At 52.5% G+C, this 54805-nt stretch carries 69 protein-coding genes (1 of these 69 cut by a window edge); 51 read left to right on the top strand and 18 right to left on the bottom strand.

What is annotated here, in order from left to right; genetic code table 11:
- On the top strand, positions 1-434 hold the 3' portion of the coding sequence (locus OEZ10_13400; GenBank protein ID MDH5633969.1) for an alpha/beta fold hydrolase. The gene continues 223 nt to the left of window position 1, outside the view; 434 of the gene's 657 nt are visible here — the last part of the coding sequence; the start codon falls outside the window, past its left edge; the stop codon is at positions 432-434.
- A gap of 157 nt (positions 435-591) precedes the next feature.
- Here the strand turns inward: OEZ10_13400 and nadA are convergent, their stop codons facing one another.
- The gene (gene nadA / locus OEZ10_13395; protein MDH5633968.1) at positions 592-1659 is read right to left on the bottom strand and encodes a quinolinate synthase NadA; all 1068 of its coding nucleotides are present in this window, start codon (positions 1657-1659) and stop codon (positions 592-594) included.
- 236 nt (positions 1660-1895) lie between these two features.
- Here nadA and OEZ10_13390 point away from each other — a divergent pair, with 236 nt between their 5' ends.
- Positions 1896-2306, top strand: coding sequence for a hypothetical protein (locus tag OEZ10_13390; GenBank protein ID MDH5633967.1), 411 nt, complete (start codon positions 1896-1898; stop codon positions 2304-2306).
- A gap of 120 nt (positions 2307-2426) precedes the next feature.
- Here OEZ10_13390 and OEZ10_13385 read toward each other — a convergent pair whose 3' ends face one another.
- Entirely contained in the window at positions 2427-4235 is a 1809-nt protein-coding gene (locus tag OEZ10_13385) for an ABC transporter ATP-binding protein/permease (GenBank protein MDH5633966.1), read from the bottom strand.
- A 263-nt stretch (positions 4236-4498) separates the two neighbouring features.
- Here OEZ10_13385 and OEZ10_13380 point away from each other — a divergent pair, with 263 nt between their 5' ends.
- Together OEZ10_13380 and msrA are read left to right on the top strand one after the other, a co-directional pair.
- Positions 4499-5284 carry a dienelactone hydrolase family protein gene (locus tag OEZ10_13380; protein ID MDH5633965.1) on the top strand — a complete coding sequence of 262 codons (786 nt, stop codon included), beginning with the start codon at positions 4499-4501 and terminating at the stop codon, positions 5282-5284.
- 40 nt (positions 5285-5324) lie between these two features.
- Entirely contained in the window at positions 5325-5963 is a 639-nt protein-coding gene (gene msrA / locus OEZ10_13375; GenBank protein ID MDH5633964.1) for a peptide-methionine (S)-S-oxide reductase MsrA, read from the top strand.
- A 9-nt stretch (positions 5964-5972) separates the two neighbouring features.
- Here msrA and OEZ10_13370 read toward each other — a convergent pair whose 3' ends face one another.
- Together OEZ10_13370 and OEZ10_13365 are read right to left on the bottom strand one after the other, a co-directional pair.
- A complete protein-coding gene (locus OEZ10_13370; GenBank protein MDH5633963.1) occupies positions 5973-7148 on the bottom strand; it encodes a hypothetical protein in 1176 nt (391 codons plus the stop codon).
- A 146-nt stretch (positions 7149-7294) separates the two neighbouring features.
- Positions 7295-7765, bottom strand: a complete 471-nt coding sequence (locus OEZ10_13365; protein ID MDH5633962.1) for a hypothetical protein — start codon at positions 7763-7765, stop codon at positions 7295-7297.
- A 168-nt stretch (positions 7766-7933) separates the two neighbouring features.
- On the opposite strand from OEZ10_13365, the gene tsaA reads away from it, so the two are divergent.
- Positions 7934-8677, top strand: coding sequence for a tRNA (N6-threonylcarbamoyladenosine(37)-N6)-methyltransferase TrmO (tsaA, locus tag OEZ10_13360; protein MDH5633961.1), 744 nt, complete (start codon positions 7934-7936; stop codon positions 8675-8677).
- A gap of 476 nt (positions 8678-9153) precedes the next feature.
- On the opposite strand, the gene OEZ10_13355 is transcribed toward tsaA, so the two are convergent.
- Complete coding sequence (locus OEZ10_13355; GenBank protein ID MDH5633960.1) at positions 9154-10113, bottom strand: PDC sensor domain-containing protein; 960 nt, start codon at positions 10111-10113, stop codon at positions 9154-9156.
- Positions 10114-10290: 177 nt separating this feature from the next.
- Here OEZ10_13355 and OEZ10_13350 point away from each other — a divergent pair, with 177 nt between their 5' ends.
- The gene (locus OEZ10_13350) at positions 10291-10500 is read left to right on the top strand and encodes a YheU family protein (protein MDH5633959.1); all 210 of its coding nucleotides are present in this window, start codon (positions 10291-10293) and stop codon (positions 10498-10500) included.
- Between the two features lie 265 nt (positions 10501-10765).
- Positions 10766-11218 (top strand): hypothetical protein, encoded by a 453-nt coding sequence (locus tag OEZ10_13345; protein MDH5633958.1) that lies wholly within the window; start codon positions 10766-10768, stop codon positions 11216-11218.
- Between the two features lie 78 nt (positions 11219-11296).
- Here OEZ10_13345 and rnd read toward each other — a convergent pair whose 3' ends face one another.
- Both rnd and OEZ10_13335 read right to left on the bottom strand, forming a co-directional pair.
- Entirely contained in the window at positions 11297-12478 is a 1182-nt protein-coding gene (gene rnd / locus OEZ10_13340) for a ribonuclease D (protein ID MDH5633957.1), read from the bottom strand.
- Positions 12478-12834, bottom strand: a complete 357-nt coding sequence (locus OEZ10_13335) for an SET domain-containing protein (GenBank protein ID MDH5633956.1) — start codon at positions 12832-12834, stop codon at positions 12478-12480. Before OEZ10_13335 ends, rnd begins: the two co-directional genes overlap by 1 nt.
- 126 nt (positions 12835-12960) lie before the next feature.
- On the opposite strand from OEZ10_13335, the gene OEZ10_13330 reads away from it, so the two are divergent.
- The 4 genes from OEZ10_13330 to OEZ10_13315 all read left to right on the top strand — a co-directional run bounded on the left by OEZ10_13330 (position 12961) and on the right by OEZ10_13315 (position 18008).
- Positions 12961-13491: a TIGR02281 family clan AA aspartic protease gene (locus OEZ10_13330; protein MDH5633955.1), complete on the top strand. Its 531-nt coding sequence runs from the start codon at positions 12961-12963 to the stop codon at positions 13489-13491.
- 164 nt (positions 13492-13655) lie between these two features.
- A complete protein-coding gene (locus OEZ10_13325; GenBank protein MDH5633954.1) occupies positions 13656-15899 on the top strand; it encodes a SulP family inorganic anion transporter in 2244 nt (747 codons plus the stop codon).
- Positions 15900-16055: 156 nt separating this feature from the next.
- Positions 16056-16814 carry a 1-acyl-sn-glycerol-3-phosphate acyltransferase gene (locus OEZ10_13320; GenBank protein MDH5633953.1) on the top strand — a complete coding sequence of 253 codons (759 nt, stop codon included), beginning with the start codon at positions 16056-16058 and terminating at the stop codon, positions 16812-16814.
- Between the two features lie 66 nt (positions 16815-16880).
- On the top strand, positions 16881-18008 hold the full coding sequence (locus tag OEZ10_13315) for a phosphatidylserine/phosphatidylglycerophosphate/cardiolipin synthase family protein (GenBank protein ID MDH5633952.1): 1128 nt from the start codon (positions 16881-16883) through the stop codon (positions 18006-18008).
- A 90-nt stretch (positions 18009-18098) separates the two neighbouring features.
- Here OEZ10_13315 and typA read toward each other — a convergent pair whose 3' ends face one another.
- Positions 18099-19922, bottom strand: coding sequence for a translational GTPase TypA (gene typA / locus OEZ10_13310; protein MDH5633951.1), 1824 nt, complete (start codon positions 19920-19922; stop codon positions 18099-18101).
- A 229-nt stretch (positions 19923-20151) separates the two neighbouring features.
- On the opposite strand from typA, the gene OEZ10_13305 reads away from it, so the two are divergent.
- The 5 genes from OEZ10_13305 to OEZ10_13285 all read left to right on the top strand — a co-directional run bounded on the left by OEZ10_13305 (position 20152) and on the right by OEZ10_13285 (position 23997).
- On the top strand, positions 20152-20346 hold the full coding sequence (locus OEZ10_13305) for a hypothetical protein (GenBank protein MDH5633950.1): 195 nt from the start codon (positions 20152-20154) through the stop codon (positions 20344-20346).
- Between the two features lie 209 nt (positions 20347-20555).
- Positions 20556-20909, top strand: a complete 354-nt coding sequence (locus OEZ10_13300) for a hypothetical protein (GenBank protein ID MDH5633949.1) — start codon at positions 20556-20558, stop codon at positions 20907-20909.
- 162 nt (positions 20910-21071) lie between these two features.
- Entirely contained in the window at positions 21072-21911 is an 840-nt protein-coding gene (locus OEZ10_13295) for a methyltransferase domain-containing protein (protein ID MDH5633948.1), read from the top strand.
- A gap of 310 nt (positions 21912-22221) precedes the next feature.
- Positions 22222-22899: a DUF4395 domain-containing protein gene (locus OEZ10_13290; protein MDH5633947.1), complete on the top strand. Its 678-nt coding sequence runs from the start codon at positions 22222-22224 to the stop codon at positions 22897-22899.
- Positions 22900-22944: 45 nt separating this feature from the next.
- Positions 22945-23997 (top strand): alpha/beta hydrolase, encoded by a 1053-nt coding sequence (locus tag OEZ10_13285; protein MDH5633946.1) that lies wholly within the window; start codon positions 22945-22947, stop codon positions 23995-23997.
- A 92-nt stretch (positions 23998-24089) separates the two neighbouring features.
- On the opposite strand, the gene OEZ10_13280 is transcribed toward OEZ10_13285, so the two are convergent.
- A complete protein-coding gene (locus OEZ10_13280) occupies positions 24090-24839 on the bottom strand; it encodes a class I SAM-dependent methyltransferase (protein MDH5633945.1) in 750 nt (249 codons plus the stop codon).
- Between the two features lie 197 nt (positions 24840-25036).
- Here OEZ10_13280 and OEZ10_13275 point away from each other — a divergent pair, with 197 nt between their 5' ends.
- From OEZ10_13275 to OEZ10_13230, 10 genes are all read left to right on the top strand, one after another.
- Positions 25037-25414, top strand: coding sequence for a DUF2007 domain-containing protein (locus OEZ10_13275; GenBank protein ID MDH5633944.1), 378 nt, complete (start codon positions 25037-25039; stop codon positions 25412-25414).
- Positions 25399-25605, top strand: coding sequence for a DUF2905 domain-containing protein (locus tag OEZ10_13270; GenBank protein ID MDH5633943.1), 207 nt, complete (start codon positions 25399-25401; stop codon positions 25603-25605). Before OEZ10_13275 ends, OEZ10_13270 begins: the two co-directional genes overlap by 16 nt.
- A 12-nt stretch (positions 25606-25617) precedes the next feature.
- Complete coding sequence (locus OEZ10_13265) at positions 25618-26031, top strand: gamma-glutamylcyclotransferase (GenBank protein MDH5633942.1); 414 nt, start codon at positions 25618-25620, stop codon at positions 26029-26031.
- Positions 26032-26069: 38 nt separating this feature from the next.
- Positions 26070-26537, top strand: a complete 468-nt coding sequence (locus tag OEZ10_13260) for a hypothetical protein (GenBank protein MDH5633941.1) — start codon at positions 26070-26072, stop codon at positions 26535-26537.
- A gap of 37 nt (positions 26538-26574) precedes the next feature.
- Complete coding sequence (locus OEZ10_13255) at positions 26575-27036, top strand: thioredoxin family protein (protein MDH5633940.1); 462 nt, start codon at positions 26575-26577, stop codon at positions 27034-27036.
- Between the two features lie 138 nt (positions 27037-27174).
- Entirely contained in the window at positions 27175-27606 is a 432-nt protein-coding gene (locus OEZ10_13250; GenBank protein ID MDH5633939.1) for a Spy/CpxP family protein refolding chaperone, read from the top strand.
- 86 nt (positions 27607-27692) lie between these two features.
- Positions 27693-28136 (top strand): hypothetical protein, encoded by a 444-nt coding sequence (locus tag OEZ10_13245; GenBank protein ID MDH5633938.1) that lies wholly within the window; start codon positions 27693-27695, stop codon positions 28134-28136.
- Positions 28133-28540: a hypothetical protein gene (locus OEZ10_13240; GenBank protein MDH5633937.1), complete on the top strand. Its 408-nt coding sequence runs from the start codon at positions 28133-28135 to the stop codon at positions 28538-28540. The genes OEZ10_13245 and OEZ10_13240 overlap by 4 nt, the downstream gene beginning before the upstream one ends.
- A 75-nt stretch (positions 28541-28615) precedes the next feature.
- Positions 28616-29287 carry a response regulator transcription factor gene (locus OEZ10_13235; protein ID MDH5633936.1) on the top strand — a complete coding sequence of 224 codons (672 nt, stop codon included), beginning with the start codon at positions 28616-28618 and terminating at the stop codon, positions 29285-29287.
- Entirely contained in the window at positions 29284-30627 is a 1344-nt protein-coding gene (locus OEZ10_13230) for a HAMP domain-containing histidine kinase (protein MDH5633935.1), read from the top strand. The genes OEZ10_13235 and OEZ10_13230 overlap by 4 nt, the downstream gene beginning before the upstream one ends.
- Positions 30628-30709: 82 nt before the next feature.
- Here OEZ10_13230 and OEZ10_13225 read toward each other — a convergent pair whose 3' ends face one another.
- The 5 genes from OEZ10_13225 to purT form a co-directional block, all read right to left on the bottom strand.
- Positions 30710-31057 (bottom strand): hypothetical protein, encoded by a 348-nt coding sequence (locus tag OEZ10_13225; GenBank protein ID MDH5633934.1) that lies wholly within the window; start codon positions 31055-31057, stop codon positions 30710-30712.
- 26 nt (positions 31058-31083) lie between these two features.
- Positions 31084-31218 carry a hypothetical protein gene (locus tag OEZ10_13220; GenBank protein ID MDH5633933.1) on the bottom strand — a complete coding sequence of 45 codons (135 nt, stop codon included), beginning with the start codon at positions 31216-31218 and terminating at the stop codon, positions 31084-31086.
- Positions 31219-31374: 156 nt separating this feature from the next.
- On the bottom strand, positions 31375-31725 hold the full coding sequence (locus OEZ10_13215; GenBank protein ID MDH5633932.1) for a PilZ domain-containing protein: 351 nt from the start codon (positions 31723-31725) through the stop codon (positions 31375-31377).
- Between the two features lie 303 nt (positions 31726-32028).
- Positions 32029-32439, bottom strand: coding sequence for a rhodanese-like domain-containing protein (locus tag OEZ10_13210; GenBank protein MDH5633931.1), 411 nt, complete (start codon positions 32437-32439; stop codon positions 32029-32031).
- Positions 32440-32474: 35 nt separating this feature from the next.
- Positions 32475-33695, bottom strand: a complete 1221-nt coding sequence (purT, locus tag OEZ10_13205) for a formate-dependent phosphoribosylglycinamide formyltransferase (GenBank protein ID MDH5633930.1) — start codon at positions 33693-33695, stop codon at positions 32475-32477.
- Between the two features lie 312 nt (positions 33696-34007).
- Here purT and OEZ10_13200 point away from each other — a divergent pair, with 312 nt between their 5' ends.
- From OEZ10_13200 to OEZ10_13190, 3 genes are all read left to right on the top strand, one after another.
- The gene (locus OEZ10_13200; protein ID MDH5633929.1) at positions 34008-35120 is read left to right on the top strand and encodes a GGDEF domain-containing protein; all 1113 of its coding nucleotides are present in this window, start codon (positions 34008-34010) and stop codon (positions 35118-35120) included.
- 36 nt (positions 35121-35156) lie between these two features.
- The gene (locus OEZ10_13195; protein MDH5633928.1) at positions 35157-35516 is read left to right on the top strand and encodes a hypothetical protein; all 360 of its coding nucleotides are present in this window, start codon (positions 35157-35159) and stop codon (positions 35514-35516) included.
- A 78-nt stretch (positions 35517-35594) separates the two neighbouring features.
- Positions 35595-35918, top strand: a complete 324-nt coding sequence (locus OEZ10_13190) for a PilZ domain-containing protein (GenBank protein MDH5633927.1) — start codon at positions 35595-35597, stop codon at positions 35916-35918.
- Positions 35919-35939: 21 nt separating this feature from the next.
- Here the strand turns inward: OEZ10_13190 and OEZ10_13185 are convergent, their stop codons facing one another.
- Positions 35940-36833, bottom strand: coding sequence for a hypothetical protein (locus tag OEZ10_13185; GenBank protein ID MDH5633926.1), 894 nt, complete (start codon positions 36831-36833; stop codon positions 35940-35942).
- A 162-nt stretch (positions 36834-36995) separates the two neighbouring features.
- Entirely contained in the window at positions 36996-37865 is an 870-nt protein-coding gene (locus tag OEZ10_13180; protein MDH5633925.1) for a LysR family transcriptional regulator, read from the bottom strand.
- A 97-nt stretch (positions 37866-37962) separates the two neighbouring features.
- Here OEZ10_13180 and OEZ10_13175 point away from each other — a divergent pair, with 97 nt between their 5' ends.
- From OEZ10_13175 to OEZ10_13165, 3 genes are read left to right on the top strand one after another with little or no spacing between them, the layout of a single operon-like run.
- A complete protein-coding gene (locus OEZ10_13175) occupies positions 37963-38445 on the top strand; it encodes a DUF4395 domain-containing protein (protein MDH5633924.1) in 483 nt (160 codons plus the stop codon).
- A gap of 60 nt (positions 38446-38505) precedes the next feature.
- Positions 38506-38871: a hypothetical protein gene (locus OEZ10_13170; protein MDH5633923.1), complete on the top strand. Its 366-nt coding sequence runs from the start codon at positions 38506-38508 to the stop codon at positions 38869-38871.
- A gap of 46 nt (positions 38872-38917) precedes the next feature.
- Positions 38918-39403 carry a YchJ family protein gene (locus OEZ10_13165; GenBank protein MDH5633922.1) on the top strand — a complete coding sequence of 162 codons (486 nt, stop codon included), beginning with the start codon at positions 38918-38920 and terminating at the stop codon, positions 39401-39403.
- 28 nt (positions 39404-39431) lie between these two features.
- On the opposite strand, the gene OEZ10_13160 is transcribed toward OEZ10_13165, so the two are convergent.
- Together OEZ10_13160 and OEZ10_13155 are read right to left on the bottom strand one after the other, a co-directional pair.
- Positions 39432-39644 (bottom strand): SlyX family protein, encoded by a 213-nt coding sequence (locus tag OEZ10_13160; GenBank protein ID MDH5633921.1) that lies wholly within the window; start codon positions 39642-39644, stop codon positions 39432-39434.
- Positions 39645-39650: 6 nt separating this feature from the next.
- A complete protein-coding gene (locus tag OEZ10_13155) occupies positions 39651-41552 on the bottom strand; it encodes an ATP-binding cassette domain-containing protein (protein ID MDH5633920.1) in 1902 nt (633 codons plus the stop codon).
- A gap of 337 nt (positions 41553-41889) precedes the next feature.
- On the opposite strand from OEZ10_13155, the gene OEZ10_13150 reads away from it, so the two are divergent.
- The 19 genes from OEZ10_13150 (at position 41890) to OEZ10_13060 (ending at position 54588) form a co-directional block, all read left to right on the top strand.
- Positions 41890-42279 (top strand): DUF6010 family protein, encoded by a 390-nt coding sequence (locus tag OEZ10_13150; GenBank protein ID MDH5633919.1) that lies wholly within the window; start codon positions 41890-41892, stop codon positions 42277-42279.
- 18 nt (positions 42280-42297) lie between these two features.
- Complete coding sequence (locus OEZ10_13145) at positions 42298-42789, top strand: AAA family ATPase (protein ID MDH5633918.1); 492 nt, start codon at positions 42298-42300, stop codon at positions 42787-42789.
- Between the two features lie 74 nt (positions 42790-42863).
- The gene (locus OEZ10_13140; GenBank protein MDH5633917.1) at positions 42864-43403 is read left to right on the top strand and encodes an MOSC domain-containing protein; all 540 of its coding nucleotides are present in this window, start codon (positions 42864-42866) and stop codon (positions 43401-43403) included.
- Between the two features lie 41 nt (positions 43404-43444).
- On the top strand, positions 43445-43894 hold the full coding sequence (locus OEZ10_13135) for an SRPBCC domain-containing protein (protein ID MDH5633916.1): 450 nt from the start codon (positions 43445-43447) through the stop codon (positions 43892-43894).
- Positions 43891-44709 (top strand): methyltransferase domain-containing protein, encoded by an 819-nt coding sequence (locus tag OEZ10_13130; GenBank protein MDH5633915.1) that lies wholly within the window; start codon positions 43891-43893, stop codon positions 44707-44709. The genes OEZ10_13135 and OEZ10_13130 overlap by 4 nt, the downstream gene beginning before the upstream one ends.
- 499 nt (positions 44710-45208) lie before the next feature.
- Positions 45209-45676, top strand: coding sequence for a DUF4410 domain-containing protein (locus tag OEZ10_13125; GenBank protein MDH5633914.1), 468 nt, complete (start codon positions 45209-45211; stop codon positions 45674-45676).
- Positions 45677-45844: 168 nt separating this feature from the next.
- Complete coding sequence (locus OEZ10_13120; GenBank protein MDH5633913.1) at positions 45845-46285, top strand: DedA family protein; 441 nt, start codon at positions 45845-45847, stop codon at positions 46283-46285.
- Between the two features lie 134 nt (positions 46286-46419).
- Positions 46420-47256 carry an arsenite methyltransferase gene (locus OEZ10_13115; protein MDH5633912.1) on the top strand — a complete coding sequence of 279 codons (837 nt, stop codon included), beginning with the start codon at positions 46420-46422 and terminating at the stop codon, positions 47254-47256.
- Between the two features lie 157 nt (positions 47257-47413).
- Positions 47414-48091, top strand: a complete 678-nt coding sequence (locus OEZ10_13110; GenBank protein MDH5633911.1) for an HAD family hydrolase — start codon at positions 47414-47416, stop codon at positions 48089-48091.
- A 331-nt stretch (positions 48092-48422) separates the two neighbouring features.
- On the top strand, positions 48423-48860 hold the full coding sequence (locus OEZ10_13105; protein MDH5633910.1) for a hypothetical protein: 438 nt from the start codon (positions 48423-48425) through the stop codon (positions 48858-48860).
- Between the two features lie 97 nt (positions 48861-48957).
- Positions 48958-49641, top strand: coding sequence for a hypothetical protein (locus OEZ10_13100; protein ID MDH5633909.1), 684 nt, complete (start codon positions 48958-48960; stop codon positions 49639-49641).
- A gap of 96 nt (positions 49642-49737) precedes the next feature.
- Positions 49738-50034, top strand: a complete 297-nt coding sequence (locus tag OEZ10_13095) for a DUF3658 domain-containing protein (protein MDH5633908.1) — start codon at positions 49738-49740, stop codon at positions 50032-50034.
- 590 nt (positions 50035-50624) lie between these two features.
- Positions 50625-50921, top strand: coding sequence for a DUF3658 domain-containing protein (locus OEZ10_13090; GenBank protein ID MDH5633907.1), 297 nt, complete (start codon positions 50625-50627; stop codon positions 50919-50921).
- A 127-nt stretch (positions 50922-51048) separates the two neighbouring features.
- The gene (locus tag OEZ10_13085) at positions 51049-51702 is read left to right on the top strand and encodes a hypothetical protein (protein MDH5633906.1); all 654 of its coding nucleotides are present in this window, start codon (positions 51049-51051) and stop codon (positions 51700-51702) included.
- Positions 51703-51788: 86 nt separating this feature from the next.
- A complete protein-coding gene (locus OEZ10_13080; protein MDH5633905.1) occupies positions 51789-52361 on the top strand; it encodes a hypothetical protein in 573 nt (190 codons plus the stop codon).
- 83 nt (positions 52362-52444) lie between these two features.
- The gene (locus OEZ10_13075; GenBank protein MDH5633904.1) at positions 52445-52891 is read left to right on the top strand and encodes a GNAT family N-acetyltransferase; all 447 of its coding nucleotides are present in this window, start codon (positions 52445-52447) and stop codon (positions 52889-52891) included.
- Positions 52892-53009: 118 nt separating this feature from the next.
- The gene (locus tag OEZ10_13070) at positions 53010-53747 is read left to right on the top strand and encodes a hypothetical protein (protein ID MDH5633903.1); all 738 of its coding nucleotides are present in this window, start codon (positions 53010-53012) and stop codon (positions 53745-53747) included.
- A gap of 78 nt (positions 53748-53825) precedes the next feature.
- A complete protein-coding gene (locus tag OEZ10_13065) occupies positions 53826-54173 on the top strand; it encodes a hypothetical protein (GenBank protein ID MDH5633902.1) in 348 nt (115 codons plus the stop codon).
- A gap of 76 nt (positions 54174-54249) precedes the next feature.
- Positions 54250-54588: a hypothetical protein gene (locus OEZ10_13060; GenBank protein MDH5633901.1), complete on the top strand. Its 339-nt coding sequence runs from the start codon at positions 54250-54252 to the stop codon at positions 54586-54588.
- Positions 54589-54805 lie beyond the last annotated feature (217 nt).

Raw genomic sequence — 54805 nt, 5'->3', positions numbered from 1 at the left:
ACGAAAACCGGTTCAACATTTCACTGTTAACCGATCGCCTGGTCCAGGTAACTGACTGGCTTAAGGACAAGGCCGCATACCGGTACAAGAAAATCGCTTACTTCGGCGCCAGCACCGGGGCTGCCGCTGCATTGAAAGCAGCAGCGCATCTTCCGGAAGATATCAACGCCGTAGTTTCCCGGGGTGGTCGCCCTGATCTTGTCAGTGCCGACGAGTTGGCGAGAGTGAAGGCGCCGACCTTGCTGGTTGTCGGCAGCAATGACGCGGCCGTGATCGAATTCAACAGGAATGCGTATTCGGCGCTGGAGTGTGACAAGAAAATCGAGATTGTCCCCGGCGCCACGCATTTGTTCGAGGAGCCAGGCACCCTGGAGAGGGTTTCCGAACTGGCCGCCAACTGGTGCGAACGTTACTTGTTTGATGAGCAGGCCTGACTGGAAGAACGAATAGCGCGAGCCTTGAGCTGGTACAGCGTATCGACAAGGAAGCGCGTTGCGCGAAAAGTCCGGGGCAGTTGCGCTGCCTATCACCGGTTTGTTGGTTCTGCTTGCGGCGGTGCAGGCCTGCGGGATCGGTGATCCGGGCCAGGCTTCAGGCGGTTTTCGCCAGCTTCGTCGTGCTCAGGCCTTTGCCAAAGTCGATCATGCGTTGCGTGGATTTGAGCGCATTCGTACGAATCGATTCATCCACGTGAATTTCATTTTTGCCGGTTTCCAGTGCCTCGATCAGGTTTTCGAGGCTGTTCATGGCCATCCACGGGCAGTGGGCGCAGGATTCGCAGGTGGCGCCATCGCCTCGTGTTGGTGCTTCAATCAGTTTCTTGTTCGGCGCAGCCTGCTGCATCTTGTAGAAAATGCCGTTGTCGGTAGCGACGATGCAAACCGGGTTGGGCAGATCGCGAGCTGCCTGGATAAGCTGCGACGTTGAGCCAACGACGTCGGCCAGGGCAACAACGCTTTCCGGTGATTCCGGGTGCACGAGCACGGCTGCGTCCGGGTACCGGTTTTTCAGTGTGCTGATGGCCTCAGCCTTGAAGGCCTCGTGGATGACGCAGCTGCCGTGCCACAGCAGCATATCAGCACCGGTGAGGTCGCGTATGTAGCTGCCCAGGTGCTGGTCAGGCGCCCAGAGAATCTTTTCGCCACGTGCATGCAAGTGCTCTACCAGGCTGACCGCAATACTGGATGTCACCACCCAGTCGGCCCGGGCTTTCACCTTGGCGCTGGTATTGGCGTAGACAACGACAGTGCGATCCGGGTGTTGATCACAAAAAGCAATGAATTCATCAGCCGGGCAACCCAGGTCCAGTGAGCATTCGGCGTCCAGGGTCGGCATGAGAACGCGCTTGTCGGGGCTGAGGATTTTAGCGGTTTCACCCATGAACCGGACACCGGCAACCACCAGTGTCGAATTGGTCTGTGTCTGCCCGAAGCGGGCCATATCCAGCGAATCGGAGACCAGGCCGCCGGTTTCCTCGGCCAACTCCTGCAGCAGGGCATCGGTGTAGTAGTGTGCGACCAGAACGGCATCCTGCTCCCGGAGCAGGTCTTTGGCCCGTTGCTTCAGGTTTCGCAGCGTCTCATCGCTGTAATGCGGGGGCGCCGGCAGCGCCGGGGCCTCAATTTTGCTGTTACCGTGTTTTGTGCTGATATATGTCATTTCTGCATCCGCCCTCGCCAGCAGACACAATGCTGTGAACCTGCGATTCTCGGCCAAACCGGGCATCGACCGCAATGCCTGATTTTCATATTTATACCGAAACTGTTGAAATTTTCCGCCCAAATTTGGCCAATACCCCCACAAACCGCGCCGAACCCTGCGTTAGACCTTCTTCAGGCCTCCCTGGGCCTGTGCTATTCTTGCCGACCTTGTTCAATGCGTGCCTGTTGTTTCCCATGCAAATCGCCAGTCTCAGCCCGGAAGAACGCCTGCAGCTCGGCCAGATCGTGCTGGATATGCTCGATTCCTGGGCCATTTCCCCGGCACAGCAAATAGTACTTCTGGATCTGCCACCAAAAACCAAGCCCAGGGCCATGAAGCAATACCACGACGCGACGCCGCTGCCGGAGTCTGATTCTACCAACGAGCGTATCGAACACCTGCTTGGTATCGCCGATGCACTGCGCACCAGCTACCCGCGCAACTCGCAAATGGCCGGCTTCTGGATCGGCCAGGTTCAGCCACGACTCGGTGGCCGTATACCACTGGAGATGATGTTGCAGGATGGTCTCGAAGGCATGATCGCGGTTCGCGCTCACGTGGACTGTGCGTGGGACTGGCACCGGGATCAGGAAGGCGCCGACTAAATTCCCGCAACTTTAGGTGGCTACAAGCTTCCCTCGTATTTCAGCCTGCCCGGGAATCTGAAAAGCCGGGCTGCATAAATATGATTTACCGGAAATCTCGCCGAGTCGAATCGTGCTTGCTTAGTGCTGGTTGCCGTATAACCGGCTGTACAGGTCACCCTGTTGTATCAATTGATCATGCGAACCTTCTTCGATGATGTGTCCATCCTCAAACACGTAGACGCGGTCTGCCTGCCTGACGGCGCTGAGTCGATGGGCAATGATGAATGTAGTGCGTTGTTGCAGGAACGTGGCAAGCGCCTTGTGTAACCGGGACTCTGTTTCCGTATCCAGTGCCGAGGTGGCCTCGTCAAGAATAATGACCTTGGGGTCCATCAGTATCATGCGTGCTATGGCCAGTCGTTGTGCCTGGCCACCGGACAGGCGAATGCCTTGCTGCCCGATAACGGTGTCCAGTCCTTCCGGCATGGCTTCAATGGTTTCTTTCAGCTGGGCAATATCCAGTGCCTGCCACAGGCGTTCGTCGGTTTCTTCCTTGCCGAGGCCAAGGTTCATGCGCACGCTGTCGTTGAACATGGCCGGTTTCTGCAGAACTACGGCGACATGGTCACGCACAACATCAAGGCCGATATCCGTTACCGGTACATCGTCGAAATACAGTTGCCCGGATCGTGCCGGGTACAACCCCAGCAGCACTTGCACCAGCGTGGACTTGCCACCACCGCTGGCACCGACCAGGGCAATCTTTTCGCCAGCCTTTACTTCCAGTGAAATGTCTTTCAGCACCGGTTCCTTGTCGCCGTAAGCAAAGCAGATATGTTCCAGTCGTACGCCTACCGTCGGTTTATCGGCGAAGGGGTTGGTCTTGTGCGAATACTGTGGCTCTTCCTGCAGTTGCAACAGCTTGTTGATGCGCCCCAGGGCCGCCTTGGCGCCAAACCAGGAGTATTGAATATGCAACACTTCCTGTACCGGGCCCATCATGAACCACAGGTAGCCGAACACTGCCATCATCTGGCCGATGGTTAAGTCGGAAAACACCACCATTAACATACTGATGGCGCGAAAACTGTCGAAGCCGACCAGGAATATGGCAAAGGAGTACCGGTTGGCTGCGTCGGAGCGCCAGGAGAATGATGCCGAATGCTTGCGTATGTTGCGCGCGTAGTCACCGACGCGGTTGAGATAGTGCTTTTCCCGGTTGGCGGCACGTATCTGCAGTATGGCGTCCAGGGTTTCCACCAGGGATTGCTGGAACAGTTCAAATGCACTGTTCTCACGCTTTTTGAGGGTTTTGACTTTCTTGCCCATTATCACGGTGAAATAAATCACTACCGGGTTCATCAGGATGATAAACAGCGCCAGTTGCCAGTGCATGTACAGCAGGATGGCGCTAACCCCTACCAGTGACAGTGCGCTGATAATCAGCTTGCTGATGGATGCACCGATAAATTCGTCCACGGTATTCAGATCGGTGACAAAGTAGGATGCAACGGTGCCGGAGCCCAGGGTTTCGTATTCCGACAAGGAAATGCGCTGCAAGCGTTGCAGCAGTGCCTTGCGTATGCGGTAGACCGTTTCCTTGGCGATCATGGTGAACTGCCGGGTTTGCCAGATGGCCAGCGCCAGTGCCGTCAGTCGCATTACCGTGGTCAGCAGCAGTATTGCGCATATATATAGTATGGGTCCGTGCCAGCTGTCCGGGCTAAGTGAATTCATGAAGGCGACAAGCGCGCCGGGCTTGTTGAGCAGGACTTCATCCACCAGCAGCGGCATTAGCAAGGGAACGGGAACCAGGGTAACTACCGCCAGCACGGCAATGAGGTTGGCGCCGATGAGCTTGGTGCGGTATTGCCGGGCAATGCCCAGCAGGTACGGCCAGCCGAAATCGGCCTGGTGTTCAGTGGTGGATTCCGATGGCGAAGGCATGGGTGACAGTAACTCCTCTGGTCGGCGCATCATAACATGGGCCCAAAAGCCGGGTAAGGCGCACCCGGTCAGGAGCAATGCGTAAATTATAGCCGAAGCTCGTGTGACCGAGGTTGGTGGATTGCCGGGCGGTAATGCCCTTTGTGCGCGTGCTGTATTCTGCCCTTGATTGTAATGTCCACGGGCGCGACACTAGCTGTCCGTTTGGTCCCGTGCAGTACAAACGACACACCCATAACAGGCAAACACGTGAGGACGGAGTGATGCGGATCTTATCTATATTATTGGCAGCAGTGCTGTGGTCGGGCCTGGCCCAGGCCAAGGTCGTCGGTGAAGAAGTGACCTACCAGGTGGATGGTCAATCGTACAAGGGCTACCTGGCTTATGATGACGCGGTCAAGGGCAAGCGTCCCGGCGTGTTGGTGGTGCACGAGTGGTGGGGCCATAACGACTACGCGCGCAAGCGTGCCGATATGCTGGCGGGTCTTGGGTACGCGGCCATGGCGCTGGACATGTACGGTGACGGCAAGCAGGCCGATCATCCCAAGCAGGCCGGGGAATTTTCCGGTGCCGTGAAAAAGAACATGCCGGCTGCCAAGGCGCGTTTCCTGGCTGCTTACACGCTGCTGGCCGACAAGGTTTACACGGATGGTGGCAAGATGGCCGCGATCGGCTATTGTTTCGGTGGCGGTATCGTCCTGGAGATGGCGCGCATGGGCGTGGACCTTGACGCCGTGGTCAGCTTCCATGGCAGCCTCGGTACGGCCAGCCCGGCGCAAAAGAACGCGATCAAGTCCCGTATCCTGGTGGCCAATGGCCAGGCTGACCCATTTGTGAAGCCTGAGCAGATCGAGGCATTCAAGGAAGAAATGAAAGCCGCCGGTGCTGACATGACATTCAAGCAGTATGAAGGAGCGGTACACGCGTTTACCAACCCGGGCGCCACCGAGCTTGGCAAGAAGTTCAATATACCGCTGGCTTACAATGAAACTGCAGACAAGGCATCCTGGGCGGAAATGAAATCATTCCTCAAGGCATCGCTTAAATAACACAAGCCCGGTCCAGGCGAAGACCCCGGAGACAATCCATATGGCTGTAAAACAAAGGAAAACCGATATGCCAGGAAAAGACGAGGTCCTGCCTGGTCGGGCACAGGCCATGCCGGTTCCGGAACAACACTATGTGAACGGTCATAACATGTTGCCACCGTATCCTGATGGCTACGAAACAGCCATGTTTGGCCTCGGTTGTTTCTGGGGCGCCGAGAGAAAATTCTGGCAGGCACAAGGCGTTTACGTGACAGCCGTGGGTTATGCCGCCGGTTATACGCCTAACCCGACTTACCAGGAAGTCTGTACCGGTTTCACCGGTCACAACGAAGTGGTGCGCGCGGTATTTGATCCGAACGTGATCAGCTACAGCCAGTTGCTGAAGCTGTTCTGGGAATCCCATAATCCCACCCAGGGCATGCGCCAGGGCAATGATGTCGGTACCCAGTATCGTTCGGGCATCTATTATTATTCAGGCAGTCAGCGACAACTGGCCGAGCAAACCCGGGATGCCTATCAGCAGGCGCTGCAGTCGTCAGCTATAGGCATTATTTCAACCGAGATACTGCCGGCTCCCGAATTTTATTTTGCCGAGGACTATCATCAGCAGTACCTGGCCAAGAATCCTGGCGGGTATTGCGGGCTGGGCGGGACCGGGGTGTTGCTGGATTGCGGCTGAGGTATTGGCCTAGCCCAGTGGCAGGAACGGGTAGTTGTCCAGCCGGTCTTCCAGCCAGCGTACCTTGTTGAGCATATCTTTCTTGTTTTCCTTGATGTGCTCCATAACTTTCCTGTTTTTCATTTTTCCCTTGTAGTCATCCACTGTACGACGAATGTCATCGCCGTTTCGGAACAGCCGGGCGCCGCTGGCATTCATCGGGTTCCATATGTGCAGGTCACGAACCAGGTATTCATATGGCTCCGGGTCATGGGTATAGAAGCGCAGCACAAGGTCCATCTTGCATGACTGCGTGCAGCCAATAAAAAGTTGCAGATCCCTGTGTTTGCCGGGCTCCAGTTTTTCCGAAAACGGGTAGGCGTATTCATGGTTGACCATTCCCGGTTCCAGTATCGGGCAATACTGTAATGTCAGCGGCTGTGATGCTGAACGCTCAAGGCTCTCTTCCACAAGGAAGCCGGTTTCTGAGAGATATAATGCACCCGCCGGCCCGAGGCTGCCGATAGTGTTTTCGCCATTGTGCATGATTCGACGCTTGTCCGAGCACAGCCAGCTCATATTCAGGTGATCAATGGGAATGACCGGCTTCACATCATCGTCATCGCGATAATGCCAACGACGATAAAAATGGGCCCGTTGTTCATCGACGTAATCCTTGTAGCTGCTGAACAGCAACTCTTCCGGGTACCCGTTTTCCGGTGTCATGTGGCTGTTACGTTCGTAAAACTCTGGCAGGGCTTGTTCCATTTCATCGCGTGCCGCCGCCATCAGCGTATCGCGCGCGGTTCGAAAATCTGAATCGTCCATATCGTCGATATTCAGGCGCATGGTCGTCTGGGTCTCGCCACTTTTCAGGCTGCCGTGAAAGCGCAGGGATTCATCGGGAAACAGCGCGGTAAGCACCGGTTGCAAGAGCACAAGCTGTGAATCCTGGGCGCTGCCCCAGCCATTGTTGGTGCTGCGAATAATGAGCGTATCCGAGTGAGCCGTGGCAGTCTGACCATCTATGCGGCGTTCCGCATCAACTGTAAACCAGAAGCCCAGGGACGGTGTCGGGTCAATCTCGATATGGTTGATCATGATGGCGAACTGCCAGAACAACGCGGTTTCACTACTCCTGTTGCTCAACTTGATGTCGATGCGTGGAAAGAAGGAATCCGAATTGATTCTGTCCAGTTCGATCACGAATGTTGCCCCTGAATAATAACTGCCCGGTGGGGCTGCATTATAGTCAGTTTTGCTATTGACATGAAAACATCACCGGCGGCGCCGTGATCGTCAATCCGCCAGCCAGGGGCAAGTCTGGCAGATTGGCCCGCGCAGGTTGTTGGTTATTTCGCCGTTATCTCAAGGTCGATACGATAACCGGCATGACAGGCAACGCAGTTTTGCAGCAGTTGCGCCAGCTGTTCCAGTGTCTGGCCCTTGTCGCCAAGCTGTTCGGCATCCAGTGCAAGCAGGTCAAATTTCTGGTGCGTATCAAAACCGAGCTTCTTGAATTCCATGGGCAACTTGGCGATCAGCGTGCCGGGCACCTGTTGCTGGGCGGCAGCGCCGACGGCCTTGGCCGCCGCGACAACCTGCTGGCTGTCACCCGTATTGAGGGCAGCAACAATCTGCTGTGTACTGACGAGAAAAGTGCGCATTTCAGCCAGCACCAGGTTTCTTTCCTCGTCATTGAGCAAAATGGCCGTGCGCCCGTCGGTGGACGGTGTTACCGCACCCTGGAACAGGAATTTGTAAGCCATAAGTGCGACGATAATCAGCAGCACAGGCGTGGCAATGCAGCACAGTTTCTTCACGGGAGCCCTCGGGTAATTGATAGTTGTAGAATGGCCTGTGACAAGCCGGGATTGGTCAAACATGTATATAGTATACTACATTAAAAATTTCAAGCCAGGCCAGGTTATCGGCATTTGCCAGGATGATAGTTTCGCATCAACCTGGATCGGTACAGGCAGGTGAGGCCTATGGAAAAATGTCAATTTGATGTAATCGGCGTGGTGCGCTCGCCGTTTTCGGAAAAGTTCGGGGTGCCGCGCCAACCGGGCCTGGTGCCAGCGGCGCGCTTCAGCATTGAATTCCGTTCCGACTATGATCGCCCGGAAGCTTTTCGTGGCCTGGACGAGTTCAGCCATGTATGGCTGGTATTTCTGTTTCACCAGGCATTAAGAGGGCAATGGAAACCCACCGTGCGCCCGCCGCGCCTGGGTGGCAACGAGCGAGTTGGTGTGTTTGCTTCGCGTTCACCGTTTCGACCCAATGCCATTGGCTTGTCGTCGGCAACACTGCTCGCTGTAGAGCAGCAGGCGGGGCGCACGGTTTTGCAGCTTGCCGGCCTGGACCTGGTTGACGGCACACCCGTGCTCGATATCAAGCCGTATATTGCCTACGCCGATTCACATCCGGGTGCACGTTCCGGATTTGCCGCTACTGTACCGGCATTGGTGCCAGTGCGTTGGCGGGAATCGGCCTTGTCAGATGCCCGCGTTGTCGAGCAACGCTTGCCGGGATTTGTAACGCTGGTTGAGCAGGTGCTGGCCCAGGACCCGCGGCCTGCATACATAGCCAACGATGCGGATCGTGACTACGGGACCATGCTTTATGATGTCAATGTCAGTTGGCGTGTTGTTGAATTCGGTTCTCGATTCACCGTCGAAGTTTTGTCGGTAAATCGCCAGCATTGGAACGACCAATCAATATTGAGAACATGAGCATTGATGTTTGACCGCTAACACACTGCAGGCTATAGATTGTTTACAGTTTGTAACAATTAAAACTGGATAAAAAAAATCGGGCCTGGGAGGGCCCGAGAGATATGGACAAAGGGAGGTTGGGAGGAAACCTTTTATCGGCGAGATTTCTCGGGATCTCGTCGATGAATCTTGTCTTTCGTTCGCGTCTATTGTGCCGTAGCCTTGGCTTTTTCCGGGCAATCCATTCCGGCATCTATTATCCCGGGTCCTGGGTTTCCGGCTACGATCGTCGTTACACCTCTTGCAATGATTATCGTCAGCTGCGCAGTCTGGCTTTAGTCGGGAGTGTCTTGCTCGCATCACGTTTCCCCGTTGCGCAATGTAACTATAGGCCAGCCAGGCGTTCAGGAAAACCCCGTTTTTGGGTATTTAACAATCGTTAACAGCGATCAAGATCGGCAAGCGGGAAAGGATGCAGGAGGTTGATATATCAGTTATTCGCTGCCGGGGGCCTGGCGCGCACCCGTCCAGAACGCAAGGTCCTTGTCGAGAAACTCGTCAACCGGCATGTAGTGAGAGCCGTCACAGGAGAACGTCAGACCCAGCATGCCATTCATGATGTTTATGGAGCTGGAGCGCAGGTAAATCGTGTCGTCAGCAAACCGAAGTTCGCGAAATCCTTCAAATACCTGTCGAATCTGTTCAGGCGTCACCCGTGCGTTGTCGGGATAGCTGTGCAAGGGATACGCCAGGCATAATTCCGGGTTAATTAACTCGTCAATTGTGTGTATGCGATAGCTGTACGGATCTTCGAGCATCCAGAATGAGCAGCGACCGCTGGAAAAGTGGATTTTTGCATGAAAAACGCCATGCTCCACCATCAGGCCATAGACGAGATCGAGCGCTTCATCAATGTGCTGGTCCATCAGGCTGTTGGTACGGGTTTGCAGGAACACGGTTCCGCGTACCGCCGGATCGCCACGGAATTGCTGCCATTGGCCGTCCATGGTTGTCAGCGTCGAATCCTTGATCAGGTCGTTGACCGCGAAATCGGCAGCAATGAAGCCGAGCAGCTCGTCATGCTTTCGTACTGCCTGCAGGGCGGTAATGCATTGTATGTGCGTGTACTCGCTCATATACACCGAGGAAATCATGATGCCCATAAAAGGCAGGTTGTTTTTCAGGTAAGGGCGTTCGGACAAATCACGTCCGCGCCAGCTGGGGTCGATTGCGTCTGCCTGTACCATCGATGACATCTCGATACCATCCACGTTCCAGGCATAAAGCAGGTGGCAATTGGGAATATTATGTATTGCGCTGGCCAGAACCTGATCAATGCTGTCTGCATTACCCCAGTTATCTGCACATTCCACGGACAACGCATTCAGTGGTGCCTTGACCTTTTCGGCCAATGCCTGTTTTTTTGCAAGAATGGTTTGCTGGATGGAAGCCATGATGCGTCTGCGGTGCCAAAAACGGCGCTATTATGCGTGACCAGGCGAGGCACGGCAATAACGGGAGCGACATTACGGGTATGCATGGGAATAACATCGGCCAATATCCGGGAAAATAATATAAGATATGACTATTTGCCGGACTTCAGGATATTCAAAAATTTGTAGGATTTGCTCGTGAAGATACCTCATGACGATCTAAACAAGGACACACTGCGGTCCTTGCTGGAGGAAATTGTTTCCCGGGACGGCACTGACTACGGTGTAACCGAGATGTCCCTGGAGCAGAAGCTAAACCGGGCGCTGAATCTGCTGGAATCCGGTGACGCCTATATAGATTTTGATCCCGAAACCGAAACCTGCGTTTTGATAGCCGCCAGAGCCTAATGAGAATGATTATCGCTGGAAAATAATCTTTATCATGCCAAAGGTAAAAAATATATAAAAATCGATTATTTGCTATTGCCTGTATTTCTAATTCGTACTATATATTGACCACGCGAATCCGGAAGGTGATCACCGACCGGCTGCAGTCAATCTGGTTGGACAGATTGACGCGACGAAAGGAGGGTTTGCCCGGAACACAAGGGCTGCCCCAAACATAAAGTGGCATTTGCTGCCACGACATGACCAATAAAGAGATGTACTGTCCATGAAAAAGCGTAAACCCAATCCCAATAGCCATCCACACATAGTCCGTATTGATCACAAGAGCACACACGGATATCAGGTGCGTGTACCATTGCGACCAAAGCCGATGTCCAAGTTTTTTGCCGATGGCAAGTTCGGCAGCAAGCCCAAGGCACTCAAGGAAGCCAAGACCTGGCGTGACTCCATGTTCAAGAAGCATGATCTGCCGTTGACAGCAACCCGTCGCATCCGTTACAGCAATTCCCGTAACAGTACCGGTGTACTCGGTGTTGGCATGCAGTGGGTCACCAAGGGCGGATACCAGTACAAGCATTACGTTGTGACCTGGTGCCCGGAGCCATACAAGCAGCGCAACAAGCTGTTCTCCGCACACAAGTACGGCGACAAGCAGGCGTTCGAAATGGCCGTGCAGTTCCGCAAGGAAAAGGAAACCGAGGTGCGCACCAAGGGGTGATTGTACCGCCGGCGCCAAATAGAAAAGAGCCGCTGGAATCAGCGGCTCTTTTTCGTTTCGCAGTCCGGATAGTTTGCTTTAGTGGTCAGCGGCGCGTGTGGTCAGTTTGCCGTTCTTGATGACCAGCGTCATACGGCCTTCCAGGTATTCCTGCAGCGCCGACCCAACCAGCCGGTTTCGCCAGCCCTTGAGCAGTTCAAGGCCGGTTTCACCACGTACCAGCAGTTCAAGTTCCTTGCGACTGGCCAGTGTTCCGGTAGCAATGTGTTCCGCGTCGGCACGTAGTCGAACTATGGCCATCAGCGCATCCATCAGCGCCTCCTGGTTGGCGTTTAGCGGACGCTTGCGTTCAAGAACAGGCCATTGGTCTCGCGGCAGGCTGCGCCCGCGATCAATCACTTCGAGAATCGTCGCCAGTTGTTTCTGGATGGATGAATGCTGAAGTTGCCGGAACCGTGAAAGGTCGGTTTTTTTGTCCGGCTGCAGGCGCGCCAGTTCAAGCAGGGCATCGTCGGCAAGTATGCGTTTGCGGGTGGTGTTCTTGTCCAGTGCCTCGGATTCACGCCAGCCGGCCAGCTCACAGGCAATGGCCAGGGATAATCCCTTGAGCTTGCCAATGCCCTTGACCTTGCGCCAGGCATCCCCGGCTTCAACAACATAGCGCGACGAGCTGGTGAGGTTCGCAAAATCATCGGTCAGCCAGTCGAGGCGCCCGAGTTCAGCAAGTTTTGACCGCATGATCGGGTACAGCCTGGCCAGGTAAATTACGTCGTCCGCGGCATAGCTGAGCTGTTTGCCGGCAAGTGGCCGCCTCAGCCAGTCAGTGCGCGAATGGGATTTGTCGAGCTCGACACCGAGCAGTTTGCTGACCAGCGCAGCGTAGCCAATGTTTTCGCCTGATCCCATCAGGGTCGCTGCAATCTGGGTGTCAAATACGGGCGAGGGTATTTCGCCCCAGTCGTTATGAAAGATTTCCAGGTCCTGTTCGCCGGCGTGAACCACCTTGGTAATGGACGGGTCAAGCAGAACGGGCTTGAGTGGTTCCAATGAATCAAAGGCCAGGGGATCGATGCAGGCCGTATAGTCCGGTGTCGCAAGCTGGATTAGCCCGAGTATCGGGCGATAGGTGCGCTCACGGAGAAATTCGGTATCCAGTGCGATGAACTCGCTGCCAGCCAGTTCCCGGCAGCAGGTTTCCAGTGCTGCCGGCGTGTCCACAAACTCAAAATTGCGGTTTTCGGGATGTGTTTTGTCGGTCACTAACGGTTCCAGTCATCTTCCACATATCCTTCATCATCAGGATCGTAGTCAATGGTGATTTCTTCATCCGGCTTGATGGCCCGCAGCGCGTACAATTCGAAACCGTCGAATTCGGCGTTGGGTTTCTTGTTATGATTCAGGTAGCGTAACCAGTTCTTGCCACAACGCCCGATAACCTCGTCGGTTTCGTCGTCAAACACCCACAGCACGTGTGAACCGTTTTTCCTCGCTACCGGGCCCTCGTAGGTACCGATATAGGTATCGCGCGGGATGCGAATGCGGGCAAACAGGCCTTTTCCGTGAATGGCGGAATCCTTTACATAAACCAGTTCTTTGGTCTCGTCTGCAGTTCTCAATCTTGGCTCCTTGTGACCAATATACCCGAAAAGCCGGGCAAAACCGGAGTGCAAGGGTAAACGCAATGATCGGCAATGTCGATACGCCGCTTTGTGACGCTGCCATATCCGTTATACTTATATATTATGAAAACAGAACCGCCCGATTCTTCCGACGACACTGCCCGTATTGGCCGATGGATGATTTACCTGGCATGGCTGGCCGTGTTGATGCTGGTCACCTGGCTATTCAGTGGTATCCACGACCGGCAATATCATCCGAATCGCAATTTGTCGGTTTCCGCTGATGCCGAAGTCGTGCTGAAACGAAATCGTTGGGGCCATTATATTGCCAGTGGCTACATCAATGATACGGCAGTTACCTTTATGCTGGATACCGGGGCCACGGATATTTCGGTGCCCGTATCGGTGGCTGATCGACTGGCGCTGGAACGGGGTGGTGAGCTTGTATACCAGACCGCCAATGGCCCGATCCGGGCCTGGTCAACCCGTTTGAGCCGGGTGGGTATTGGGCCCATCGAGCTTCGTGATCTTCGGGCCCATATCAATCCCAATACAGGGGGTGACGAAATTCTCCTGGGCATGGCTTTCCTGAAACATCTGGATATGACCCAGCGAGGAGATACGCTCAGCCTTCGGCTCGGCCGAAACCAGTGATGCCGTTATAATCATTCCCGGGCGCCCGGCCTGTTGGCTGCAAATCTTCCTGCTCTTTAGTATTACACCTATTTTGTGTACAGTTGCTGCGTTGACAATGATTGAGTACGACCGCAAGCCAGTCTGCCTGGTGCGCGGCATTTTTCCGGGAGTTCAGGTCAAGAGTGAAAATCCGTCGTTATTTTTCCCTTTTTAGTCAGTTTGTCCCCTTTTTAAGCTGGATTGGCGAGCTTCGCGACAAGGCCGTATTGCGTGCCGACATTATTGCCGGCATTACCGTGGCGCTGGTGCTGATTCCCCAGTCCATGGCCTATGCCCAGTTGGCCGGATTGCCGCCTTATTTTGGTTTGTACGCAGCATTTTTGCCGCCAATGATTGCTGCCATTTTCGGTTCATCCAGGCAATTGGCGACCGGCCCGGTGGCGGTGGTGTCATTGTTGTCTGCCGCTGCACTTGAGCCGTTGGCCACGGCCGGTTCAAGCGGTTTTGTTGCCTATGCCATTATGCTGGCGCTGCTGGTCGGCCTGTTCCAGCTGGCGCTGGGACTGTTGCGACTGGGCGTGCTGGTCAACTTCCTGTCGCACTCCGTGGTATTGGGATTCACCAATGCTGCGGCAATCATTATTGCCACCTCCCAGCTGGGCAAGATATTCGGTGTTACTGTTGAAAAAGCTCCGCATCACTACGAGACCGTATGGAACACCCTGGCGGCGGCCAGTGAAAACACGCATTGGCCGACACTGATTATGGCCGTGCTGGCTTTTGCAATGATTATCGGCCTCAGGCGGATTAATCCGCGCATTCCCGGCGTATTGCTGGCGGTGGCTGTAACCACGCTGCTGTCTTTCGCCATGAGCTTTGAAAAGGCGCGCGAGATCGAACTCAAACAACTGGATGACCGTTCTGTACGCCAGTTGATCACCGCTCACCTTGACCTGCAAAAGGAAATCGCCGGATTTGACGAGCGCATCAAGGCCGCAACCGCCAAGCACAAGGCGGCAGCTGAAAAGCATGGCGAGGCAAGTTTTACCGCGCTGTCCGCGGTACATGAGCTGAACAAGGAACGTCTGCGCCTGGAGCGTCGTCAGAAAGCAGCCAAGGACAGCCTGAACAAGATCAAGGCAGTGCGTTTGCAGCACGTGGAGGCTGCTGAAAACGTGGACATCAATGAAGATTCTGTCCGCTATTTTCCGGAAGGTGAGGCACCCAAAGGTCGCAAGGCCGACAAGCTTGTTTGGCGCATTACCCGGCTCAACAAGGATGGATCACTGGTAGCCCATGCCGGTGGCCAGGTGGTTGGCAGCATCCCCGAGGGTTTGCCGTCGTTCAAGCTGCCTGATTGGAACTGGGGTGCAGTATCACAAATATTTGTCTCGGCAATCGCCATTGCCTTGATTGGTTTTATGGAGGCAATATCCATAGCCAAGGCCATGGCCGCTCGCACACGTCAGCGTCTTGACGCGAACCAGGAGCTGGTCGGCCAGGGTATCGGCAATATTGTCGGCAGTTTCTTTCAGAGTTATGCGACCTCGGGTTCGTTCTCGCGTTCAGCGGTGAATATCGGTGCCGGCGCCAAAACCGGCCTGTCATCGGTAATAACCAGTCTGGTGGTGGTGATCACCCTGTTGTGGCTGACGCCGTTACTTTATCACTTGCCCCAGGCAACCCTGGCCGCGGTCATCATGATGGCGGTTATCGGCCTGGTGAATTTCAAGGCCATTCATCACACCTGGAAGGTCAAGCGCACGGATGGCGCCATATCCATGACCACCTTCGTGCTGACGTTGGCGTTTGCGCCGCATCTTGAGAATGCCATCGTAATCGGCCTGGTGCTGTCGCTGGGCCTGTTCCTGTACCAGACGATGAAACCGCGTGTTGTGACACTGTCGCGTCACCCGGATGGCTCGCTGCGTGATGCTGAATTGTTCAACCTGGATACCTGCAAGGAAATCCTGATGATCCGTTTTGACGGCTCATTGTATTTTGCCAATACCAGTTATTTTGAAGATATGGTACTGCATAAATCCGCAAACGCTCCGGAGCTCAAGTACGTCATTGTCGACGGCCAGGGCATTAACGAAATTGATGCAACCGGTGAGGAAATGCTGCGTGAGTTGGCCGAGCGCCTGGAAAAGGCCGGTGTGAAGATGATGTTCACCCAGTTCAAGAAGCAGGTTATGGACGTGTTGTGGCACAGTGGCTTCCTGGAGCGCATGGGTGAAAACCGTTTCTTCCGTCGCGCTGACAAGGCGCTCGATTTTGTCTGGAAGGAGCTGGGCGATGATCATGAGTTGCATTGCCCGCTCAATACCGTGTGCCTGCTGGATTCAGCCAAGGCCGGCGGCCAGCAGCGGGGCAGCAAGGGCTTCATGGGACTGTTCAAACCGCGCACGTCGCCTGCCCGCTGAACTAAAGGCACGGGATTATCGCTGTCCAGAACCCGCCCGTCATATAGCTGCCGAGGCGGGTTTTTCATGTAAACTTTTGTCAGTACAGCGTGTGTTATTTCGCTGCCATGCTTATTATTGGTGGTGTAACAAGTCTGCGGAAGGGATGGGCTGCTGATGGTTGGTGCGCTGGCAAGAATCGCCTGGCGATTTATCTGTATTCTTGAACTGGTTGTGTTCAACCAGTTGCTGTATTTGGCGACCTGGCTGCCAACGCCGCTGCTAAGGCGTTTTCAGCCTTTCTACTTTGTCGGCATGCGCCTGTGGTCAAAACTGTTTGTCAAAGCACTCGGTGTTGATCTTCGGCTACATGAAAAACATCACAAGCCGCTGCCAGAACATTATATTCTGATTGCCAATCATCCATCGGCATTTGAGGATGTCGGTATTCCGGCGCTATTCCCGGTATTGTCCCTGGCCAAGGCCGAGGTGCGGGACTGGTGGTTTGCCGGGCGTATTACCTGGGCCGGTGGCAACCTGTTCGTCAAGCGTGAAGACCGTGATTCACGTCATGATGCCTATCAGCAACTGATTGATACGGTCAACTCGGGCAAGAATATTGCTGTCTATCCCGAAGGTGGTTGCAAGGGTCGCCGCATTTTTGAAACATTTCGCTACGGTGCGTTTGATATTTCCCTGAAAACCGGTGTACCGATACTGCCGGTGTTTCTGCATTACGAGATGCAGGACCTGTTTGAGTGGCGGGCGCCGCAAACCCTGCCTTACAAGCTCTGGCAATTTCTCACCGCGCAGAATCCACGGGCCAACTACTATGTTTATGATGCCATCGATCCATCGCCATTTGGCGACAAGGTTGAATACATGGAGCATGTGCACAAACTTTACCTCCAATGGCAGGCGCGTTACCTGGATTAGTCTGCCCCGGTTCAATGCTGCTGCCGGTTCAGCCATATCGATTCGGTTCCGGGATGGTGTGTTGCAATGAAAAAAACCGGTCATGTTTATCCATTGCGTGACAAAAACCAGTTCAGGCTTTTGGTCGATGCTTCCGTTTTTTACCCTGCGATGCTGCACGCCATTGCCGGCGCGAAAAACCTGGTTCTCCTGGAAATGTACCTGTTTGAATCCGGTCGAAACGCGGAATCATTTATACAGGCACTGATCGATGCCCGTATCCGGGGTGCCCAGGTCAGGGTATTGCTGGATGATTTTGGCAGCCGCGAACTGAATGCCTGGGACCGCAGGCGACTTACGGAGAACGGTATCGAGCTGCAATTTTATAACCCGGTTCGCCTGGGCAGGTGGATGAAGAACCTGGCGCGTGACCACAGGAAGTTGTTGCTTGTCGATAACCGCATCGCCTTTGTCGGGGGCGCCGGCATTACCGACGAATTCCTGCCGGAGCAGGGTAGTGAGCATGCATGGCGGGAAACCATGGTGTCGGCCCATGGACCGGTGGTGGCTGACTGGTGCCACCTGTTTCACCAGTTGTGGCCAACCGAGGCATGCACGCAAGAATTGCCAGTGGCCGCCGGATCCATGCAGGGTCGGGTAACCAGTTCATTCGGGTTTTTTGCCAGCGATATTCGTCGTAGCGTGATTGGCCACATCAGGAGTGCCGAACAACGAGTATGGCTGTGTACCGCCTATTTTGTGCCGTCAAGAAAGCTGCGTCGTGCCTTGCGCCGCGCGGCTGATCGTGGCGTTGATGTCAGGTTGTTGTTACCCGGAGTGCGAACTGATCATCCAGGCGTGCGTCGCGCCGGCCAGCGTTATTACGGGCGATTGTTGCGCCATGGTGTACGCATTTTTGAGTACCAGCCACGGGTTCTGCATGCCAAGACCGTAGTATGCGACCAATGGGTGTCCATTGGTTCCAGTAACCTGGATCGTTGGAACATGCGCTGGAACCTTGAGGCCAATCAGAATATTGAGGATTCAGGCTTTGCGCGAGAGGCCGTTGCCATGATGGAAACGGATTTTTCCAACAGCGTGGAATGTACCTGGGAAAACTGGCTTGGCCGCCCGTGGCGAGACCGTTTGAGCATTTACCTGTGGAGTCGCATCGGCCTGTGGTTGACGTCGTGGGAGCGGCGCAACGGCAAGTAGCGGTGTCGGAAAACAGTGGCACCGGGCAAGCAGTTTTTGCCTGCCCGGTGAGCCGTTTGCCCGGAGTTTGAGTAGCAGTCGGCCGACCGGTCAGTCTGCCGAGCTTTCCCGGGATGCGCGTTTGCGCTCGTGTTCCTTGAGCAACTTTTTGCGCAGGCGTATATGACTGGGGGTGACTTCCACCAGTTCATCGTCGTCGATGAATTCCAACGCCTGTTCCAGCGACATGATGATTGGCGGAGTCAACAGAATGTTTTCGTCAGAGCCGGAGGCGCGTACGTTGGTTAATTGCTTGCCCTTGAGCGGGTTTACCACCAGGTCGTTGTCACGCGAGTGAATGCCGATAACCATGCCTTCGTATACTTCGGTGGACGGACCGATAAACAGGCGGCCACGTTCCTGCAGGTTGAACAGGGCATAACCCAGCGCCTTGCCGGCACCATTGGCGATCAAAACGCCGTTGTTGCGCTGGCCGTATTCACCTTTTTTCACCGGGCCGTAGTGATCAAACACGCTGTACAGCAAGCCGGTGCCCTGGGTGGCGGTCAGGAACTCCGTACGGAAACCGATAAGTCCGCGTGACGGCATCTTGTAGTCCAGGCGAACCCGTCCCTGGCCATCAGGCAGCATGTCTTTGAGTTCGCCACCGCGCAGGCCGAGTTTTTCCATGACCGTGCCCTGGTGCTCGGTTTCAACATCAACAGTCACCTGCTCGTAGGGTTCTTCGCGGCCGCTCTCGGTATTGCGGAAGATAACTTCCGGACGGGATACACCCAGTTCGAAACCTTCGCGGCGCATGTTTTCAATCAGGATAGAAAGGTGCAGCTCGCCGCGGCCGGAAACGCGGAACTTGTCCGGGTCATCTGTGTCCTTGACGCGCAAGGCGACGTTATGGATCAGTTCACGCTGCAACCGTTCACGAATCTGCCGACTGGTGACAAACTTGCCGTCCTGTCCCGCAAACGGAGAGTTATTGACCTGGAAGGTCATGCTGACCGTGGGTTCATCTACGGTGAGCGGCGGCAGTGCTTCCACCTTGGCGGGGTTGCACAAGGTGTCGGAAATATTCAGTGTTTCGATGCCGGTAAAGGCAATAATATCACCGGCTTCGGCTTCCGGAACTTCAACGCGTTCCAGCCCCATAAAGCCGAGAATCTGCAGCACCCGACCGTTGCGGGTTTTCCCGGAAATATCGATTAGTGTCACCGGTGAATTGGTTTTGAGTTTGCCGCGGGAAATGCGGCCGATACCAATAACACCCACGTAGCTGTTGTAGTCCAGCGAGCTGACCTGCATCTGGAACGGGCCGTCGGGATCGACATCCGGTACCGGTACATGTTTGACAATGGTTTCCAGCAGCGGCGTCATGTCGCCATCACGCACGGAATCATCCATTGAGGCAAAACCATTCAGGCCGGACGCATAGACTACCGGGAAGTCCAGTTGTTCATCGGTTGCACCCAGGCGATCAAACAAATCAAAGGTCTGGTCCAGCACCCAGTCCGGGCGCGCGCCAGGCCGATCAATTTTATTAATGACCACGATCGGGCGCAGACCGCGCGCCAGTGCTTTTTGCGTGACAAAGCGGGTTTGTGGCATTGGCCCTTCAACAGCGTCAACCAGCAGCAATACCGAGTCCACCATGGACAATACGCGCTCCACTTCACCGCCAAAATCCGCGTGTCCCGGTGTGTCGACGATATTGATACGCCAGTCGTTCCACTTGATTGCCGTGTTTTTGGACAGGATGGTAATACCGCGTTCACGCTCCAGGTCGTTGGAGTCCATTACCCGTTCCGGCGCCGCAGCGCGATCACCAAGAGTGCCGGATTGCTGTAATAACTGGTCCACCAGGGTGGTTTTGCCGTGGTCGACATGGGCGATGATGGCGATATTGCGTAACTTCTCAATCACAAGGGGTACCTTCGGACGGGGCCGGTCAGAAAAGAGGCCGGGATTGTATATGAAGCCGGCACCGGTTTCACCCGGAAAATGGAAAGATTTCAGTAGTTTGAGACAATTTTTGGCATCCGACCGCGCCCGAATCTGGTTCCCGGCCAGGGCCGTTAAAGTGTAAATAGTGTTTAGTAAATGTTATAAAAAGAGCCGGGAAGTAACCTTTAAGTAATCCGAGGGTCAGATAATGAAAATAACATCGGCAATAACAGTTTCGCGGGCATTGGGTTTAATTGCGCTGGTTATGGTTGGCCTGGTCATGGCCGATCCCGGCGCCGACTTGCGCGAAGCCGCGCTGGCGGGTGATGTGGCCAGGGTCAAGGAGCTGATCAAGCAGGGCGCGGATGTGAACGCGGCCAGCAGCAACGGTGAAACACTTTGATTGCCGCCGCCCGGATCGGGAGTATTGATGTCGTTGACCCGCTTGTTCAAGCGGGGGCGAAAGTAAATGCCCGGAACAAAATGGGGCAAACCGCCGTGATGTTTGCCGCGTTCAGGGCCGACCATTCCATGATACGCAGGCTGCACTACCACGGAGCTGATCTCCGCATGAAAGATCGCATGGACCGGACACCGTATTGATACGCCAAGATGTCAAAATGGAATAACGCTGATGCCGATGATTTGATACGAGAGCTGATCAGCGAGACGATCAATGCTGTTCCTGTTTACATTGATTCATATTCATTGCCCGAAGGCGATATTCGGAAGATCATTCTTGCTACCCTGAAAAAGACCGGCTGGACTATTGGCGAGGATCGCGGGGAGGTGATTTTCGCATCGCGCAGGGCAGACAACTGGCTTGGCAGGTCAGACTACAAGATACGTGTTGATTTAACCAGGAACGTGATTGTTTTGGGTTTCATCCGAGGTTATGGGGACACTTCACTGCGGCCGCTTGAGGCCATCAAGACTGACATAGCCGAAAGGATTTTTGATCGATAGCCGGATGTAAGGCAGGCCAGGCCGGGCAAAAAACTGAAGCATGCCGGGCAGCCCGGTAGCGTCGATCAGAACACCAGGCAGGGGCAGCCAAGATTTCCGATGGCGAACCGATTGATCTGGCTGCTACCGTGAACATGGATATATACGCACAAAGGAGAAGCTATGGACCTGAAACAGGGCAGTACCCACTTTGACGACTCATGGATCAGGCTGGATGAGATTGACGATGCGGATTTTTTTATACGATTCCTCGATGCAACACGCGCTGATTTTCTGAAATTTGCCCGTGCCAACCCGAAGGCAGCCTTTGCCAGCCTGGACCTGCAACCGGGTATGTCGATCCTGGATTGTGGCTGCGGCACCGGCGATGTTCTGTCGATCATTGCAGGTATGGTTGCACCGGGGAAGGCACTGGGTACCGATTTCAGTCAACGTATGATAGATGAAGCAACCGCCCGGGCGGCGTCTCTTGACCAGGATAACCTGGAATTTCAATGTATGGATGTGCAGTCGCTGGCGCTGGAAGACCAGAGTTTCGATCGGGTTGTCGCCACCCAGTTGTTGATCCATGTGCCCGACCCGCGCAAGGCATTACAGGAAATGTGCCGTGTATTAAAGCCGGGCGGAAAGATTGTTGTCCAGGATGTCGACTGGGAGTCTATGGTCATTGCCTGTGATAACCATGCTCTTGGTCGACGGTTCTCACAACTTTTCGCCGACGGTATTCGTAATGGCCGCGTAGTCAGGGAAACGCCGGGTTGGCTGAAAGCAGAGGGCATGGTTGATGTTCAGGTTAGCCCCATGCCCATGGTCAGCCTGGTAGATGATGACAACATGCGCGAATGGATGCTGTACCCGGCGCTATCGAGTTTTGTCAGCAAGGGCAGTTTTACCGAGGCAGAAGCCGCGGAGTTGCTGGCAGATCTTGACAGGAGAAGGGACGAGGGCAGGTCATTTTCGGTGTTTCCGTTTTACCCGGTAATGGCTACCCGTCCCGGGTAATGCATTCGTGAACCGATAGCCCCGTGGCGCCAAATGCATCCAGTACATGCTTTCTCCGGCGCTATTGGTCAGCGCGCTCGGCAACCAGGTGTCGGCCGATCGCAATGAAAGCCTGACACCGCAGGCGATACGGTGAAAACCGGTTATATTTATTGTTGAACGAAAACCCGTATAATCCACCGCAGCCGGAACTGCTGACAGAAGGTTCCTCGCGTTGCCGGGACGGCAGAATCAAGCATTATAATAATCAGTCAGGCGAGGGGCGCTTTTACAACGCGGCAGTCACATCGTCGCGAACAAGGAGAGCCCAATGAATAACAACACGGGTAATGGAATAAGCGGGTTTGGTGAACATGTTGAAGGATATGCCATCCCGGTATTGAACGAACGGGAAATCCGGGCAGCAGCCGGGATGTTGTTCCTGATGCTGTTTATCTCGGTAATGGTGGTGATCCTGAAGCAGGATTTCTTTCTGCTCAAGTACGCGGTATCAATCTTCCTGGTTGATATTGTCATTCGTGTGTTTATCAATCCCCGCTATGCGCCGTTCCTGGTAGTTGGTCGCTGGGTTGTGCGTAACCAGGTGCCGGAATACGTGGGTGCGCAACAGAAAAAGTTTGCCTGGATTATTGGTGTAGTGCTGGCCTCGGTATTTTTTGTGCACCTGATTCTGCTGAACGCGTACAGCCCGATTACCGGCATCGTATGTTTTGTGTGTCTTATTTTCCTGTTTTTCGAGGCGGCGTTTGGGATTTGCCTGGGCTGCAAAATGTACTCGATGGTATACAGGGAAAAGGCCCGGTACTGTCCTGGAGAGGTGTGCGTTGCCGGTGAACGGCATGACATACAGCGCATTACCGGGAGTCAGCTGGCAGTGGTTGCCGGTTTCATTGTGCTGATTATCCTGGCAGCGCCGATGCTGAAAGAGTATTACGGTCAAGCGCCTTACGATATTTTCGGGATTGATTCTTCCGGTACACATCGCTGAGGATCGGAACGAAAAGATTGTGTTAATGAATCCAGGGAAGCCGAGATGCTGAAAAAGATTTTGCTGGTGTTGTCCGGTGTAATAGCGGTACTGGTAATCGTTCTCGCCGTATTCCTGAGCGGCGGTCCGCAGTTGCCGGACGGGGCGGATGAGATTATTTCCAGGTCCATTGTAAAAGGTCCGCCTAACCTGGCAAAGGGCCGGTCCGGTTACGCACGAAATGGTGATATCACTATCTGGTATGAAACGGTGTTACCTGCAACGGCGCCGCAGGCTGATGTACTGCTGGTAATGGGTGCCGGCGTCAGCAGCATGTTCTGGCCCCTGGAGCTGATTGACACGCTGACGGCGCAGGGTTACCGGGTTATTCGTTATGATCATCGCGGCATTGGCCTGTCCGACTGGATGGAACAATGGCAGGCGGACGCGCCGTATTCTCTCGAAGACATGACGGGTGATGCATTGGCCGTGCTTGACGCGGCAGCTGCCCGGAAAGCTCATGTGATTGGCGTATCCATGGGCGGGATGATTGGTCAGCGCCTGGCAATCAGTCACCCGGACCGGGTCTTGTCGCTGGTATCCATGTCTACTTCCGCCCATATGTTTGATCCTGAGTTTGCTGATCAACAACAGCAAATCGCGCTCGAATCAGTTCGCCTGGTTCTCAAGTATGGCCTCACAGGCTCCGAGGCGGACATGATCAGGATGATGTCGGGGTTTATAGGCTTCATGATGCCGGAGGGCCTTGATAACGACGTGGTGCAATCCATTGCTGACCTGGTGCTGTACGAAATGCGTCATCGCAAAGGGTTCAATCCCGGGGTAATGCCGCAGCATTTTCGGGCGATGGAGGTGTCAGGCTCCCGCCTGGATGAGTTGGGCAGGATTCAGTGCCCGGTGCTGGTCGTTCACGGTACTGCTGATCCGTCCGTGACCATTGATCACGCGCGAAAATACGCTGCCCGGATCAATAGTGTGCAAACGCTGTGGCTTGACGGTGCTGGCCATATGATTCGGGATGAGCATATGCCGGCAATGATGGCGGCGATTTTTTCGCTTTTTCTGTCGGCATCCCCGGGACCGGGACAGGATCAGTAGCACCCCATGAGGAAAGCGCGATCAATCTCCGGTTGATCGCGCCTGATATGCGGCTTGTTGTGGGTCGCCAGTTGTCGCGTTGGCCGTAGTTGTTACGGTTTGCACGCCTGGTGAAATGCCACTGCTCCACCCATGACCGATCTGCCTACAACGTTGCTGTAGCCCAGCTCCTTGAGCATGGCCGATAACTCCTCGGTGGAATAAAACATGCGGATGGCATCAATAAAATACCGCTGGCATTTCACGGCCGCACTGCCGCTACGGAATGCCCAGGACAGAAGCGCCAGGCAGGCGCGCAGGTACAGGTAGTAGCCATGTTCGACAATCCTGTTTGATGGTCGCAGCATGTCGCAGTGATAAAAATGGCCGCCCGGCTTGAGCACGCGATTGATTTCCGAGAACACATCCATAATACGCAGGTGGCGTGACGCGTACTGCAGGGTGACAATATCAAAGTGATTATCCGGGAATGGCAGTTTGTGGACATCGCTGATCGTACTGTCAATTTCGAAGCCCAGCTTCCTGGCCCGCTCACGGCCGACCCGTTGCATATCCGCACTTCGGTCTATGGCGTGTACCCTGAGACTAGGCTCCTGTTTCAGCAGGTCGATACCAATGACATTGGTACCGGCACAAACATCGAGCACACGGGCCCCGGGGCGGGTCTTGACGGTTGAGAGGAATCGCTGTCGCCAGTTGTCCAGCATGCCCAGGCTGGCAAACCAGTTAATACGGTCATAGTAGCTGGCGACGTCGGCGAAAACATTGTTGATTTCATTGTTCCAGATGCTCTGGAACGCGTTATGTCGGGCATGTTCTTTTTCAGAATAGGTAAGTTCCATGGTTCACAGCTTTCATTATAGGTTTGGCGCACAAACTATCCTAATACCGAAGCCGGGCAAAAATGTTGACTGGAATCAAACCCTGAATTTTTCTCGGGATGGCGCCAGAATCAGTGCAGGGCGCCGGATTGCTTATGTCCGTCGCCATCTGGACTGTGATACTGTTACCGGGGCCTGGACGGGCCGGAGATTGTTTAATGCCGATAATCTATCGCTCTGGTGATATCGCTGAAGCACACATTATCCGGGGCATGCTTGAGGCCGGCGGCATAACCGCCTATGTAGGCGGACACTATCTTCAAGGCGGGGTGGGCGAAATCATGGCGACTGATTTTGCTTCGATTCACGTAGACAATGCCGATGTCGCGAAAGCGATCCGGCTGCTGGCGGAATACGATAAAAACCTGGTGACTGAGCCGGATCTCGCGACCGCCCCGGATGAAGACTCACAGCAGGACAGCGAATCCGGGGAAATGCTGGCCCAATCACCGATGCTGCCAATTGTATTCATGACGGTAATCGCAGCCATGGTGGTTTTTGTTCTCTATTACCTGGCGTCATGGCGCGCTGGCTGATCTTTACAGGAACCATCCTGATTGCTGTCGGCCTGGTGTTGCGATATGCGCCGTGGTTGCTTGACTGGTTTGGCCGGTTACCCGGTGATATACGTATTGATACGGAGAAAGCAAAAATCCGTTTCCCGATTGTATCCATGCTTGTTGTCAGCCTCGTTATCACTGTTCTCGCGAACCTTATGAAAAAATAGAGACATGGCCTTGTGAAAAATATTTTTGTTTACGGCTCGCTGATATTTGATGAAGTCTGGGCCGCGATCGCGTCCAGGCAATACAGGACGCAATATGCCACCCTGGAGGGCTATGCCCGTTACCGGGTAAAGGCAGAAACCTACCCGGGCTTGGTGCGGTCGCCATCCGGCAGGGTGCAGGGCCTGGTTCGAATGGGCGTCACTGTTGCCGACGTCCGCAAGCTGGACCAATTCGAGGGCGATGAATATCGCCGGCGCCCGATGTGGGTAACAACCGGGCACGGAACCCAAATCCGTGTCGAGACCTACGTAATCAGGTTGTCCGCCATGCACAGGTTGACCCGTAAACACTGGGACCCGGAGTGGTTCCGGGATAACGGGCTGGAGAACTTTCTTGCGAGGTATTCCGGCACGGTTCGGGTATGATGGGCGACGGGCAATAGGCGTCGTAACAGGAAAACATCATGCGTTATTTCAACGTTACCGGTATTCGTGGTTCGGCATATCCTGGTCGATTGGTTACAATCGCAATAGCATTGCTGTTCATGCTTGGCGGATTGCAGGCCTGTAACAAGCAGGAAAAACGCTCGTACCAGTTTTATGATTCTCACCCCTACAGTGATTTTATCAGGCAACTGGACGCTGCCGGCGTTCAGTATGGCAAAGTAGATAACTGGACCATCACCTATGCAGACGGGGAACATCAGCGCGTGATGCAGGTGGTTGACGAAATCATGGCCAGGTATTATTCAGATTGCGGGGGCAGTTTCCAGGAAGCGCGGCGTCAGCAGGCGCTCAAGTCCAGATTGCACAAGGGGCGTGTACCGTTCCGTAGCGTGCAGATGGATGACGGTGAAAAACTGTTGTGTGATCCGCGTTATACAGAAGAATTCAACAGCATCTATCGTTCCGTGCTTCGAAGTCACCGCTAGCGGTGTGAACCCGGTTTTCCGGGAAGCGAGATGAATCATGAAGAAATTTGTACTCGTAGCGTTGGCGGCTTCAGTGTTCCAGCTGGCGCAGGCCGGTGATATCGGTTACGACCACAAGGCCGATCCATTCCAGCAGCTCAATCTCGCCACCAGGCAGGCCCAGGATGAAAAGAAACTGGTGCTGGTGATTTCAGGGGGTGACTGGTGCAAATGGTGCCACATACTGAGCGACTACCTGAAAAAGGATGCGGCGTTAATGGCCCGGCTCAAGGAAGTGTTTGTTATCAGCAAAATCTATATTGGCCCGAAGAATCCCAACCAGCAGTTCTTTTCACAGTTGCCACAATTGCCGGGTGTTCCAGGATTCTGGGTGTTGTCCGCTACGGGGGAGGTGCTGGCTGCCAAGAATACCGGTGAACTGGAATCGGGTGACAGTTATAGCCGGAAACTGTTCCTGGAATTCATTGGCAAGTGGGAGAAACACCTGAATAGGGGTTAGGTCGGGTGGCGCGTCCTGTTGTTCATGCCGTCGTCCCGCCACTGAAACATTTTGTTACAAACCGTTACCTGCCTGAAAGGATCAGCAGGTCTGCTGCGGGCATTATCCTCGTACCAACCCAGTACAAGGAGATGTGACATGAAAGCAAAAACCATCCTGGCAGGTATCGTTGTCACGGCAGCCATGGCCACCAGTGTCATTGCGTACAGTCATTACAACATGACTCCCGAGGAACACGTGGCCCGGGTCGCCGAAAAGCTGGCTGACAAGCTGGAGCTGACACAAAGCCAGAAGTACTACCTCACCGTTGTTGAAACACAAATACTCGAGACACACCGCGAAAGTGGCCAAGCGGCTTCACACTCCGAGCTGGTCAACAGCCTGTTGAAGCAATCCGGTTTTGACCGTCAGCAGGGGCAGGAGCTGTTCGACCGGCACCTGCGAACCTTCCAGAGCCGGGGACCGGCCGTGATTAATGCATTCGCGGATTTTTATGATGCCCTGAGTCCGGAACAGCGCGACACGTTGAAATCCTGCGCCACTGACAAACACCATCATTTTCTGCACTAACAAGGCAGACTTCAGCCGTGACCCGGGCGTCTGGCCAGTGCCATCCAGGTGCCCGGGTAGCCGGGACAACCAGAAAAGGGGAAAGCATGATTACAGAAACTACTGTCCGACCGTGCCCGGCGATTCAGGGTGGCAGCGCGTTGTTCGTCGGTCTCAATGACTTGCTGGGACCGGGCGAGAAACAGAACCGGCTGTTGCTGGAACTGCGTGGCAGCAGCGCGGCATTCACTGTCGAGATGAATGAAACCTTCAGGCATTCACATGAACTGTTTATGCGCAAGCTGCAACAGAATGAGCCTGACAAGGAATCGCTGTCCAACCCGTTGCTGTACCCGTCATGCCTGTTGGCCGATTTTGTTCCGGAGCTTGTACAATTGTTTTTGGCGCTGTACTCCAGCCTGGATTCGGCACAACGACAGAGTCTTGGTCAATACCTGTCAGTGAACGGCGGAATTCACGCATTACTGGGCTGGGCACCAGCAAGTATTCTTGACAGTGACACCCGGGTACCGGGGAGGGTGTTAAGGTGACCGCGGGAAGATATTTTCTGGCAACAGTCGTGTCAGGTTTGTCCATGTGGGTAATTGCCGGTCTGTGGCATAACCTGATCATGCCTGGCCTGTATGCGGATCGGCATGCATCCCATGATGGAATCGGGTTGTTGCTTGTCGCCTACCTGGTGTTGTCCGGAATGATGGTATACCTGTATGGACAGTTATCATCTGTCGACGGTCTTGCCGGCGGGCTCTGGTTTGGTGCGCTGGTCGGAATCTTGTGGGTATTGCCGCACGGCCTGGCCATGGCCGGCGCGCATGGCGATTCCATTGCCTATGTTGTGCGCAATACAGCCTGGCATGTCGTCGAACAGGCGTTGGGTGGTGCAGTGATTGTGACTATAATAAGCCGGACAAGGAATGACCGTAAACATGGTTAGCGGGGATCAGCAGTTTGTCGGTCACGCGAACACAAATGGAAAATATTTGGTGACGAAGCCGGAAGATCAGGGTGTATGACCGAGATTCTGATTATCGATGACGATGAGCGCCTGGCGGAAGTGCTGGCCGAATATTTCCAGCGCTTCGATTTCCGGCTCAGCGGTGCCAATCGTCCCGGCAAGGGCCTGGAACTGGTATCAGCAAACCGGTATGACCTGGTAATACTTGATGTAATGCTTCCGGAAATGGATGGTTTTGATACCTGTCGTGAAATCCGTCGTCACAGCGACATACCTATTATCATGCTGACAGCACGGGGAGAGGTGGCAGATCGTATTGTCGGACTGGAACTGGGCGCTGATGACTACCTGCCCAAGCCTTTTGAGCCGCGTGAACTGGTCGCGAGAATCCAGACAATACTGAAACGGCGCAAGACGGGTCAGGAGCACAACCGGCTCAGCTTTGGCGTTCTCGTTGTTGATCGGGACAGGCGCGATGCTTTTGTCGATGATGCCGCATTGCAGTTGAGTTCAGCGGAATTCGGATTGCTGGAATTGCTTGCCTGTTCCGCAGGCAAGACATTCAGCCGCGACGAAATTCTCAATCGTCTGCGTGGTGTTGATACCGAGTTGTTCAGTCGTTCCGTGGATATCCTGGTAAGTCGACTTAGAAAGAAGATGCCGGACCCGTTGTTAATCAAAACAGTTCGTGGCAGCGGATACGTATTTACCGGACGCCCTCAATGAAGAAGTTTTGTAAGCATCTGCGCCGTTTCCGGCATACGCTCAGCGGTAAACTGATTTTCATGTTTGTTGTCGCGGCTGTGGTTTTTGTCTCGCTGGTTGGTGCAGGAGTCAGTTACGCGGTCCGCCAACATTTCCGTGACCAGGTGCAGCCCAACCTGGTGAAGTATCTCGACTATATTCACAGCGATATAGGCATGCCGGCGAATCGCGATCGTGCCACGAGGCTGGCCACCGACCTTGGACTGCATATCTATGTATCCGATTCGGTTGGACAATGGTCGTCCACAGGGCAACCATTTCCCGGTGGTGAGCTGCGTGATTTCCGGCCGGAATACAGTCATGTCAAGGATGGTGTTGAGTATGGCATGGTGGAAAATCACCACTTGACGGTATTCAGTATTCGATCCGGCGGAGCGGTGCAGTTGTTTTCGCTCGCCAATGTTTCCCATCCATTAGGTCCGCATGGCCTGTTGCCCACGGCCGCGCTGTTGCTTGTATTGCTGGCTTTGTACCTGTTGACGCGACACCTGATTGCGCCGGTTCAGAAAATTCGAAAGGGCCTTGAGTTTTTTGGTCGTGGCGACATGAATCACCGGATTCATGTGCATCGCACCGATGAGCTTGGCGACCTGGCTGACAGCTTTAACGCCATGGCCGACAAGGTACAGCTTATGCTGGAGTCAAAACGACAACTGTTGCTGGCAATCAGTCATGAGCTACGGTCACCCTTGACCCGGTCCCGGGTGTGCGCGGAGATGATTACAGATCCGGAGTTGAGCCGGAAGATTCAGCATGACCTGAATGAAATGAGCAAGCTTGTAGAGGAGTTGCTTGAAACAGAGCGCCTGAGCCAGAACCACAACGCGTTAAACATCGAGCACGTTTCCGTCAGGGGCCTGGTTTCGGCCTTTATTGAAACAGCCTATCCCGGTGGACAGGTATCCGTGACCATGCCCGAAGCGGATATCCATGTTGCGATTGATCCTGTCAGGATAAGGTTGTTGCTCAGTAATCTTGTCAGCAACGCCATTCGGTATACGCCGGAGTCGCAAACCCGTCCGGAATTAATCATCACGGGCAATGACAGGATGTTACGGTTCCGGGTAAAGGATCATGGTGAAGGCATTGCGCCCGAGCACATCCCCCGGCTTACAGAACCGTTTTACCGTGTTGATTCCGCGCGCCAACGTGAAACCGGCGGTTATGGCCTGGGCCTGTACCTGTGTCGCATGATTGCCGAGGCGCATGACGGTCGCCTTGAAATCCGGAGTGCCCGGGGAAGGGGTACGCAGGTAGACGTGTTGTTGCCATGGTCGGGCACGGACCCGCAACCGGACTGACGCCCGAATGTTTTGGAAGGCCCGTTACCTGGACGCAGTTTGTCAGCGCTTGCTGTGACAATCACCGGGTCACCGCTATCAGCTATAACTTCAACTCCACGCCGTCCGTGATGGCCTTGATAATTCGCTCCTTAGCCTGCCTGGCGACGCGCTGATTTTTCGCCTTGTCCCGCTTCATCAGAACGGGCGCGCGTACCGTGATAATGGTGATTTTTTCAGGATTCTTTCCCATGCCGTAGATTACGAGCCTGAACGGACGCAGGTTCGAAAGGTTCATACCCGTATTGAAGGCCTCGTGATAGAGCGCGAAGGAGCAGAAGTTGAGAGGCGTGACCTGTTCGAAGCCAACGGTATTCCTTTTCCCTCGTCGCCGAGCAGGTGCTTGTTGTTCTCCAGTCCCCCGGGGCAGGTTTTCTGCATCAGTAATCATGAGCTGGACGGCTTCCAGTCCAGATTTCAGGTTTTCCAGGACAGCAGTGAAATTACCGCTGGTTTCGTATTTTCACGACGACTGGCCGATGCTGTGTCGACGAACAGGCTGGGCCCGAGCAAGATACCGGAGAAAAGTTTGAAAATGTTACGGGTATTCATGCTGCACCTCCTGCAAGAGGAAGTAGTTGCATGGAAACATGTGACGCCGGTTCCTGGTTACAATGACAGGGCCGTGTTGAAGCGGTTTTCGGCAACCGTAAAGCAGAGCATGAATATGCTGACCATGCGTTGATGCAGGTCAGCGTTCCCAGAAAATCAGGCGACGTCTGTCAGGTCGTTGTAGTGATTGACTGAGTCAATATGTACGCCAACTTCATTGTCGCCGATATACGCCAGGCTTACCTGGAGGTCCAGTATGTCGCCATACTTCTTGTCCATGGAAGTGAGCACAAGGTTGGCTTTTTCACCTTTTTCCAGGTGTCGAGAAGTTGAGTCATCAATATTGAGCCGGGCTCCGTCCTGGCTAAGGTCGATCAAGGTGACGGGAAACGTGTCATTGGCAACAGTCATGCGACCCTTGCTGTGTACATTTTCCCGTGAATACAAACGGCGTTCGCCGCAATAGTTTTTTACAAGTCTTATGAGAGATTCGGATAATATTGCCATGACTGCCCCCGCTGAATATCAATTGATATCAACTGTATCATAATTTCGAGATGATACGGGATCGTAATGATAAAAAATTGTAAATGTGTTGTGAATAAATAGGTATTAATATCAATTAGTACGGTTTTCCATAACATGAAAAATAAATGCCATAAATAGATTTCATGGGGAAAAGGCGGAAGGGTATCCGGATCAGGCTGAGACGCTCCAGGCGACATTGTGCTGATACCAGGGGCGGTATCGTGTCCGGGAAGAGGGCAAGTATCGGGGGAGACCCCCCGATATGCTTTGACGACGGGCTCGTCAGTCGGCTTTTGAAACCGGGCGGCCTTCGCGAATCCAGTGACTGATTCCGTTTTTTACGTTGTAGATTTTTGTGTATCCGAGCTTTTCCGCCAGCATGCGTGCCAGCACATTGGTGCGGTTGCCGGTGCGGCAAATCAGGATAACCGGTTCATCCTTGCCGGCAGCGGCGGTGAAGCGGTTGAAAAAGTCCGGCTGCAATCGGCCGTTGCCATCTACAAATGTAATGCGCTGGCTGCCGGAAATTATGCCTGTTTGCCGCCATTCGTCCGGACGGCGAATATCAATAACAGGCGTACCTTGCTTGAGCAGCGTCGCCAGTTCGTCATTATCGAGATTGGTATAGGGGGGCTTGTCGCAACCGGTCAACAAGATGGCTGACAGGGCCAGCCAGGCCAGGGGTGATTTCATTAGTACAGCTCCAGGTTTACAAGGTGTGAATCGGATCAGGCTTTGACCGGGATTACCCGGGAAGCGGAAGATTTGGCGCGAACGCGGCAATCATCGACGTCGCCCCCATGGGCGAGTGCCACGCCCATGCGTCGCCTGGTGAAAGATTCGGGTTTGCCGAACAGGCGCAGGTCGGTGTTCTCCACCTGCATGGCCTCGTCGACATGACTGAAGGCAATGCCCTGGCTGTCCAGCTGCCCGTAGATGACCGCGCTGGCGCCGGCATTGCGCAGTTCGGTCGAAACCGGCAGACCAAGAATGGCGCGGGCATGCAATTCAAACTCGTTTTGCCACTGGCTGGTCATGGTGACCATGCCGGTATCGTGTGGCCGTGGGCTCACTTCGCTGAACCAGACGTCGTCACCCTTGATAAACAACTCAACGCCAAACAGGCCGCGACCACCGAGGTTGCCGGTCACGGCCCGGGCGATATCCCGAGACTTGTCCAGCGCTGCCTGGCTCATGGCTTGAGGCTGCCAGGATTCCACGTAGTCACCTTTTTCCTGGCGATGACCGATTGGCGCGCAGAAGCTGGTTTCGACGTCACCGGCAGTGTTACGTGCGCGAACGGTTAACAGCGTGATCTCGTAGTCAAAATCGATCATTTCTTCAACAATCACCCGGCCGCGATCAATGCGCCCGCCGGATTTGGCGTAATCCCATGCGACCTGTACATCGTCAGGACCATTTATGGTGGACTGCCCCTTGCCGGAGGAGGACATGACCGGTTTGACGATGCACGGGTAACCGATACCGCTGTCGATAGCCTGCTGCAGTTCATCCAGTGATTCGGCAAAGGCATAGCGTGACGTCGGCAGACCCAGTTCTTCGGCGGCGAGACGACGGATGCCTTCCCGGTTCATGGTGAGTTGGGTGGCGCGAGCAGTCGGAATGACTTCGGCCAGGCCGTCAGCCTCAATCCGTGCCAGTTCATCGGTGGCAATGGCCTCAATTTCCGGAACTATCAAATGGGGTTTTTCCTGCTCCACCAGATGGCGCAGAGCCTTTGGGTCGGCCATGTTGATGGCATGAAACCGGTGTGCCACCTGGTGCCCCGGGGCGTTGGCATACCGGTCTACGGCCACGACTTCGACGCCCAGCCGCTGCAGGGCGATGATGACCTCTTTGCCCAGTTCGCCGGCGCCGAGCAACATGACCCGGGTAGCGGATGTCGATAATGGGGTGCCGATTTGGCCAAATTTCTGGATCTCTGCCATGTGTGCCTCTTGTCCCGAATGCGATCTGGAAAGCACGCGAGTATATCGGGAACAACCGGCGAGTAAAATTCGGTTTTTTGCGCCCGGGCGGGCGGCGACCGGGCAGTGCCGGGCGAAAACGGCCCCGGGGGCCATGGGGTAATGCAGGCAGTGAGCCATTAGCCAGGAAGGTGAATGTGCCGCATTTGTATGTCGAATAGCGGTTATTATGCAGTCGCCTTCCGTCCCGTATTTTGTGAAAACAGGGTGTATGAGCTATCATCCGCGCCTGTTGGCACGACCGCTGTAATCGTGCGCCAAAAGGAAACAATAATGATAATCAGCGACAAGCAAGTAGAATTTGAGCGTATTCAGATTCTGTACAACAGCGCGCCTCGTGTCGTCGTCGGCATGGCCTTGTTGATCCTGTTCCTCGGATTCTTTCTGAAAGAACATATCCCCCTTTCCTATGTAGTGATATGGGTTTGCGCCTCCCTGGGCGCGCTGTTGCCGCGTATGGTAGTTGCCAAAAAGCTCAAGCGCGGCCTTCAGACCGGCAAGGTGACCCCGGACAATATCGGCATCTGGGAGCGGCGCTGGATTTATTCGGTTATACCGACCGTTGGCAGCGTCGTCGCTGCACTGTTCCTGCCGCTCGAAAATGAACATCTCCTGATTGTTGCATTGTTTCTTTGCATACTGGGCGCAGGCAACCTGGTCACGTCCAGTGTTTCGATGAAGTCGGTGGCTGTTACCGGCGGCATGATCATGATCCCGCTGGCCTCGCGCATGTTCATGATCGGCGAATCCTATTTCAACCTGCTGGGTTACATGTTCCTTGCATGTATCGTGGTATTTGGCAACTACGCGTTGTCACTTAATCGTACGCTTATCGAAAATATCCAGCTCAAGATTGAAAGCGACAATTTGTCATTGATTGACATGTTAACTGGCCTGCACAACCGTCGTGGTCTGTACATGTTTGTCGAAAAAATGTTGCCACATGCGATTCGTTACGAAGAGCCGTTTGGCGTCATTATTATCGATATCGATCACTTCAAGGCCTATAACGACACTCACGGCCATGCCCGTGGCGATGAAGCCCTGATCGGTGTGGCAGAATGTATTCGTAACGAAACACGGCACGGCGACATGGTCGTACGTTACGGTGGCGAGGAATTCCTGATAGTGTTGCCGAACACCAATGACGCGGAGCTGGAAGAGGTGGCTCACCGCGTCTGTGATCTTGTCCGCAAGTCAACCGACATGACGATCAGCGCCGGTGTCGCCAGTTTTGCCGGGGAAGCGGATTTTGATCTCCTGGTTAAGCGCGCGGACGACGCTCTGTATGTTGCCAAAAACAAGGGTCGCGATTGTTACGTGGTAAACGACACTGTCAATGACATTATTCCTGCCATTGGCAACACAGGTTTTGCCAAAGCCTGATACAAAACAGAACCCTGTCGCGGGTTTGGCCATGACATGAGAACGAGACTGGTTTTTGTTTACAATGCCGATAGCGGGCTGTTTAATGCCGCTATTGATACCGCGCATAAAATGCTGTCTCCGAACACCTATTCCTGCCAATTGTGCCGGCTTAGTCATGGATATTTCAGTGAGCGACCGCAGTGGCGGGAATTTGTCGAATGGTTGCCCGCAGATTGTGAATTTTTGCATCGTGACGAGGCCAAAGAGAAGTATGCTATTTCCGCTGAACTTCCCGCGGTTTTAAAATGGTCTGATGGAAGCCTGTCCATTTGCCTGCCGGCGACAGCTCTTCGGCAATGCAATACCCTGGACGAACTCAGGGCGCGGCTGTCGGAGTGCTGTTTGTCAGAATAACTGCCCAGAGGCTTGTAGGTTTGTATCTATTTAGGTCATAATTGCATTGAGGGTAAATACAAAATATTGAGGTGGATCATGGCTGAAGACAGTGAACACCGCACCACGGCCCGGCATCCGCTGGACCAGGAAGTGATGTTGAGTACGGATTCAACGTTCAGGCTCTGCAGGGTGCATGATATCAGCGAAACCGGGGCGCTGTTGAGCGTGGCCTGGTTCGGGCTTGGCAAGAAAACACCGGTCGTTCTGACCATGAATCTCAATACCGACGGTACGAAGATTGATTCCTACCAGTTACAGGCCGAGGTTGCCCGGGTATCCAACGAGGGTACGGCGATAAGGTTTGCCGATCTTGACAGCCATACCCGGACAGCGCTGGAAGATTTTGTCGAAATGCTTTAAGACTGCTGCTGCCCGATCGCCTCAGGCAGCCGACTGGTCATAATCCTTGGGTTTTGGCGCCACCAGTGGCGCCTGTCCCTTGCACTTCATGATGCATTCATCCACCGACTGCTTGACGATACTGCGGCGAAACGACTGATCCATTTTCATCCAGCTGTCGGCGATATCAGTCGACAGTCCCTGGTCAAGAATCGCCTGTCGCAATATGGATTCGCGCAAGTCAGCCTGTTCCTCGGTAATAAACATGTGCATGTGCACAAACGCCGGCGTATCACCCTTGTAGTTGTTGGGACCACCAAAGGCGGCCACCATGAACTCGGTCTGCTTGCGAATCAGGGTCGGCTTGTTTTTGCCGCCGAAAAAACGTCCCAGCCAGGGGTGATCAAACATGACATCATAAAAGCGTTCATGCACTTTCATTACGGTGTCGGCGCCACCAATCTTGTTGAGCAAGTCAGGATCATAGGCATCATCATCCTGGCGATCACGCTTGGCTTCCCGGCGATCAACGCGCTCCATGGCATCGGTCATGATGCCTGTCACTTCCGTGAGTACACCGTTCCAGGCTGCTTCGAGTTCTTCGGTAAATTTGTCTTCCAGCCGTGAGCGCAACGCCAGCATTAACGCATGCTTGGCAAGCTCCAGGTGTTCTGCCTGGGCGCCGTAGGCCAGCAGGTGACGTTCCGCCATTTTGATCAGCGATGGCTTGATTTTTTCGAGGTACTTGAGGCTGGCCAGCGTGTTCATCATGTTGGCGAACTTGCGGTTGAGAAAAACCACGTTGCCCGCGAAAACATGCTTGAGACTGATATCCAGGTGAAACAGCTCACGAAAGAACAGTTGTGATAATGCGTCCATTTGCTCACGCATATCATCCACGGATTGTTTGACCAGCAGGCGTTTATGTGTGTCCATTGACTGGTTCCCGGCTTATATAATGTATATGGACGAAAGTAATATTTTGCTTACGACTTTCCAGTATAGACGGCAAATTCGCTGCTGCCACAATCAGTACTAATTCCCGTACAGATGTCGGGAATATCCATGCGGCATGATATATAAAGTGTATTGGGAAATTCAGCCGGAAAACAGGCCGGTCAGAAAATCCACAACGCAACGAATGCGCGGAAAGTGACGCAGGTCCTTGTGGTAGGCGATCCATAACTCGTGTGACGGCAACGTCAGGCGCGGCAGAAGCTGTACCAGCTTCGGGTTTGGTGCCGCAATAATCAGTGGCTGTATGGAAATGCCAATGCCTTCTTCGGTAGCCCGGAGCCGGGCGCTGGTGCTGTCGCTGTAAAGTGCAATGTTGCTGTCTTTAATGACATCAGTGAGCCAGCGGTTTTCGTCCAGGTGAGACAATGCTTCACCATAGACAATGAAGTGATGATTTTTCAGGCAATCCTGTTTTCGTATGGCCTTGTGATTCTTGAGATAGGACTTGCTCGCAAACAGGCCCATATTCATGGTGAGCAAATGCCTGGTCACCAGGTCGGATTCGGCGGGGCGTTTCAGGCGCAGTGCAATATCCGCTTCGCCAAGTACCAGGTTGCTCAACCGTGCCGATGGCGACAGGATGATCTGGATGCCGGGCTGGCTTTTGCGGAACCCGGGTAGTGCCGGCAGGATCAGTTCGTTGCACACACCCTCGGGCACTGACAGTCTGACCGTACCGCGATACTGACCGCTGTGTTCAGACAGCATTCGCTGAATATTGATCACGCCCGATTCCATGAGCTGGGCCTGTTTCAATACTTCCGCGCCTTCTTCGGTCAGGTCGATGCCACGATGGTGTCGCCGAAACAGGCGAATACCCAGTTCCTGTTCCAGTGCTTCGATATGACGACCTACTGTCGGCTGGTTCGAGTCCAGCAACTCTGCAGCTGCAGACAAGCTGCCGCTTTGTGCAGCAGCAAGAAAGTAGCGAAAATCGTCCCAGTTCGGCATATACAGAAATATATAACAACTATGCAAAAATTAGTATTCCTGTATAAAAATTGTATAACTAGAATTTCGTCATACCAACACAATCCGGAGTTATGTTATGGCAAAGCCGCTGGATCACGCTGAAATCAAGACCGGCCAATTAATCACCATGTTCATGTGTCTCGTTGCCGGTCTGCAACAGGATATGCGCTGGCTTGTCGTTCTGGGAGCAATCTTCCTGGTGACAGGTTTGTACCGTCCAATGAGCCCGTTTGTCTGGGCGTATCGCTGGCTGGTGCAACCCCTGGGATTGATGAAGTCCGATTACCGCATCGACAATATCCAGCCGCACAGCTTTGGCCAGTTAATCGGCGCATTGACCGCGGCCATTATTCTGGGGGTGTATTATCTGGGTTATGGCCAGGTGGCATGGGCGCTGGTACTGGTATTGTTTGGCTTGACCCTGGTGTCGTACCTGGGCTGGTGTATCGGCTGTTTTCTGTACTACCAGTTGCACAGGCTGGGCCTGCGCGGGTTCTTTGGTCATGAACCGACAGACAAGACTGTGTTTCCGGGGCAGCGCCCGCGACGACCCGAATAGAAGCTGTTTTGTCATTCATGATCTGGCACAATGCCACCGACTGTCTGAACCGGGTGGCCTATGTCAGCAACAAAATCCCTGCTCAGCATTGTAGAGCTGGGCGGTTATCCCAATTTCACATCATTATATGAGCAGGCCGGTTACCGCGTGCAGACCGTTACCACTGCACGCAAGGCCATCAGCTGGCTGAAGAAGAACCGCGTCGATGTCATTGTTGCCGAGTTCAACTTTCAGTCGGACTTTCGTGATCGCACCAGCAGCCTCGAATCAATACTTGCCACCGTGCAGAAGTATCCTGACACTCGTCTGATTGCCCTGTACGACAAGGAGCAAAAACATCAACTGGCACGTTTGCAGGCAGTATTTCCTGATATACTGCCGCTGGAGTTTCCCGTAGAGGAACAGGCGCTGCGAGCGCTGTTATAACTATTACTATAAAATAATTGGACTGCAAGGCGGCGGAGTAAACACGATGAACGAACAGCAGTGCCCGTGTGGAAGTGGCGACAGTTATTCGGCCTGTTGTGAGCCATACCATACCGGGTCGAAATACGCGAACACGGCCGAAGCGTTGATGCGCTCCCGTTACACGGCCTATGCCCGTGGTGATTCAGCCTACCTGTACAAGACCTGGCACAGTCGCACCCAGCCCAAGTCAATCAATCTCAATGATGATGGCAGCATGCAATGGCAGCGGCTTGAAGTCATTAACACCGAAGCCGGTCAACGCAGTGACGATACCGGTGTAGTGGAGTTCAAGGCCCATTTCAGCGTGAGCGGTAAACCCGGGGTGCTGCATGAGCGCAGCGAGTTCTCCAAGGAAAACGGCACCTGGTTTTACCTGGATGGTGAAACGCCGAAGAGCGACATCAGCCCGGCCCAGGTCGACAAGACCGGCCGCAATGATCCTTGCCCTTGCGGCAGTGGTAACAAATACAAGAAGTGTTGCATGCCCTGAAGCGGGCTGTGATCAAACTTTATAGTAATCAATAATGCGGCGGTGGCGGTTCGTCGGCAGCACTGCCGGCAGCCGGCGGCGTCATTTGCTGCAAGGCCTGTTTCACTTCCCTGAGTTGTTCCAGCACGGCGTCAATGTCACGGTCATGGGCCAGGCTGTTTTTGGTCAACGCCTCAATGGCGGCTTCCTGTTCGGTAAGCCGGATCTCCAGATCCACCAGGCGGTCAGCAATATCATTCATCGGTGTTTAACCTTCGTCCAGTTGGCTGCTTACGTCCAGCCATTGCGTCTCGGCGTCTTCCAGTTTCTGCCGGTTCAGCCCCTGCTGTTTCAGCAGTTCCTGCAGCTCGGCCTTGCGGGCTTCATTATTATAGAGTGTTGAGTCCGCCAGCGCTCGTTCCAGTTTGGCTTTTTCCTGTTCCAGGCGCGCCATTTCCTGTTCCAGCTTCTTTTGCTGGTTCAAAAGCGGTCGCAATTGTTCGCGCCGTTGCGCCTGCTCCCGCCTTCGATCCTTGCGCGTGGTGGCACTGGTATCGTCATGTTCCGACGTCGCCGGGCGGCTGTTGGCATTCTCGGCCTTGAAGCGTTTTTGCAGCAACCGCCGGTAGCTGTCGAGGTCATCCTCGTATTCGCTGACACGGGAATCCTGCACCAGGTAAAACCGGTCGCAGACGCTGTCGAGCAGCGCACGGTCATGGGATACCACGACAATGGCGCCTTCAAATTCCTGCAACGCCAGCGTCAGGCTGTGGCGCATGTCCAGGTCAAGATGGTTGGTCGGTTCGTCCAGCAGCAACAGGTTGGGCCGCTGGTAGATAATCAGTGCCAGCGCCAGCCGCGCCTTTTCACCTCCGGAAAACGGTGCAACAGGGTCGAGTGCCCGGTCACCATGAAAACCAAAACCGCCAACAAAGCTGCGCAGGCTCTGATCATCGGCGCGGCCATCGATGCGTTGCAGGTGCAGCAACGGTGACGCGTTGTCATCCAGCTGTTCAACCTGGTGCTGGGCAAAATAGCCAATGGCCAGGTCCTTGGCGGCCTTGCGTTCGCCGCTGCGTGGCGCAAGCTGGCCATCCATCAGCTTGATCAGGGTACTCTTGCCGGCACCGTTGGCGCCGAGCAGGCCAATGCGATCACCCGGGGCAAAGTCGATACTGACATCCTCGAGTATGGTCTTGTCACCGTAGGCGGCGTCGCAATGATGTAACTGCAACAACGGGTTGGGCAGTTGTTTCGATGCACGAAAGTGAAAGCTGAACGGTGAATCCACGTGCGCCGGTGTGATCAGCGCCATGCGCTCCAGTGCCTTGATACGGCTTTGCGCCTGTTTGGCCTTGGTTGCCTTGGCGCGGAACCGATCAACAAACTGTTGCAGGTGCGCACGTTCACGCTGTTGCTTTCTGAATGCCGCCTGTTGCTGGGCCAGCACTTCGGCGCGCTGGGTTTCAAAGCTGCTGTAGTTACCGCGGTAAAGTCGCGCCTGTTGATGCTCAATGTGCACAATGTGGTTGCACACTGCATCAAGAAATTCGCGATCATGCGAAATCAGGATCAACGTGCCATCGTAACGTTGCAGCCAGTCCTGCAGCCACAGCAGTGTGTCCAGGTCCAGGTGATTGGTGGGCTCGTCCAGCAGCATCAGGTCCGAGGGTGTCATCAACGCCCGGCCCAGGTTAAGGCGCATGCGCCAGCCACCGGAAAATGATTCAACGGCTTTACCCTGGTCCTCGGCACCGAAGCCAAGACCGTGCAACAGTTCACTGGCCAGCGCCGGCAGCCGGTAACCGTCAATGGCATCATAGTGGGCATGGGCCTCGGCAATGCGATGACCGTCGCCACTGGCCTCGGCGGCCTGTAACTCGGCCTCGGCCTGGCGGAAGGGTGCATGACCATCGAGCACAAAATCGTGGGCCGACTGCGATCCTGTCGGCGTGTGCTGGGCCATGTAGGACAGGCGCCAGCTGGACGGCAGGCGCAGCTCGCCCTTGTCGGCAGACAGTTCGCCGGTAATCAGCCGAACCAGGCTGGATTTACCGGTACCGTTGGCGCCAACGATGCCCAGCCGGGTACCCGGCTGGATCGCCAGGTCCAGGTCCGCCAGCAGCACGCGACCGCCGACCCGCAGAGTGAGATTGTCCAGTTGCAACATGGGGGCGGAGTGTAGCAGTGGCGCAGGGATGGAGGTAAGTGGCGAATGCGGGGAGCGGGTTGGTCCTGACCGGATAGCGACGCCAGCGGATGCCCGGTATTAGCCGATGTTGTATCGTTTTCTCGTCTCAGGCCAGCCTGAGACAGGAGCGAGACAAAATGGCATGATTCCATTAAATGTTTGTTAGGAAACCGGATTCACTAGAGAGTCGACATTGGCAACCAATGGATGACCGGGAATTGGTGACACGGAAATACTGTACGCATATTTGGTAGGCGCTGATCATGGGATGCGGCCTTACCCAAACAGCGCACTACCGCATATAGAGGGAACTGCTATGACAACAACCATGATGATCACCGGCGCAGCATTGGCGGCGACTTTTATTGCCGGAACTCATTTTGCATTGACCGGGCATGAGCTTGAAGTATTTGCCCTGTTCCTGGCGCTGACATCCTGTGTCTACGGTGGTGCGGCGTTAACGCCGGCCGGGGCACGATTCGTTCGAATTGAACTACCGTTTGTGATTACCGTGTTCATCAGCGCCATACTCGGCCTGGTATTCTCGCCGGTATGGATCGCTGTTGGCTATTTTCTGCATGGCGGCTGGGATGTGCTCCATCATGTCAACAAGGTGGAGACACCCATTGTTCGCTGGTTCCCGCCACTGTGCGCAGTATTTGATGCGGTGGTAGGCGGGGTGGTGCTCGCCTGGTGGTTGTTCTGACTCGTACGGGTGAAAAGCATGCGTAAAGTTCTGATATTCGGAAACTCGGGCTCAGGCAAATCAACCCTGGCAAGGAAGCTGGCAACGGGGGGCGGCCTGGCGCATCTTGACCTGGACAGCCTGGCCTGGCTCCCGGAAAGTCCGCCACGCAGAATGCCCCTGGAACAATCAGCCGGTCACATCATGCAATTCATCAACACGAACAAAGGGTTTGTCATTGAAGGGTGCTATGCAGATTTATTGGAAGTCGCTGTACCGTTTGCCAACGAGATTATATTTCTGAATCTCCCGATATCCCAATGTGTGAGCAATGCGCGAAACCGGCCATGGGAGCCGCACAAGTATGCCAGAAAGGAGGATCAGGACAACAACCTGGAAATGCTGGTGAAGTGGATAGAGCAATATCACGACCGGGATGACGTATTTTCATATAGCGCCCATACGAAATTGTATGAAAGTTTCGCTGGAAAAAAGGTTGTGTATGTGAACAATGAATATAATGAGAATTGATATTCAAGGCTTGTTAGCCAGCACGCCTGAATGCACCAAAGATCACACTCATAACTACAACAGGGACGATATTTATGGCATCCGTAGTATCTGTCAGCAGAAATGAAAAACACGGCTTTTCCAAGATTGCTGTTGATTTCATAGAACTGGTCGCCGATGAAGGCGTGGTTGGTGACGCGCATCGTGGCGAGTCGGTCAAGCATCGTTCCCGGGTGAAGAAAGATGCGGCCCAGCCCAACTTGCGCCAGGTGCACCTGATTCATGTTGAATTGATACAGGAGCTGAAAGACAAGGGCTTTAACGTCGAACCGGCAACGCTTGGTGAAAACATCACGACCATTGGTCTGGACTTGTTGGCCTTGCCCCGGGATACAGTCTTGCGATTTCCCGGTGGTGCCGAGCTTGTTATCACCGGGCTGCGCACTCCCTGCCATCAACTGGATGATTATCAGAAAGGGCTGACCGCCGCGGTGCTGGATCGTGATGACGACGGTAACCTGATCCGCAAGGCCGGTGTCATGGCCATTGTCAAAACCGGTGGCCGGGTGCAGGGCGGAGACAGTATTGCAGTGATCTATCCCGATGCGCCGCATCAAAGGCTGGAGCCGGTTTAATGGAAGCTACGGAAGCGAGTGATCAAGAAGACGTATCCTGAATGAACAGTTTCAGTATTCACAAAACACGTCATATCAACGCTTCGCCGGAAGCGGTGTTTGATGTGCTGACATCCTCGGAACACATCGTCCGGTATTTTCCGCTGAAGCAAGTCACGTCATCATGGCACGAAGGCGGTGAGATTCTGCTCGATGGTGAAGTTGATGGCAGGGCGTTTCGTGATCATGGTGTAATCGAAATCCTGTCGCGACCTGCTCAGTTTAAATACCGATACTGGAGCGATAACCACGGTACCGAACAGCTCCCGGAGAACTGCCTGGTTATTGATTATCGCCTGGCCCCGGAACAGCATGGAACAAAATTGACACTGGAGCAGTCCAATATCAAGTCAGGGGAGCAGGCGCAGCGTATGGAATCAATGTGGCCGCATCTGCTGGATAGTCTGGCCGCCTATGTCGAAAACAAGCACAGCAGAAAGGACGCGCAATGACAGCAAGCAATCCCATGTCTCTCCCGGACCCGTGGTCACTGGTTTCCAGTGGCTACGTGACCGATACCAAGCCGTTGTTTGAACAGTATTGTCACCAGGCCATGAAACTGCTTGGTTATGACGGCAAGGGTGAGGTGCTGGATGTCGCCTGTGGTCCCGGCACGCTGTCCTTGCTGTTACGCAATGACAAGGTCAACATTCAGGCTATCGATTTCTCCCAGGGTATGCTCGATTGCTTCAACAAGCTCATTGAGCAGCAGCAGGCAAACAACATTACCACCACGCTTATGGATGGCCAGAACCTGGAGTTTGACGATAACCGTTTTGACTGGGCGTTTTCCATTTTTGGTCTCATGTTCTTTCCGGATCGCATCCAGGGATTCCGTGAGCTGCATCGCACCCTGAAGCCGGGCGGCAGGGCCGCCGTGACCAGTTGGGCGCCGGTGTCGGAGTCACCGTTAATGCAGCTGATGTTCTCCGCCATAGGCACTGCGTTTCCGGCCAAGACTGAATCCATGCCGGAAAAGATTCTGAACCTTGAAGATCCCGATAATTTCAAAAATGAAATGCAGCAAGCAGGATTCAGCAATGTGCACGTGACGTCATTCGATGGTAAGTGGCAGGTAACGGATGCGGAAGAATTTCTCGACTCCATGATCCGAGGCAGCGCGCCTATCGTCATGTTGAAGAGCCGGTTTGATGAAGCCGCGTGGCAGGAGAAGCGCACCATCATGCTGGACTACCTGCGCGCGCAAATGACCGATCTCCCGGTGATACTGACAGCCCGTGCATATATTGGTACCGGTGAAAAATAACACGCTGGTTCATCGCGACAGTCAATATCCGGACGTCGCGTTATAAGGTTTCAGTCGTGATATCGGTATTTGCAATGCGCGTGTCATGGCTTGCTGTTGGCTGTCTGCTCCAGCTCAAGCTGCTTCTGAATTACTGGTGTTCACGATAGCCGCATTCGGTGATGCCAAGTCTTGCCATTTCAATCACATCGTTCTGACAATAACGTAACGCGGACCAGGCTGCATGGTTTGGTGAGCCATACTGCCGTCTGCTATACTGACCAGGAAATGCAGAGACGATTGTCTTAATAAAAAGTTTGCTGTCTTGAGTAGACGCGGTATCACCCCGCCAAAGCTGTCCACCACACACTGATAAAAATTAAGACGTAAGAAATAAGAAGTAAAAATATTAACAGTAACGCAATCAAAAACACCGGGACCAGGTAACGGTTTTTCCGTTTCGCGGAAGCGCTGTGCCGTGTTCCGGCTAATGTGATAACACTACTAGAGGAGTATCAGTATGAAAATGAGGATGATAGGAATATTGGCAGCCGCGTTTCTGACAGTGTCATGCGCGGGAACGTCTTCCAAGGTCGAGGCACCGGTTTCTCTCAGCAAGGACGAAGCGGTTGCATACGAGATTATCAATACCGCGGAAGTGCCGGAAAAAGCCATGGTCATCCTGGCTCCCCGCCTCGAAGCCAACCTGAAAAGCGCCGGTTTCAACATGGTGGAAAAAGACAAGGCCGCCAAGCGTATCGAGATAGTTGTTGAGAAATACCGCATGAGGCATGGCGCCAATCGCGTACTTTTCGGTGCGATGGCAGGTTCTGATCACATCCTGAGCAAGGTCACCATCAAGGATGTCAAAACTGACGCCGTTGCCGGGCAATTTACTGTCCAGTCCAAGAACCCTACAGCGAACGGTACGGCCAAGGGCCTGATCGAGAATCACGCTGACAAGATTGTGCAGATGTTGAACAAGTAACAATCATGCCGGAGCCGGTTCGCAGTTGCCCGACGTATTTGCGGTAACTGTAAGCCGGCACCGATTTTCATACCGCATCAAGCCCCGGTTTCCCCGGTGACGCAAAGTCACTATGATCTCCATATCCTGAACCAGCTCCGACCGGGAACACTGACTCACTGACAATCCATGGAATACCTTGCCGAGTTCGGCCATACCGGCCTGTTTATTGCCGCGTTTCTGGCGGCGACGATTTTGCCGCTAAGCTCGGAAATGGTGCTCACCGCGCTGCTGTTAACCGGCCTGTCGCCGGTAACGCTCGTCACCGTGGCCACGGCCGGTAACGTGCTGGGCTCGCTCACCAACTATGCGCTCGGTTACTGGGCCAGCCTCAGCCTGGTGAAAAAATGGTTGCGCCTGTCCGAGGAAGAATTCGTCCAGGCCGAGCAGCGTTACCGCAAGTACGGCCTGGTATCGCTGTGTTTCGCCTGGGTGCCGGTGATCGGCGATCCGCTCACCGTCATTGCCGGCGTCATGCGCATCCCGCTGGGCTGGTTCGTGCTGCTGGTCAGCATCGGCAAGCTGCTGCGCTACATGGTGGTCAGCTACCTGGCACTGCTGGCGCAATAACCGCCACGGCTGCCGTCGGGCCGGGTGAGCAAGACTTGCGAATTGAATGTATCCCGATCCGATCGCCGCGATCCGGGTTGCGTTACCGGTAAATGGCCCCATAATTGGCCAACAAGGTATTTCACGAGGTTCCCATGAGCGAAAAACTAGCCGATGAAGTCCGCCAGAAGGTGCGGGAGAGTTACGCCAAGGTGGCGGAAGCCAATAATGCCGGTGCTGCCAGCAGTTGCTGCGGGCCGGAGAGCAGTTGCTGTGGCGTCTCTGATGACGACGCCATCAATACCCTGGTATCCACGCGCCTGGGTTATTCCGAGGCCGACCTGGCCGCCGTGCCCAAGGGCGCGGACATGGGCCTCGGTTGCGGCAACCCGCGTGCCATCGCCAGCCTGCAACAGGGCGAAGTGGTGGTGGATCTCGGTTCCGGCGGCGGCTTTGATGCCTTCCTCGCTGCCGGCGAAGTCGGTGCCAGTGGCCGCGTCATCGGCGTCGACATGACACCGGACATGGTCAGCAAGGCTCGTGGCAATGCCGAAAAGGGCAAGTTCGCCAATGTCGAGTTCCGCCTCGGTGAAATCGAACACCTGCCGGTGGCCGACAACAGCGTCGACGTCATCATTTCCAACTGTGTCATCAACCTGTCGCCGGACAAGGCACAGGTGTTCCGCGATGCCTACCGCGTGCTCAAGCCCGGCGGTCGCCTGGCCATCTCCGATATCGTCGCCACCATCGACATGCCTGATGAATGGAAAAACGACCAGCTCCTGTATGCAGGCTGCATGGCCGGCGCATCACGAATCGAAGTGCTGGAGCAATACATGAAGGACGCCGGCTTCGACGCCGTATCGATCACGCCCAAGGATGAATCAAAGGAATTCATCAAGGACTGGGCACCGGGTCGCGGCATCGAGGACTATGTCGTCTCCGCCCATATCGAAGCGGTCAAGCCGGTGAAGAAGTCGTGCTGCTGCTGACAGAACCTGCTTCAACCGCTAACACCCGGAGCCAGAGTACCCGCGATGACCCTTGAAAGGGTTCTGTGGGAAAGGAATCCGGTATTGGAATTTGCTGACCCACAGCCTCGTCATTCCTGCGAAAGCAGGAATCCAGATTGCGGACAAATAAATTATTATGATCAAAGGCGTCTGTTTCGATTTATTTCATACCCTGGTGGACGTAGGCTCGGTGCCGGATCACGTCGGTCGATATACAGCCGACGTGCTCGGCGTCGATGCCGCCCGCTGGAACCAGGCCTGCTTCAGTTTTGATCACGAGATCACCCGGCCCACCAGCCATTTCGACAGCCTCAAGAAAATGGCTCACGGCATCGATCCTTCCATACCCGATGAACTGATCCAGAATGCATCCGATGAACGCCAGGCGCGTTTTGACTACGCGCTGGTCAACGTGCCGGACGACGTGCTCACCGTATTGTCATCCCTGCGCGAACAAGGACTGAAACTGGCGCTGGTGTCCAACGCCTCGTCAGGCGAAGTCGAAGCCTGGCCGCGTTCACCCATGGCCGAGTTGTTCCACAGCGCCATCTTCAGCTGTGATGTCGGCAGCCGCAAACCGGAGCCGGACATCTATCACGCCGCGCTCAACGGCATTGGCCTCAGCGCCGGCGAATGCGTGTTTGTCGGTGATGGCGGCAGCGACGAACACATCGGCGCCGGCGAAGTCGGCCTGCACTCCATCCTCATCACCCAGTACTTGCACAGCGCCGTCAACGTCGACAGCCAGCGGGCCCTGGTCACGCGGGAAATCAGCCACATCACCCAGCTCCCGCAACTGTTGGAACAGTTCTAATCAGATTTATCCCGCAGCGCCGCGAAACCAGCCACTTCTCCATCATCGCCCGGGCCGGGTGTGGCCGGTAAATGCCGGAATTACCCGAATTCATTGTTGATTCATGCACCGGAATTGCTGCAATATAGACAAAATCTAACTGGATATAGCGGAAATGGCTGTGTTTGTTATTTACCGCCAGGCAGACTTCAGCCTGGTATTGGAGTATATGCTTCATATAAGACTACAAATAATATGAAATACTATACAGCGGCATCGTATATTGAACTATACAGAGTCTGCATAACATCGGGATTTCGGGTGATATACAGACTCTGTATAACATACTGTTATGTCTATAAAACAATCAGCTAAAGAGCACTTTGGTGACACAGGAAATGCAATTACCTACTCATTATTATTGGGTTTGTTTTTGTATCAGATATATGATGAAGGAATGAAAAGAGCGATATGGAGTATTGTTTCTATTGCATTCGTTTTTTCAGGATGGTTTACAGTTGGTTATGTTTTTCAGTCAATCCGTTTTAGAAATATCAAAATGGGTTTTAGTGACGCTTTCTCTGTTACCTATTATATTATTTTTACTGTCTATTGGCTTATAGATAGAGGGATTGATAAAAAGGCATATGTACTAATTCTGCCAATTTATACTGGCTTGCTAATAGTAGCAGCAATACTGTTTAGTAAAACAAATGCATACAAAAGTATAGTTACCTGGGAAGCAAATATATACAAACTTATATTGTCTAAGTTTAGAAGGAAGACATAACAAGAAATTCAACAAGGACATACCTCCGCGGCGCGCATTTTGTGCAAAATCGCACAAAATACACACCACTGCGGTATGCCTGTTAATAAAACGTTAGATGAATATGCATAAATTTATAATTATTTTTTTACTAATTACCGTTGGAATATGTGAAGCCAGCGAGAAGACTTCCTATGCCGGCACATGGATCAGTAAGAATTACCATGAAAAATTGAAAGAAACAAAATCGCCTAAAAAAGCACAACGCGGCAGCAAATTTATCGTTATTCCAAAGGAATCAAGCAAGTCTGTAATTATGATTTATCAATTCCATGAAGGCGTTAAAACATCTTATGATTCCTTAAAAATTAATAAGCTGTCTGACAATAGCATAGAAATAGATGGCGAATCGTTTATTAAGATAGATTCGTGCCAAAATGTAAATAGCGATGGTGCGTGCATCGTTGGCAGTATCCTTTTGAAAGGTGATTATTTGACAACGACCAATCAAGTCGTAAAGTTCGACAGTGGAGGGAACGTTACAGGATTGGAAGACTTTAAGTACTACGATGTTCAGCTAGATTATTATGACGTTGGACTAGACATAGATATGATAATTTTAGGACGTGAACGTCCTGATACTAAAATTTCACCAGCTAATTACTCTAAATGGCTTGGCTTTAAATCTATGGATAATAATTTGAATTTGTATGAAATCTTATGTAAAGAGAAAGAAGGAAATGAATGCGTTGAGATAGGTTTTGGTAAAATTTTGCATTCATTAAAGAAAGAAACTAAATGACATCATCACAAAAACATCTAACAAGGCGCTCAAAATCGGACCGCCAAACTGCGGCGGCCGCTTAGCTTGTCGTTATGTTCAATAAAGGTGATATCAATGGAAGATGAAGAACCAACTCCAGATAGAGAATTAACTGATGAAGAAAATAGTCTTATCAATCATCTTTCTCAGGAAGAGATATCCGAGATCGATGCAGCTTTGTTAAACAATGTAAATTCCCGTTGGAGAAAAATGGCTATGGTTGTAGGGCTTACAATGACGGAGCTTCCAAATCGTATCAAAGGCATTCCAGATCTATTTTATGCACAAAGGCTTCGCTTAATGGTTGAAAATGGACAAATCGAAGCAAACGGGAACCTTTCTAGTATGCGCCACTGTGAGGTGCGCACATGAAATCAACAGCAGAAGAACATAACAACACGCTCAAACCGACCCACTTCCGCGGCACATGTTTTGTGCATAATCGCACAAAACACGCACCGCTCCAGCGGTCGGTTTAGCTGGCACGTTATGAGTTAACACAATGAAATTCGGATTTAAGTCATTTGCAATATTTTTCTTCTGTGTCTCAGCCTCCTTCGCTCATGATGAGACGTTTCGAGGAGTATACTCATGGGGTGAAGGTGTTGATTCAATAAAACCATGTGGGGACCCGAAAATATATTGGGCTAGTCATGGTTGGGGATCAATCAATGCAGAGCTTAAGAAATTCTATGACAAGAACACTTCTAAACCTTATCAAGGAATATATATGGAATTTCGAGGCCATTATCACTACGAGGAGTCGGATGGGTTTGAAGCCAAATACGACGGAACGATACATATTAGTGAAATTAAGAAGCTAGCGAGAGAAATTCCGAGTGATTGCAAGTAGCACTCATAACAAGTCGCCCCAGAGCAGTCGCTGCGCTCCTTTTGGACACTTCGCTGCTGCGCGCTCAGCGCCCCTGGGCTAGGCGTTATGTTCAATAAAGGTAGATTCAATGGACTATGAAGAGCCAGTTCCTGATAGAGAATTAACTGACGAAGAAAATAGTCTTATCAGTCACCTTTCACAGGAAGATATATCCGAGATCGATAAAGCTTTATTAAACAATGTAAATGCCAATTGGAGAAAAATGGCGATGGTTGTCGGTCTTACAATGACAGAACTTCCAAATCGAACTAAAGGCATTCCAGATTTGTTTTATGCTCAAAGGCTTCGCTTAATGGTTGAAAATTCGCAAATCGAAGCGCATGGGCATGTTTCAAGTATGCGCTACTGTGAGGTGCGCAAATGAGGTTGAAAGTAGAAGAACATAACAAGCCGTTCAAACCGACCCAATTCCGCGGCACCAGTTTTGTGCAAATTCGCACAAAACTGGCCCCGCTCCATCGGTCGGTTTAACTTTAACGTTAGCCATATAAATGAAAAGATTCGTTACAACTTTGATATTGGTGTTGATACCTATGGGGCTTTTTGCGAAAGAAACTAAAGAACAAATCTTTTGGAAATGGTTCCAAAAGAATCAAACGAAAATTTCTCAATTTGAGAAAAATAGAGAACCAATTCTAGACGAAATTACCGAGCAACTTGCAAAGTATAAAGAAGGTATTACATTCGAGGTATCAACTGAAAAAAGTGGGAAACGTGAATTTATTATTAGTGCCGATGGAATAAAAGAATTATTTCCTTCTGTTGAGGCACTAGCAGTTGCTGCTCCCAAACTAGAGAAATGGGATATTGTTGCGTTCAGGCCACGCATGAATGATTACGCACAATTTAATCTGAATTATGCGGGTAAGGAATTTGTACCAAGTGAAATATGGATATATACGCGCGTAGAGGACGGAAATTTTGACCTAATTATTTACCATCCAAACTATACTGATGAAGAACGAAATGCCTTTATATCTGGTGCATACATACTACTTGATATGGCATTGGGGGAATATGACGTTGTCACTGGGATTCGCTATATAGATCACCAGAAATTACCTAGTAATCCAAAGGAGGAAGGTTTAAAGCCTTTCTCCGAATTGAGAAGGATATTTGATGAATTTAAAGCGAACAATGGCTAACATGTCGGGCCACATGGACGCCCAAAAGCGTCGCTTCGCTTCCGCTTTTCTGGGCGCCAGTGCCCTCAAACGTTAGTTGCAAAAAAATGACAGATAATCCGCAATTAAATGTAACTAGAGAAAGAAGCTTCTCGGCACACCATATGTTGCTTGGAGCAGCGCGGATGTCTTTAGAAGACGCAAACGAGAAAAAACCAGGTTGGTTTTATAGCGAGTTGATAACTATTACATTCTGCGCATTAGCTCTCGAAGCACTTTGCAACGCATTCGGTGAGCGTTTTATAGAAAACTGGAGTGATTTTGAAAGCTCTACACCAATAGCAAAATTACGTATTATTTGTTCACAATTAAACATAGATGCTGATTTCACAAAAGAGCCATGGTCACGCGCAGTTTGGCTAATAAGATTCAGAAATAAAATAGCTCATGCAAAACCAGAGTTCATAGAACAAAATGAAATCTGGAGCAGAGATGAATATGACGACTTAAGAGATGAAGCCCCAAAATCAAAACTTGAAAAACAAATATCACCCAATAATGCCAATAAGGCTTATGAGGCAGCAGTTGCTATCAAAGATGCACTATGTGATGGTATACCTATTGAACAACAGCACGGGTTACGGAGTGATGGATGGACTGGGTCTTCAAAGCTAGTATAAAAGCAACTAACAAGCAGGTAAAGTTCGCTTCGCTTGGACGCGCAAAAGGCGCGCGCCACTTACCCGAACGTTAGAAGACAGGCATGAACAACATCATAGAAGAAACTGACAGTGAGAAATTGAAGTTAATCGTTAAGGAAACTATTCGTTGTTCTGTCGCGACAACGGAAGAAGAAGCGATTTTCTTAATAGACGATATAAATGTATCGTTACAAAAGTGGTTTTCTTCTGGTTTAAATGGATACAGCTCTAAGTTTCTAGTTAACAAAAGTATAGTTGGCTTTATTATTGTCAAGGAGTTCTGGAACCTATCTCATTTATTTGTCTTACCAGCTTTTCAACAACAGGGTATCGGTAAGTCACTATTAGCTGAAGCAATTGCAGTTTGTAGTGAGAGGAGCCCAAAGGGCAAGTTACTTTTAAACTCATCAGTGGTGGCTGCTAACTTCTATGAGGCATTAGGTTTTAAACAGTCAGGTCTTGCTCATGACCGACCAGGTGGATGTATTCCTTATGAAATTGTCTTCTAACAAGCGCAATCGAGCCGGGCACATTTCCGCGTTGCTCGTTTTGTGCTTTAATAGCACAAAACGAGCAACGCTACAATGTGCCGCTCATTGCGGACGTTATCTGCTCAAAAGGACTCGTATGAAATTTTTAAAAATAATAACCTTAGGGATACTGCTACACTCGCTTCCAACAATTACATTTGCTACTAAGGCAGAAGTTTCAGATATCGGCTGGGTTGGTCTATGGAATGAGGAAATGATCGAGTGGGTTGAAAACGAAAATCAAATCTATCGACTGTGTGAGAAAGACAAATCATCTCCAGTACAATTGGAACAATGCAAAGAGAAACATCTTTCTAGTAAAATATGGTCAATAAACGTCCATTCTGAACCGAGCAAAAATTCGCCGAAATTAGGTGAATTACAGATAAAAGTAACACCTGGTAGTTCATTCCAAGCATCATTTAAATCTATAAATAACAAAGTTATAGAATTTACACCTGACTTATATGATCAAGATTGGGGTTATGGGCCATATTTTCATCAAACAATACTCAATCAGAAGCAAGAATGGTTCGAAGTAGCAATACCTGGAATTAACAGCTTCGCCTGGATCAACCCAAAATCCGATATCCAATATATCGACGTAAAAACTATTGAGATAGGTCAAGTTTATACATTCAACTCGAAAAGCATAGTTATAGTAAAAATAGACAATGATTCTATTAAATATATAATAGAAAATAAGTCGGATATGTGGTGTGACGTAGGCACCCCACCCAAGGTGCCAGCTGGTGAAGTTAAATCTATAAACATCAGCGATCTTATTAATAACGGCCATCTATTATTAGATATTAAATATAAACGAGGCTGCTAGCAGATAACAAGACACTCCAGCCGACGCCAAAAATCGGCGCGGCTGAGTTTGAACGTTATGTTTACAAAGGGGAAAATTGTGAAAAAATTATTGTTAATTTTGTTAGTGCTTGTTCTTGCTAGTTGCATCTCAGGACCACCACATTTAAATTCTGAACAATTAGCACGGGCCGAAAAAATAACTGTATTTGAAAAAGGTAAAAAAGTGCAACGCCCATATCAAAAAATTCAAGAACTATCCTCTGCTGATTGCTCATCTGTCAGTGGATATACTGGTGAAGAAACAGTTGCTTTATTCAACCTAAAAAAGAAAGCTGTTTATTTGGGTGCAGATGCGATTATTAATATGAGCTGCGGCACTTCTCCATTAATCAATGATTGTTGGGCGCCAAAAACTTGTTCTGGAATAGCTATAAAATGGAACTAAACGACATCAACATAACAACTGCATCGTGGTGGGACCGTTTCACTGCTCCGCTTCGCTGCGCAGTGAACGGCCCTACATGCAAACGTTAGGCAACAAAAGAGAAAAACAAATGGAAATTGGATTTTATAGTTCACCACTTGTCATGCCAGCACTAGCAATATGCATTGGTGCATGTGTCATTCTATTAAAACAAAATAAAAATATTGGCATTATTCTAATGTTGGTGGGTTTTATCCTCGTTACCATTACTCAATTTTCAATTAATTATTGTGTTGGGTTAGTTGCATTAAACATAGGCTTGTCTGAACATTCCACGCTGTGTAATTCAATAACACCTCATATTAAAGGCGTGGGTTTTGTGCTCATAGCATTGGGCATCTACAAACTAGCACAGGCAATCAAACAAAATGCCTAACCAGCAAATCAACCGTGACCACCATGAGCTACGGCCTAAAAAGCAGGCCTCCGCTCACGGTGTCACGTTATTAAAACGTTAGGCGCATTCGTGACCTTTCCCCCGGCTTAGTACCACGACCAAGTAGAGAATATTCATCTTAAGCTGCATTATTTGCATAGGCAACCGGTGTCATATAATCCAGTGAACTGTGCGGCCTGACATGGTTGTAATGATC

The sequence above is a fragment of the Gammaproteobacteria bacterium genome, from assembly GCA_029880545.1.
Taxonomy (GTDB): domain Bacteria; phylum Pseudomonadota; class Gammaproteobacteria; order Acidiferrobacterales; family SZUA-150; genus JAOUOD01.
This window is presented reverse-complemented; position numbering and strand designations above follow the sequence as displayed.

Coding starts and splice junctions, on each gene's coding strand:
- nadA (MDH5633968.1), bottom strand. CDS start 1,659: ATGACATATATCAGCACAAAACACGGTAACAGCAAAATTGAGGCCCCG.
- OEZ10_13390 (MDH5633967.1), top strand. CDS start 1,896: ATGCAAATCGCCAGTCTCAGCCCGGAAGAACGCCTGCAGCTCGGCCAG.
- OEZ10_13385 (MDH5633966.1), bottom strand. CDS start 4,235: ATGCCTTCGCCATCGGAATCCACCACTGAACACCAGGCCGATTTCGGC.
- OEZ10_13380 (MDH5633965.1), top strand. CDS start 4,499: ATGCGGATCTTATCTATATTATTGGCAGCAGTGCTGTGGTCGGGCCTG.
- msrA (MDH5633964.1), top strand. CDS start 5,325: ATGGCTGTAAAACAAAGGAAAACCGATATGCCAGGAAAAGACGAGGTC.
- tsaA (MDH5633961.1), top strand. CDS start 7,934: ATGGAAAAATGTCAATTTGATGTAATCGGCGTGGTGCGCTCGCCGTTT.
- OEZ10_13355 (MDH5633960.1), bottom strand. CDS start 10,113: ATGGCTTCCATCCAGCAAACCATTCTTGCAAAAAAACAGGCATTGGCC.
- OEZ10_13345 (MDH5633958.1), top strand. CDS start 10,766: ATGAAAAAGCGTAAACCCAATCCCAATAGCCATCCACACATAGTCCGT.
- OEZ10_13330 (MDH5633955.1), top strand. CDS start 12,961: ATGAAAACAGAACCGCCCGATTCTTCCGACGACACTGCCCGTATTGGC.
- OEZ10_13320 (MDH5633953.1), top strand. CDS start 16,056: ATGGTTGGTGCGCTGGCAAGAATCGCCTGGCGATTTATCTGTATTCTT.
- OEZ10_13315 (MDH5633952.1), top strand. CDS start 16,881: ATGAAAAAAACCGGTCATGTTTATCCATTGCGTGACAAAAACCAGTTC.
- OEZ10_13305 (MDH5633950.1), top strand. CDS start 20,152: ATGAAAATAACATCGGCAATAACAGTTTCGCGGGCATTGGGTTTAATT.
- OEZ10_13300 (MDH5633949.1), top strand. CDS start 20,556: ATGTCAAAATGGAATAACGCTGATGCCGATGATTTGATACGAGAGCTG.
- OEZ10_13295 (MDH5633948.1), top strand. CDS start 21,072: ATGGACCTGAAACAGGGCAGTACCCACTTTGACGACTCATGGATCAGG.
- OEZ10_13290 (MDH5633947.1), top strand. CDS start 22,222: ATGAATAACAACACGGGTAATGGAATAAGCGGGTTTGGTGAACATGTT.
- OEZ10_13285 (MDH5633946.1), top strand. CDS start 22,945: ATGCTGAAAAAGATTTTGCTGGTGTTGTCCGGTGTAATAGCGGTACTG.
- OEZ10_13280 (MDH5633945.1), bottom strand. CDS start 24,839: ATGGAACTTACCTATTCTGAAAAAGAACATGCCCGACATAACGCGTTC.
- OEZ10_13275 (MDH5633944.1), top strand. CDS start 25,037: ATGCCGATAATCTATCGCTCTGGTGATATCGCTGAAGCACACATTATC.
- OEZ10_13270 (MDH5633943.1), top strand. CDS start 25,399: ATGGCGCGCTGGCTGATCTTTACAGGAACCATCCTGATTGCTGTCGGC.
- OEZ10_13260 (MDH5633941.1), top strand. CDS start 26,070: ATGCGTTATTTCAACGTTACCGGTATTCGTGGTTCGGCATATCCTGGT.
- OEZ10_13255 (MDH5633940.1), top strand. CDS start 26,575: ATGAAGAAATTTGTACTCGTAGCGTTGGCGGCTTCAGTGTTCCAGCTG.
- OEZ10_13250 (MDH5633939.1), top strand. CDS start 27,175: ATGAAAGCAAAAACCATCCTGGCAGGTATCGTTGTCACGGCAGCCATG.
- OEZ10_13245 (MDH5633938.1), top strand. CDS start 27,693: ATGATTACAGAAACTACTGTCCGACCGTGCCCGGCGATTCAGGGTGGC.
- OEZ10_13235 (MDH5633936.1), top strand. CDS start 28,616: ATGACCGAGATTCTGATTATCGATGACGATGAGCGCCTGGCGGAAGTG.
- OEZ10_13230 (MDH5633935.1), top strand. CDS start 29,284: ATGAAGAAGTTTTGTAAGCATCTGCGCCGTTTCCGGCATACGCTCAGC.
- OEZ10_13225 (MDH5633934.1), bottom strand. CDS start 31,057: ATGATTACTGATGCAGAAAACCTGCCCCGGGGGACTGGAGAACAACAA.
- OEZ10_13220 (MDH5633933.1), bottom strand. CDS start 31,218: ATGAATACCCGTAACATTTTCAAACTTTTCTCCGGTATCTTGCTCGGG.
- OEZ10_13215 (MDH5633932.1), bottom strand. CDS start 31,725: ATGGCAATATTATCCGAATCTCTCATAAGACTTGTAAAAAACTATTGC.
- OEZ10_13210 (MDH5633931.1), bottom strand. CDS start 32,439: ATGAAATCACCCCTGGCCTGGCTGGCCCTGTCAGCCATCTTGTTGACC.
- purT (MDH5633930.1), bottom strand. CDS start 33,695: ATGGCAGAGATCCAGAAATTTGGCCAAATCGGCACCCCATTATCGACA.
- OEZ10_13200 (MDH5633929.1), top strand. CDS start 34,008: ATGATAATCAGCGACAAGCAAGTAGAATTTGAGCGTATTCAGATTCTG.
- OEZ10_13195 (MDH5633928.1), top strand. CDS start 35,157: ATGAGAACGAGACTGGTTTTTGTTTACAATGCCGATAGCGGGCTGTTT.
- OEZ10_13190 (MDH5633927.1), top strand. CDS start 35,595: ATGGCTGAAGACAGTGAACACCGCACCACGGCCCGGCATCCGCTGGAC.
- OEZ10_13185 (MDH5633926.1), bottom strand. CDS start 36,833: ATGGACACACATAAACGCCTGCTGGTCAAACAATCCGTGGATGATATG.
- OEZ10_13180 (MDH5633925.1), bottom strand. CDS start 37,865: ATGCCGAACTGGGACGATTTTCGCTACTTTCTTGCTGCTGCACAAAGC.
- OEZ10_13175 (MDH5633924.1), top strand. CDS start 37,963: ATGGCAAAGCCGCTGGATCACGCTGAAATCAAGACCGGCCAATTAATC.
- OEZ10_13170 (MDH5633923.1), top strand. CDS start 38,506: ATGTCAGCAACAAAATCCCTGCTCAGCATTGTAGAGCTGGGCGGTTAT.
- OEZ10_13165 (MDH5633922.1), top strand. CDS start 38,918: ATGAACGAACAGCAGTGCCCGTGTGGAAGTGGCGACAGTTATTCGGCC.
- OEZ10_13160 (MDH5633921.1), bottom strand. CDS start 39,644: ATGAATGATATTGCTGACCGCCTGGTGGATCTGGAGATCCGGCTTACC.
- OEZ10_13155 (MDH5633920.1), bottom strand. CDS start 41,552: ATGTTGCAACTGGACAATCTCACTCTGCGGGTCGGCGGTCGCGTGCTG.
- OEZ10_13150 (MDH5633919.1), top strand. CDS start 41,890: ATGACAACAACCATGATGATCACCGGCGCAGCATTGGCGGCGACTTTT.
- OEZ10_13145 (MDH5633918.1), top strand. CDS start 42,298: ATGCGTAAAGTTCTGATATTCGGAAACTCGGGCTCAGGCAAATCAACC.
- OEZ10_13140 (MDH5633917.1), top strand. CDS start 42,864: ATGGCATCCGTAGTATCTGTCAGCAGAAATGAAAAACACGGCTTTTCC.
- OEZ10_13135 (MDH5633916.1), top strand. CDS start 43,445: ATGAACAGTTTCAGTATTCACAAAACACGTCATATCAACGCTTCGCCG.
- OEZ10_13130 (MDH5633915.1), top strand. CDS start 43,891: ATGACAGCAAGCAATCCCATGTCTCTCCCGGACCCGTGGTCACTGGTT.
- OEZ10_13125 (MDH5633914.1), top strand. CDS start 45,209: ATGAAAATGAGGATGATAGGAATATTGGCAGCCGCGTTTCTGACAGTG.
- OEZ10_13120 (MDH5633913.1), top strand. CDS start 45,845: ATGGAATACCTTGCCGAGTTCGGCCATACCGGCCTGTTTATTGCCGCG.
- OEZ10_13115 (MDH5633912.1), top strand. CDS start 46,420: ATGAGCGAAAAACTAGCCGATGAAGTCCGCCAGAAGGTGCGGGAGAGT.
- OEZ10_13110 (MDH5633911.1), top strand. CDS start 47,414: ATGATCAAAGGCGTCTGTTTCGATTTATTTCATACCCTGGTGGACGTA.
- OEZ10_13105 (MDH5633910.1), top strand. CDS start 48,423: ATGTCTATAAAACAATCAGCTAAAGAGCACTTTGGTGACACAGGAAAT.
- OEZ10_13100 (MDH5633909.1), top strand. CDS start 48,958: ATGAATATGCATAAATTTATAATTATTTTTTTACTAATTACCGTTGGA.
- OEZ10_13095 (MDH5633908.1), top strand. CDS start 49,738: ATGGAAGATGAAGAACCAACTCCAGATAGAGAATTAACTGATGAAGAA.
- OEZ10_13090 (MDH5633907.1), top strand. CDS start 50,625: ATGGACTATGAAGAGCCAGTTCCTGATAGAGAATTAACTGACGAAGAA.
- OEZ10_13085 (MDH5633906.1), top strand. CDS start 51,049: ATGAAAAGATTCGTTACAACTTTGATATTGGTGTTGATACCTATGGGG.
- OEZ10_13080 (MDH5633905.1), top strand. CDS start 51,789: ATGACAGATAATCCGCAATTAAATGTAACTAGAGAAAGAAGCTTCTCG.
- OEZ10_13075 (MDH5633904.1), top strand. CDS start 52,445: ATGAACAACATCATAGAAGAAACTGACAGTGAGAAATTGAAGTTAATC.
- OEZ10_13070 (MDH5633903.1), top strand. CDS start 53,010: ATGAAATTTTTAAAAATAATAACCTTAGGGATACTGCTACACTCGCTT.
- OEZ10_13060 (MDH5633901.1), top strand. CDS start 54,250: ATGCAAACGTTAGGCAACAAAAGAGAAAAACAAATGGAAATTGGATTT.